This window comes from Rhizobium aouanii (assembly GCF_037002925.1).
GTDB lineage: Bacteria > Pseudomonadota > Alphaproteobacteria > Rhizobiales > Rhizobiaceae > Rhizobium > Rhizobium aouanii.
In genome coordinates, this window is sequence record NZ_JBAMYD010000011.1 from 1 (window position 1) to 57671 (window position 57671).

44 protein-coding genes, 1 tRNA gene and 2 pseudogenes (1 of these 47 running past the window's edge) are annotated in these 57671 nt (G+C 60.6%); 24 read left to right on the forward strand and 23 right to left on the reverse strand.

Annotated features, from left to right (window positions below; all coding sequences use genetic code 11):
- Positions 1-89: 89 nt before the first annotated feature.
- The 7 genes from V8P77_RS19475 to V8P77_RS19505 form a co-directional block, all read right to left on the reverse strand.
- Positions 90-3470: a DEAD/DEAH box helicase gene (locus V8P77_RS19475; RefSeq protein WP_335913852.1), complete on the reverse strand. Its 3381-nt coding sequence runs from the start codon at positions 3468-3470 to the stop codon at positions 90-92.
- 134 nt (positions 3471-3604) lie between these two features.
- Positions 3605-5257 carry a GNAT family N-acetyltransferase gene (locus V8P77_RS19480; RefSeq protein WP_335913853.1) on the reverse strand — a complete coding sequence of 551 codons (1653 nt, stop codon included), beginning with the start codon at positions 5255-5257 and terminating at the stop codon, positions 3605-3607.
- A gap of 270 nt (positions 5258-5527) precedes the next feature.
- Complete coding sequence (locus tag V8P77_RS19485; RefSeq protein WP_012759596.1) at positions 5528-6019, reverse strand: hypothetical protein; 492 nt, start codon at positions 6017-6019, stop codon at positions 5528-5530.
- 120 nt (positions 6020-6139) lie between these two features.
- Positions 6140-7489: an HlyD family type I secretion periplasmic adaptor subunit gene (locus V8P77_RS19490; RefSeq protein WP_335913854.1), complete on the reverse strand. Its 1350-nt coding sequence runs from the start codon at positions 7487-7489 to the stop codon at positions 6140-6142.
- A gap of 5 nt (positions 7490-7494) precedes the next feature.
- On the reverse strand, positions 7495-9792 hold the full coding sequence (locus V8P77_RS19495) for a type I secretion system permease/ATPase (protein ID WP_335913855.1): 2298 nt from the start codon (positions 9790-9792) through the stop codon (positions 7495-7497).
- Between the two features lie 25 nt (positions 9793-9817).
- Positions 9818-11854 (reverse strand): hypothetical protein, encoded by a 2037-nt coding sequence (locus V8P77_RS19500; protein ID WP_335913856.1) that lies wholly within the window; start codon positions 11852-11854, stop codon positions 9818-9820.
- Positions 11855-11995: 141 nt separating this feature from the next.
- Positions 11996-12952, reverse strand: a complete 957-nt coding sequence (locus tag V8P77_RS19505; RefSeq protein WP_335913857.1) for a fibrinogen-binding protein — start codon at positions 12950-12952, stop codon at positions 11996-11998.
- A gap of 841 nt (positions 12953-13793) precedes the next feature.
- Between V8P77_RS19505 and V8P77_RS19510 the strand changes: the two genes are divergently transcribed.
- Complete coding sequence (locus V8P77_RS19510; protein ID WP_335913858.1) at positions 13794-14576, forward strand: helix-turn-helix transcriptional regulator; 783 nt, start codon at positions 13794-13796, stop codon at positions 14574-14576.
- 15 nt (positions 14577-14591) lie between these two features.
- Here V8P77_RS19510 and V8P77_RS19515 read toward each other — a convergent pair whose 3' ends face one another.
- Positions 14592-14912 carry a hypothetical protein gene (locus V8P77_RS19515; protein WP_335913859.1) on the reverse strand — a complete coding sequence of 107 codons (321 nt, stop codon included), beginning with the start codon at positions 14910-14912 and terminating at the stop codon, positions 14592-14594.
- Between the two features lie 383 nt (positions 14913-15295).
- On the opposite strand from V8P77_RS19515, the gene V8P77_RS19520 reads away from it, so the two are divergent.
- From V8P77_RS19520 to V8P77_RS19540, 5 genes are read left to right on the forward strand one after another with little or no spacing between them, the layout of a single operon-like run.
- Entirely contained in the window at positions 15296-16318 is a 1023-nt protein-coding gene (locus V8P77_RS19520; protein ID WP_335913860.1) for a UDP-glucuronic acid decarboxylase family protein, read from the forward strand.
- 1 nt (position 16319) lies between these two features.
- Positions 16320-17303 carry a UDP-glucose 4-epimerase GalE gene (galE, locus tag V8P77_RS19525; RefSeq protein WP_335913861.1) on the forward strand — a complete coding sequence of 328 codons (984 nt, stop codon included), beginning with the start codon at positions 16320-16322 and terminating at the stop codon, positions 17301-17303.
- The gene (locus tag V8P77_RS19530; protein WP_335913862.1) at positions 17300-19168 is read left to right on the forward strand and encodes a glycosyltransferase family 2 protein; all 1869 of its coding nucleotides are present in this window, start codon (positions 17300-17302) and stop codon (positions 19166-19168) included. Before galE ends, V8P77_RS19530 begins: the two co-directional genes overlap by 4 nt.
- A gap of 37 nt (positions 19169-19205) precedes the next feature.
- Positions 19206-19727 carry a DUF995 domain-containing protein gene (locus V8P77_RS19535; RefSeq protein ID WP_335913863.1) on the forward strand — a complete coding sequence of 174 codons (522 nt, stop codon included), beginning with the start codon at positions 19206-19208 and terminating at the stop codon, positions 19725-19727.
- A 3-nt stretch (positions 19728-19730) separates the two neighbouring features.
- Positions 19731-20699 carry a glycoside hydrolase family 26 protein gene (locus V8P77_RS19540; RefSeq protein ID WP_335913864.1) on the forward strand — a complete coding sequence of 323 codons (969 nt, stop codon included), beginning with the start codon at positions 19731-19733 and terminating at the stop codon, positions 20697-20699.
- 65 nt (positions 20700-20764) lie between these two features.
- Here V8P77_RS19540 and V8P77_RS19545 read toward each other — a convergent pair whose 3' ends face one another.
- Positions 20765-22051 carry an ABC transporter substrate-binding protein gene (locus V8P77_RS19545; RefSeq protein ID WP_335913865.1) on the reverse strand — a complete coding sequence of 429 codons (1287 nt, stop codon included), beginning with the start codon at positions 22049-22051 and terminating at the stop codon, positions 20765-20767.
- Between the two features lie 147 nt (positions 22052-22198).
- Here V8P77_RS19545 and V8P77_RS19550 point away from each other — a divergent pair, with 147 nt between their 5' ends.
- From V8P77_RS19550 to V8P77_RS19560, 3 genes are read left to right on the forward strand one after another with little or no spacing between them, the layout of a single operon-like run.
- Positions 22199-23233 carry a LacI family DNA-binding transcriptional regulator gene (locus V8P77_RS19550; protein ID WP_335913866.1) on the forward strand — a complete coding sequence of 345 codons (1035 nt, stop codon included), beginning with the start codon at positions 22199-22201 and terminating at the stop codon, positions 23231-23233.
- Positions 23234-23241: 8 nt separating this feature from the next.
- Positions 23242-25098: a DUF2264 domain-containing protein gene (locus V8P77_RS19555; protein ID WP_335913867.1), complete on the forward strand. Its 1857-nt coding sequence runs from the start codon at positions 23242-23244 to the stop codon at positions 25096-25098.
- The gene (locus V8P77_RS19560; RefSeq protein ID WP_335913868.1) at positions 25095-26105 is read left to right on the forward strand and encodes a hydroxyacid dehydrogenase; all 1011 of its coding nucleotides are present in this window, start codon (positions 25095-25097) and stop codon (positions 26103-26105) included. Before V8P77_RS19555 ends, V8P77_RS19560 begins: the two co-directional genes overlap by 4 nt.
- A 51-nt stretch (positions 26106-26156) precedes the next feature.
- On the opposite strand, the gene V8P77_RS19565 is transcribed toward V8P77_RS19560, so the two are convergent.
- The 5 genes from V8P77_RS19565 to V8P77_RS19585 form a co-directional block, all read right to left on the reverse strand.
- The gene (locus V8P77_RS19565; protein WP_335913870.1) at positions 26157-27434 is read right to left on the reverse strand and encodes a Gfo/Idh/MocA family protein; all 1278 of its coding nucleotides are present in this window, start codon (positions 27432-27434) and stop codon (positions 26157-26159) included.
- A gap of 42 nt (positions 27435-27476) precedes the next feature.
- Entirely contained in the window at positions 27477-28307 is an 831-nt protein-coding gene (locus V8P77_RS19570; protein WP_335913871.1) for a sugar phosphate isomerase/epimerase family protein, read from the reverse strand.
- 25 nt (positions 28308-28332) lie between these two features.
- The gene (locus tag V8P77_RS19575) at positions 28333-29496 is read right to left on the reverse strand and encodes a dihydrodipicolinate synthase family protein (protein WP_335913872.1); all 1164 of its coding nucleotides are present in this window, start codon (positions 29494-29496) and stop codon (positions 28333-28335) included.
- Between the two features lie 3 nt (positions 29497-29499).
- Complete coding sequence (locus V8P77_RS19580; protein ID WP_335913873.1) at positions 29500-30648, reverse strand: Gfo/Idh/MocA family protein; 1149 nt, start codon at positions 30646-30648, stop codon at positions 29500-29502.
- A 132-nt stretch (positions 30649-30780) separates the two neighbouring features.
- Positions 30781-31458 carry a TetR/AcrR family transcriptional regulator gene (locus tag V8P77_RS19585; protein ID WP_335913874.1) on the reverse strand — a complete coding sequence of 226 codons (678 nt, stop codon included), beginning with the start codon at positions 31456-31458 and terminating at the stop codon, positions 30781-30783.
- A 195-nt stretch (positions 31459-31653) separates the two neighbouring features.
- Between V8P77_RS19585 and V8P77_RS19590 the strand changes: the two genes are divergently transcribed.
- The 7 genes from V8P77_RS19590 (at position 31654) to V8P77_RS19620 (ending at position 40605) form a co-directional block, all read left to right on the forward strand.
- Positions 31654-32940, forward strand: coding sequence for an ABC transporter substrate-binding protein (locus V8P77_RS19590; RefSeq protein WP_335913875.1), 1287 nt, complete (start codon positions 31654-31656; stop codon positions 32938-32940).
- Positions 32941-32946: 6 nt separating this feature from the next.
- Entirely contained in the window at positions 32947-33906 is a 960-nt protein-coding gene (locus V8P77_RS19595; protein WP_335913876.1) for a carbohydrate ABC transporter permease, read from the forward strand.
- Positions 33899-34786 (forward strand): carbohydrate ABC transporter permease, encoded by an 888-nt coding sequence (locus tag V8P77_RS19600; protein ID WP_373694602.1) that lies wholly within the window; start codon positions 33899-33901, stop codon positions 34784-34786. The genes V8P77_RS19595 and V8P77_RS19600 overlap by 8 nt, the downstream gene beginning before the upstream one ends.
- Positions 34786-35883 (forward strand): Gfo/Idh/MocA family protein, encoded by a 1098-nt coding sequence (locus V8P77_RS19605; RefSeq protein ID WP_025396574.1) that lies wholly within the window; start codon positions 34786-34788, stop codon positions 35881-35883. The genes V8P77_RS19600 and V8P77_RS19605 overlap by 1 nt, the downstream gene beginning before the upstream one ends.
- Before the next feature lie 32 nt (positions 35884-35915).
- A complete protein-coding gene (locus tag V8P77_RS19610) occupies positions 35916-36992 on the forward strand; it encodes an ABC transporter ATP-binding protein (protein WP_335913878.1) in 1077 nt (358 codons plus the stop codon).
- Positions 36993-37278: 286 nt separating this feature from the next.
- Positions 37279-38154, forward strand: a complete 876-nt coding sequence (locus tag V8P77_RS19615) for a phosphotransferase (RefSeq protein WP_335913879.1) — start codon at positions 37279-37281, stop codon at positions 38152-38154.
- Positions 38155-40605, forward strand: coding sequence for a GcvT family protein (locus V8P77_RS19620; protein WP_335913880.1), 2451 nt, complete (start codon positions 38155-38157; stop codon positions 40603-40605). It begins immediately after the preceding gene.
- 231 nt (positions 40606-40836) lie between these two features.
- Here V8P77_RS19620 and V8P77_RS19625 read toward each other — a convergent pair whose 3' ends face one another.
- Positions 40837-42294, reverse strand: coding sequence for a mannitol dehydrogenase family protein (locus V8P77_RS19625; protein ID WP_335913881.1), 1458 nt, complete (start codon positions 42292-42294; stop codon positions 40837-40839).
- Complete coding sequence (gene uxaC, locus V8P77_RS19630; RefSeq protein ID WP_335913882.1) at positions 42291-43706, reverse strand: glucuronate isomerase; 1416 nt, start codon at positions 43704-43706, stop codon at positions 42291-42293. Before uxaC ends, V8P77_RS19625 begins: the two co-directional genes overlap by 4 nt.
- A 177-nt stretch (positions 43707-43883) precedes the next feature.
- On the opposite strand from uxaC, the gene V8P77_RS19635 reads away from it, so the two are divergent.
- Entirely contained in the window at positions 43884-44093 is a 210-nt protein-coding gene (locus V8P77_RS19635; RefSeq protein ID WP_064250150.1) for a SlyX family protein, read from the forward strand.
- 56 nt (positions 44094-44149) lie between these two features.
- Here V8P77_RS19635 and V8P77_RS19640 read toward each other — a convergent pair whose 3' ends face one another.
- Positions 44150-45631, reverse strand: coding sequence for an NAD-dependent succinate-semialdehyde dehydrogenase (locus V8P77_RS19640; protein WP_335913883.1), 1482 nt, complete (start codon positions 45629-45631; stop codon positions 44150-44152).
- Positions 45632-45797: 166 nt separating this feature from the next.
- A complete protein-coding gene (locus V8P77_RS19645; protein WP_335913884.1) occupies positions 45798-47078 on the reverse strand; it encodes a 4-aminobutyrate--2-oxoglutarate transaminase in 1281 nt (426 codons plus the stop codon).
- 167 nt (positions 47079-47245) lie between these two features.
- Here V8P77_RS19645 and V8P77_RS19650 point away from each other — a divergent pair, with 167 nt between their 5' ends.
- From V8P77_RS19650 to V8P77_RS19660, 3 genes are all read left to right on the forward strand, one after another.
- A complete protein-coding gene (locus V8P77_RS19650) occupies positions 47246-48055 on the forward strand; it encodes a MerR family transcriptional regulator (protein ID WP_335913885.1) in 810 nt (269 codons plus the stop codon).
- 186 nt (positions 48056-48241) lie between these two features.
- The gene (locus tag V8P77_RS19655) at positions 48242-48868 is read left to right on the forward strand and encodes a ribonuclease D (protein WP_025396583.1); all 627 of its coding nucleotides are present in this window, start codon (positions 48242-48244) and stop codon (positions 48866-48868) included.
- 230 nt (positions 48869-49098) lie between these two features.
- A complete protein-coding gene (locus V8P77_RS19660) occupies positions 49099-50664 on the forward strand; it encodes a hypothetical protein (protein ID WP_335913886.1) in 1566 nt (521 codons plus the stop codon).
- Between the two features lie 77 nt (positions 50665-50741).
- Here the strand turns inward: V8P77_RS19660 and rpsA are convergent, their stop codons facing one another.
- The 3 genes from rpsA to aroA all read right to left on the reverse strand — a co-directional run bounded on the left by rpsA (position 50742) and on the right by aroA (position 54700).
- Positions 50742-52445, reverse strand: coding sequence for a 30S ribosomal protein S1 (gene rpsA, locus V8P77_RS19665; protein ID WP_003544285.1), 1704 nt, complete (start codon positions 52443-52445; stop codon positions 50742-50744).
- Between the two features lie 176 nt (positions 52446-52621).
- Complete coding sequence (cmk, locus tag V8P77_RS19670; RefSeq protein WP_335913887.1) at positions 52622-53269, reverse strand: (d)CMP kinase; 648 nt, start codon at positions 53267-53269, stop codon at positions 52622-52624.
- Between the two features lie 72 nt (positions 53270-53341).
- Complete coding sequence (aroA, locus tag V8P77_RS19675) at positions 53342-54700, reverse strand: 3-phosphoshikimate 1-carboxyvinyltransferase (protein WP_335913888.1); 1359 nt, start codon at positions 54698-54700, stop codon at positions 53342-53344.
- A 275-nt stretch (positions 54701-54975) separates the two neighbouring features.
- Between aroA and V8P77_RS19680 the strand changes: the two genes are divergently transcribed.
- The 3 genes and pseudogenes from V8P77_RS19680 (at position 54976) to V8P77_RS19690 (ending at position 55947) form a co-directional block, all read left to right on the forward strand.
- Positions 54976-55359 (forward strand): TIGR02300 family protein, encoded by a 384-nt coding sequence (locus tag V8P77_RS19680; protein ID WP_028757143.1) that lies wholly within the window; start codon positions 54976-54978, stop codon positions 55357-55359.
- Between the two features lie 151 nt (positions 55360-55510).
- A tRNA-Ala gene (locus tag V8P77_RS19685) sits at positions 55511-55586 on the forward strand.
- Positions 55587-55706: 120 nt separating this feature from the next.
- A pseudogene (locus V8P77_RS19690) lies at positions 55707-55947 on the forward strand (GIY-YIG nuclease family protein).
- Between the two features lie 160 nt (positions 55948-56107).
- Here the strand turns inward: V8P77_RS19690 and V8P77_RS19695 are convergent.
- Both V8P77_RS19695 and V8P77_RS19700 read right to left on the reverse strand, forming a co-directional pair.
- The gene (locus V8P77_RS19695) at positions 56108-56491 is read right to left on the reverse strand and encodes a gamma-glutamylcyclotransferase family protein (protein WP_335914047.1); all 384 of its coding nucleotides are present in this window, start codon (positions 56489-56491) and stop codon (positions 56108-56110) included.
- Between the two features lie 94 nt (positions 56492-56585).
- Positions 56586-56825 (reverse strand): annotated as a pseudogene (locus V8P77_RS19700) (sigma factor); the annotation flags it as partial.
- 382 nt (positions 56826-57207) lie between these two features.
- Between V8P77_RS19700 and V8P77_RS19705 the strand changes: the two are divergent.
- Positions 57208-57671: the 5' portion of a YoaK family protein gene (locus V8P77_RS19705; protein ID WP_335913889.1), read on the forward strand. It continues 259 nt past the right edge of the window; the window shows 464 of its 723 coding nt (coding positions 1-464); its start codon is at positions 57208-57210; its stop codon lies beyond the right edge, outside the window.

Below are 57671 nucleotides of genomic sequence, written 5' to 3' on the forward strand. Positions count from 1 at the left end.
TTCCAACATACACATACTCAAAAGCCCGCCTCGTGCGGGCTTTTTGCGTTCCAGAAGTGACGCATCCAGGATGCAGTAATCCGGATCCTTCAGTTGAACTCAATCCGAGTCAGGAATTCGGCTGCCTGTATTGTCTCCAACGCACTCGCTGTCTCCCTGAAGTAAGGCAGGGTTTCCCAGAGGGCGCGATCGCCGACGATATAGAATCGGCATTTTGCGCGCGTCAGGGCAACGTTCAACAGGTTCGGCTTTGACGCGGCCCAGGCTGCCGCCCCGCTGTGAGCGGCGTCGGCGCCGAGCACCATGAAAACGATGTCTTCTTCCTTGCCCTGGAAGGTATGCACCGTGCCTATCCTTTCCTTCAACCACCTCGACAGCTTCGGTGGAGATGCGCGCATATTTCCGTTCGGATCGATCCATGTCGCGTGGGCCAGAGCTTGCTTCAGACTGTTCTTGATCTCTTTGAACGGCGAGATGATATAGAGATTTGGCAACGCGCCGCCCCGGCGATAGGTGGCGGTAAGGACGTCGACGATGAAATCCGTCTGTTCTGGAACGGCCTGTTTACCCGATACCCTGCCCTTGACGTCGATCCAGGCGCTGTCGCCATAAAACGGCGGCACGTCGCCGGCTGGTCGGCGTTCTTCCAGCCCGAATACCATCTTGTTCTGATAGGCGATCTGGTTGGCAAGGCCGAACATCGGATCGATGCAGCGCCGATGTACCCTGAGGGGGCTGCCGATCCAGAGCCCGTCGGCTTCCTCGCCCGAGACCGCCGTCCCATAGCGGTTGGTGGCGTCGGCCAGCATCTGCACCGATGCCCTGTTCGGCGAATATTGTCCTGCCGCCGTGTGGGGCGAAAGAGCCGAGATGGCGGTGATCAGCGCGCTGGGGAGAGTGAAGACCGGTTCGATCTGCTGGGGATCGCCGATCACCATAACGCGGCGCGCCCGCAACAGGGCGCCGACGGCCGCTTGCGGCACCGCCTGACCAGCTTCATCGATGAAGACCCAGCCGATCGAGCCGGTGTCGACACCGCGGAACTGCCGGGCAAAGGAGGCGAAGGTTGTCGAGACGATGGGAACGATCATGAAAAGGCTCCGCCAGATCAACGCAATGTGCTCGCCGTCGGCGGGACCGTTGTTGGAAAGCAGTTTGTTGATGGCGACGATGTTTCCTCCAAAACCTCCGCCTTTCTTCCCCACGTCCGCCAGCCACGCTTCATGCAGCGTCAACGCTGCTTCCAGCAATGCCGAACGCAGACCTGCCAGTTCGTCCTGATGCCACAGACCGCCAATCTGGAACTGATCGGTCTCGAGATCGGTGAGGCGCCCAGGTAGGGTGGGATGATTGAGAATTTCCCCTAGGCGGCCAAACTCCTCCCTTTTCCTGGACCAGATTTCTCGTTGCGACCGCAGTGCCCGTTGGGCACGTTGATGTCTCCGCAAAGACTGTTCCAACGCAGGTCTGAGGGTTTTCGCAAGGTGACGTTCGCAGTCCGCCAGCGCCTTGCGCAGTTCCAGCTGTCTTCGTGCATTGGCGACGACATTGTGCCGATGCTGCCGGGCAGGGTTGGTCGACAGCACTTTCTCCCACCACGCAGGAGCGCCGCGGTCGAGTAGCAGTTCCTCCTCCTTCAGAGGAGACAAGCCTTCCCTGATGCGGAGCATATCGGCGGCAACCATATCGCATCGGTCCTGTGCATGTCGAAGTTCGGCCGCAGCTGCTCTGACCTTTTCAAGCGCCTCGCGGCAGAAACCATCCTGCGAAACCAGGGCGATTTCGTCATGGAGATCGGCATAGCGTGCATATTCGCCGATCTTGTCGCGAACCAGCTTGTCGGCGGCCTGAAATGCCGCCGATGCTTCGGCGAAGTTTGGTCCCTTATAACCCTTTAGCCACTCCCAGATGGTCTGTGGTTTGTCCGCACCGGACCAGCCGGGCTTCGGCCTTTCGGCGATCTCCATGAAGGCGAAACGTTCCTTGAACGCTCGGCGATTCCGGGAATTGCCGAGCGCACAGGCGATCAACCCCCACGGGCGGTCGACGTCCGAGAGCTTGACGACCGCCCCATTGTCCTTCTGACAAGCGATTTTGTGCGCGATGGTCTGCAGATATTGGAATGAAGACGTTCTCGCGACCGAGCTTTTCTTCGGAAGGTCGCGCGAAATATTCTCCACGGCGGCGTTGTTGGAGGAGGCGACGACCATTTCGAATCCTGCGAGCGCCGGGATCAGCGCCGATATCGAGGCCGTGCTCCGGTCCGAGAAAATGACGCGGCGCGGCGCGCCATCGAAGGCATCGCGCGCCGTCTTCAAGGAGGCCAGGATGCGGGCGCGCCGAACGATAATATCCGCGAACATGTCGCGAAGCAGTGTCGTCTTTCCCGTGCCTGGCGGGCCGTTGACTGAGAACAGTCCCGTTTCCGACAGGTCGTCGATTGCCGAATTGATCGCAAACTGTTGCATGAGGCTCATGGCGTGGTGAGGTTCGCTGAGCCAGCGCCCGCGGTTGAGTTTTCCAGGATGCAAGGCCCGAACGATCGCCCGGCGTCCGTCATCCGAATAGAGGTCGATCCGTTTCTCAGGCGCCAGCGGGGTGAGATATTGCCTGAGCGGCGCGGGGATATCGCCATGCGTGACGCGTATCATCGCCCGCTCGATGTCCTCGATGAAGAAGCTGTTCAGGATGCCGATGTCGTCTTCAACGCTTGCACTCTCGTCCTCCTCGTCGTCGGCATCGTGCGCATTACTATCAGGCGGTGGCGGCAAGGAGATGAGCTCGGATTTTTCCACCCGGTCTCGATAGCGTATTTCAACGGCGGCGATGGGCTTTTCCTGCTTCGAGGCAAAGCCGGCCCAATCGCAGAGCAATTCATGCAGCGTCAGGATTTCGTTGGCATCGATCGGTTGATCTGCCGTGTCCTCGGCGGACGAAGATCTCAGATGCCGTTGAGCCCGAAAGTTTTGAAGCAATTCCGAGAGCTGCCGCTTGCTGTCGGCAAATGCCTCGTGGCTGAGCGAGGAGAGGCCGGATTCGCGCACGCGTCCCAAAGCCCATGGCAGCGTGGAAACGGAAAATGTTTCGAAAATCGGCTGTCCCAGGGATGTCAGCTGCAGGCTGGCAAAGCAGGTATCGCCATCGAGATCGCCGCGTTCGGCATCCTCATATTCGGCGATACCGGCCGCAACGCTATCGAAGTGCCTGCGGACAATGGGAATTTCGGATTTGCTGAAAACGCCGAGGAACAGGGTAAAACCCGTGATCTGCTTCTCCTCGGGGATCCCTGGACGGCTGAGCGCGGCACCGTCGTCGTCGAGCGTCCTTGCATGCAACCAGAAAACAGTTCGGCCTTCACCGGAGACGATGCGGCTGGAGAGATCGTAAGGAATGAAGAACTCGATCTTGTGCCAGAAATCGAGAATGGCCAGAAGCCGTTCCCTTTCGGCGCCGTCTGCAATTGTCTGCATGACTTCTCACTGAGGAGTTGCAAAAATAGGCTCGCGCTTTCTTTTAGCAACGATTGCAGCTCAAAATCAAAGACCATGGTGGCTGCGCGTCCCGGAGCCGCCGGACCGCATTTCCGCACCATGGCAAGGCCACATCAATGCAGACGTGGCCGGCGTCGCTCGCTGAGTTGCCGTCCCCGATTCCAGCGGGCGATGGTCTCCGGCACGACGTCCGTCTTGCCAACGGCGGGCTCGGCGATCGAGCGCAGGCGTTCGAGGGCAATCCCCGCCTTGGCGGCATAATCGAGCGAGGTCGGATCGTCCGAATGCACATCCTGGATCGCGGCGAAGACGGCCTCCGCCTCGGCCAGCCGTTTACTGGCGGCAAGGGCGATACCGCGCTTGTAATGTGCCTGGATAAGATGCGGCCCGATCTCGCCGACCCGGCGGAAAGTCTCTGCGGCCTGCTCATATTGATGCAGGGCAAGCTGCGTGTCGCCAAGCCGCATTTGGATCGGTGTCGGATCGGGCGCTTGCTCGACGAGAACCTTGTAGGCAGTCAACGCCTCCTTCAGCTTGCCGCGGTCGAATAGCAGATTGGCGAGCCCGAATTCCGCGCCGGTATGGCCTGGAGCCGATTGCAGGACTTGGTTGAAGGCGATCTCCGCCTTGCTCCGGGCTCCGTTGCGGTACATGTCGAGCGCTTGTTCATAGACGAAACGGATGCTGCGCGGATTGAGTACGCCATGCAAATTCTGGCCGTTACGGGTGCGGAACAAGGTGCAGCTGATCCGCCTTTCCTCCACCCCGAACATATATTTATAGGGTTCGTTTCCGCGAAGGAAATCATAGGTCTTGAAGCCGTGCTCGATCGCTCGCCGGATGCAGTAACCATGCAGGATGAGACCGGGGGACGGCGTCTTCCAGTTTTCGTCGCGGCCGGTGATATAAAAGAGGATCGCCTTCTTCTGCCGGTCGACGATATTCGCCAGCGCGCCGAGCGGCTGGTCGCCATGCCAAAACACCGGCACCTCGAGATTGCCGCAGTTGAAGCTGTCAATCAGCATCTCGCGCGTGGTGATGATCAGCCGCTCGGTCCGCTCCGTGCCTTTGCGGGCACTCCACTTGATCCGCCAGAGATTGAAGAGGATATCCAGGTCCCGATCGATGGTCTCGGGGGTCGCCATCGTGATCCGGTAAATATCGTCTCCTTCGACCTTGCGCAGGAACCGCCGGAGCTTCTGGCGCGTCTGGCTGCTCATGCGCTGTTCGAGATAGTCGTCGAAGCTTGCCGGCAGGGGGACGATCGGGCAGATCGTATTGTCGATATTCTCGCTGTTTTTGGGCGAGCTGTCGCGAAACATCACCTCTGGTCCCTGCAGCGCCTCGATCATTTTCTCGCGCCGGCCGGCTGGGCCGCTGAAATATTCGAGCTTCAGGTCGGTCCAGTTCTGATGTTTGAGAAACGAAGCAAAGCCGGCAATGGCGTGATGCTCGTAATCCGGTCTGACGATGAAGCCGGTGTAATCGGCCGCAAAATTCCCGGCCATGATGATCTCGTCGTAGAAGAGCCCGGTCTTCTCGTTCAGATGCGTGATGAGGCGCAGCGGAAAGAAGGCGACATAGGGTGCTTCGGGATCGCGTTCGCGAAGGGCGAGAATGAACCAGCGGCGTCGGCGGGAGAGATAGTTCTTCAGCCATATCCAGGAGAGGAAATGCTGCGCGTCGGGATCTTCCAGGAAGACCTGATCCCAGTTCTCGCGTACCGCCTCGAACCCCGCAATGGTGTCGATGATATCTATGCGCATGCCCGCCCCCCAATACCCCATACGTCACTCGGGAGGTTTCATTCTAATGGGAAACACCGATCTTCAAATAAACCGTCCGGATGATTTGCGGAGCCTAAATGGGATTAGTCCTGAGCCGGCGCATAACCCAAAATCGCATCCGGTTTCTGGTCGAATTATACACAGATTCAAAACGATAGAGCGCAACGGGTCCGGAAGGATAAAGCGCTTCAACGGACATCGCCCGAAAGTGTGCAGCGGTTTTGAGAACATGGATACATAAGGATTAGATCAGAGCTCGCCGGAGATCCGCGGGCTCGCATGGATGAAGGCCCAGAGCGTCCGGCTGATGGCGACGATCTCGGCGATCGACTTTTCCAGAAGGTCGAGCTCGCGCGCGTCCATCTGTTCGATCTTGCCGTAGCGGATCTGCTTGTCGTCCTCGACGAGCCGCATCAGCTGCGTGCTCGAGATCTCTCCTTTTTCGTCGAAGGAGTAGATGCAGTGATTGTACTTGTTGCGGATCTTGGATTCCTTCTTCAGCCGCGACATGGCCGAAAGAATCGCCTTCCGGTCGGAAGGGGAGGTCGAAGCGAGCTTGGACAGCCGTTCGATGAGATCGATCCGGGCGCGCGTGGTGTTGAGCGTCAGGAACACGACGATTGCCGCATCCTTTTCGACCCGGAGAAGATGGGCGATGATGTAGATCAGCAGGCTTTCGGTGTTCGTCCAGACATAGTTCAGGCGGCCGACCCGCAGCAGGACATCGGACATCGCCGCCATGCTTGAACCTTTCTCCCCGGAGGGGATCCATCCCTCAAGGGATGGACATGTGGACATTACATCAGAACAACGGGCAAGTCCGTCATATCTACCGGACCGCCCGTGCCGGATCGCGAGCGATCAGCGCTCCTTGAAAGCCCGGGACATGCTGTCGGTGATCGGTTTGCTCAGATATTCGAAGAAGGTGCGTTCCGACGTCTGAATCAGCACTTCGGCCGGCATTCCGGGAACGGGATGGAAATTGTGCACCCGCGCAATCTCGGAATCGGGTATTCCGACGCGGACGATATAGACGTCCTTGACCGAAGCTCCCGCATTTTCCTCGATCGAATCGGCTGAGACGTAGAAGACCTTGCCCTGCAGAACAGGGGTCGTGCGCCGGTTGAGCGCCGTTAGGCGGATCGAGGCCATTTCTCCCTCATGCAGCTGGTCGATCGAAGTGCGCAGCACCTTCGCTTCCAGGATCAGCGGCACATGCGACGGCAGGATCTCCATGATCGGCTTTCCTGTCGTGATGACACCGCCGGCTGTGTGAAAATAGGAGCGCACCACCGTACCCGACACCGGCGATCGGATAGTGGTGCGTTCGAGCACGCCGGCGGCCTCCCGCATCTGTTGGCGCACACTGTCCAGATCGGTTTCAGCGGTCTCGAGCGCATCGAGTGCCGCCTGCTTGTTGGAGTTGACGGCGATGACGGCTTCCTGGCGGAATTTGGCGATCTCCGCCTCGCTCTCGTTGAGCTCGCCGTTCAGTCGAGCAATGTCGCCCATCGCATCGGCGATCGCCCGCTCGATTGCCAGCAGATCCGTCTTGCGCATATAGCCGACCTTGACCAGCCGAGCCTTGGAGTCGCGTTCCTCGGTCAGCAGCGACAGTTGCCTTTCGAAGGATTCTCGCTGGCCCCTATAGCCGGCGAAGCGGAATTCGAGCGATGCGATGTTTTTCTCGATCAGATTGAGCTGCTCTTCAAGCTTGATCTGCTTGCTGTGAAAGACGACGTTCTGGCTCTGGATGATCGCGTTGATATCAGGATCGCTGGCCTCCTTCATCACGATATCGGGAAGCTGGAATTCGCGCAGGCCCTGCGCTTCGGCACGGAGCCTGGCGACGACGGCTTCAAGGCGCAGGCGGCGAAGCTGCAGCATCCGCTCGTTTGAGCGGGATGCTGTGGGATCGAGGGTCAGCAGGATGTCGCCTTCCTTGACCGTATCGCCTTCGCTGACGCGCATCTCCTTGATGATGCCGCCTTCCAGATGCTGGACGATCTTGTTGTTGCCGGTCGCGACGAAGCTTCCTTGCGCGATAACGGCGGAGGCGAGCGGCGCCGTCGCCGCCCAGAAGCCGAAGCCGCCGAACGAGGTGAAGAGAACCGTCAGGCCGACGATGCTGTGCACACGGATCGAGCGCGGCACATCGCTATACCATTCGAGCTGCGCCGGACCGGTCGTCTCCCGATTTTTCCGTCCCATGTCGTTCATCCCTCAATGCGCGGTGCTTGTTGACCGTTATTACTGTTGTTCTTGGATAGCGCCTGCAGCACCTCGATCCTTTCCCCGAACATGGCGACAGTGCCGTCCTTGAGCACAAGGATCTTGTCGACGCATTGGAGAAGAGCCGGGCGCTGGGTAATGGTGACGGTGGTAATGCCCTGCTTCTTGGCGTGGATCAGTGCCCTGGCAAGGGCTGCCTCGCCCTGCGTATCGAGGTTCGAATTCGGCTCGTCGAGCACCACGAATTTGGGATTGCCGAAGAAGGCACGGGCGAGCGCAATGCGCTGCTTCTGGCCGCCCGAAAGCGGAGCGCCATCGGCTGCAACGATGGTTTCGTAGCCCTGCGGGAAGCCGGCGATGAGTTCGTGCACGTCGGCGAGCACCGCGGCCTCGTAGATCTGGTGATCGTCGACGTCGTCGCGCATGCGGCAGATATTGGCCTTGATCGTGCCGGGAAAGAGCTGCACGTCCTGCGGCAGATAGCCGATGCTTTCGCCGAACTGGCGCTGGTCCCAGTTGCGCAGATCCATCAGGTCGAGGCGTACATTTCCCGATGTCGGGACGATCGAGCCGACGAGCATCTTGCCGAGCGTCGTCTTGCCGGATCCGGAATTACCGATGATCGCAAGCGATTCCCCCTTCCTGAGCGAGAAGGAGATGCCGTTGAGAATGACCTTCTTTTGCGGTGGCGGCACGAAGAGAATGCGTTCGACATCGAGCCGGCCTTCGGGATTGGGAAGACGCAGGCGCGGGAAGTTCAATGGCGAATTCAAGAGTAGCCCCTTGATCCTGCTATAGGCGGCTGCCGACCGGTTGAACTGGTTCCAGCCTTCTATGGCGCCTTCGATTGGTGCCAGCGCGCGCCCCGAGATGATCGAGGCCGCAATCACCATGCCGCCCGTCAGTTCGCCGGCGAGCGACAGATGTGCGCCCCAGCCGAGCAGGGTGACCTGGGTGATCATGCGGCAGGCCTTCGATATGCCGGAGAAGATGATATTGCGGTCCTGTGCCTCGACTTGCGATTTCAGCGAACCCGCCGTTTCCCGGCCCCACATCTTCACGGCCTCGGGGATCATCGCCATTGCGTTGATGATCTGCGAATTGCGCGACATGGAATCGAGATGGAAATTCGCCCGGCTGAGATAGCCGTTGGATTCGGCGAATTGCCGGGCGGTGAATTTCTGGTTCAGATAGGCGATGACGAAAAGCACCGCGCAGCAGACCATGATGATGATGCCGAGATGCGGATGCACGAAATAGACGACGACCACGAAGAACGGCATCAGCGGCGCATCGAGAAATGCGATCAGCGTGCCTGAGGTCAGGAAGCCGCGCAGCAGCTGCAGATCCTGCAGCGTCTGATAGTCCTTGCCGCTGCCATGCAGCGATGCCCTCGCTGCAGCGCTGAGAATCGGCGCGCCGAGCTGTACTTCGAGCTCCACCGCGGTGCGCATCAGGATGAAGCGCCGCACCGAATCCATGAAGGCCTGCAGCAGCACGGCGCCGATCACGGCGATCGAGAGCATGACGAGCGTGTCGACGGAGCGGCTTGTCAGCACCCGGTCGGATATCTGGAAGAGATAGAGCGGTATCGCCAGCAGAAGGACGTTGATGGCGATCGTGAACATCATGACGACCACCAGGTTGCGCCGTACCGCCGCCATGCCGCGCGAGAGGCTGGCGGCGAAATTCACAGGCTCGCTGCGCTTGTGAAAACCGCCGCCGCTTCCCCCGCCCCCGCCCCCGCCGCCCCCGGGATCGGAATTCTTGCCGTTTCCGCCGCCGCCGGTGCGCAGCCGCCTGTCGTTCTCGCTGATCGGACCGCTTTCTCCTTCGATGGTCTTGCCGAAGGGCATCGTCGGGCTCGATTTAAGCTCGGTCTTCTCTTTCGGCAGTTCGGGCGTCACCCGTGCTTCGATCTGCGGCTGGGCCGGCGCTTCCGCCGGTTCTGCTATTGCCCGGCCATGCGCCACCGCAACAGGAGGTGCTGTTCCCACTTTCGCTTCCGGCACCGCCGTCTTTTCCGGGAGGGGCACCTGCGTAGCGCTTGCGCGTCCGATATCGGCAGCCTCGTTGGCCGCAGCTTCGGACGTCTCCTTGCGCTCATCGGGAGACGAAGCAGCGGCGCCGCTCAGCCTGCGAAGGTTCTCGACCGCCTCGTCGATCGCTGAGATGCACACATCGGTCATTGTCGCTTCCGGGGGGGCAGCGGAGGGAATAGTGCCCGATCTCAGATCGAGGGCGCTGCCTGCCGCAAAGATTTGTTTCGAAATCTGGTTCATCGTGGTTCCTTCGCAATACTCAAGATCAGGCGACCATGGCTTGCATTACGTCGGCGGGGTGCGTCGACGACCATGAAAAATCATTCCCGGCATTGATGACGCCGTCAGCGCAATCGCAGCCCGCCGGATCGTCGTTGTCGAGAAAAGCGATGACTTCGTTAGCGAGCCTGTCGTCGGCCGGCTGCGGCTGTGTCGTGTCATGCTCCACCAGCCCGCCCTGGATAAGGATGGCGTCTGAATAGAGCTGGCCTGCCAGATAGGTCGTCTGGCCGAAACTGTCGTAGTCGACGATCTCGGCGATGTTGACGACGGCATTGCTGCCCGTGTCGATCGTAACAGTTGCGTCGGGATTGTTTTCGAGGATGGTCGACGCCGCCTGGGTCACATCGTCGGAATCGCCGAGAATGCTGACCTGTTTTATGATCGTCATGTCATAGAGATTGCCGGTGATGTAGAGCACGTTGAGGCCGGCATAGCCCTGGAAATTCGCATCGAAGGACAGCCCTTCCGGCATGTTGGGATCGCGATCTTCGATCGCGTTCTGCGTCTCGACCATGTAGTCCGGCATGGCCGCAAACGGGCTGTCCGTCCCGACATTGTGGATCGAGGCGAAATTCCAGAGCAGATTGTTGCCCGTTTGTATGTCGGCGCCGGGATCGAGGTCACCCTCTGCCCGCACCCAGTCATTGTCGTAGAGCAGCGAGACCTGCGTAATGCTGTTGATGTCGAGCACATTGCCGCCGATGATCACCAGATCATATTGCAGGCCCATCTGAAAAAAGGAGGAGAAGTTGATGGAGGTATTGCCGCCCGTCAGAACCGTGGCTTCGGATCCCGAGGTGGTGACCGTCATCGTGTCGTTGTCGGTGACGAATTGATATTGCTCGATCCACTGTACGAAGGAGACGTCGCCGTCGATGACGCTGACGCGCCAGCTGTTGGGGAACGTCGGCTCGGCTGCATCGGTGTCGACATGGCTCGATGCTTCGAAGGTGCTGTGTTCGAAGAGGGCAATATTCTTGGCGATCGTTCCCGCCTCTTCGGCCGAATGGCCGGATGAATGCAGCGTCGAAGCGATCTCGTCATTGTCGCTGTAGACAAAGGCCTGGGAGATCGCGTCGATCTGGTGATAATTGCCCATCACCGCCGAGACCGAGGTGATGACGCCGGTATTGATCACCGAGGCGACGTTGACGACGAGATTTGCACCGGCGGTGACATCGAGGCTGTTGCCGCTCGGGTCGGTCTGCTCGACGGATGTATTGCTGTCGTCGGGTTCTTCCGGAAGCTTGGCGAGACCGCGGTCGGGCAGGAAGTCGTCGAGGACCGGTATATCGGTCTCGGCCTTGCCATTGATGTAAACGGTGTCGTTGACCTCGGGGTCGAGGCGGACGAACTCATGCGTCGCGTCGGTGCCGAGCGAAGTTGTCCCGCTGTCCTCGGTATTTTGGGCATTCTGGATATAGCTTTCGAGATCCTCGGCGATCTTCAGGGCGCCATCATAGGTATCTGTCCGGTGGAGGCTTGCAAACGGCGTGAAGATCTCGGCCTTGGTGCTGAAATCCGCGAGCCGCTCGATGACGAAACTCGTGTCTCGAGGCGCATGGACGCCGTCCGTCATATCGAGATAGTCGTCGTCGTAGAGAGCGTTGATCTGGAGGACATGGCTGATCGCCGAACCAGGCCCGGCAAAGACTGTCAGTTCCGGCTCATCCGTGAGCACGATATCCGTAGGATCGCCGAAATGCGGTAACGGGATGTCCTTTCCGGCAATCGCCGCCAGCTTCTCGAGGCTCTCTTCGAAGACGCGGCCGAAATGGCGCGCCGGGCCAAATTCGATTTCGTAGCTGCCGCTTTTGTAATTGATGCCCGGATCGTAGTCCTTGAGCTGGAGATCGGAAGAGAAGGCGGCGGTAAAGGCATCCTGATCCGGCAGAGCCGGTCCATCCGCGCCCGGTCCTGCGCCTTCGGCATAGTTGGTACGCAACCTCATCTCGTCGGTCGTCATCTCGAAGAGACCGATGAAGTGCGCAATGATTTCCGAAATCTTCTCGATATGCATGGTTCGGCCCTCCCATTCGAGATGACGATCGGCCTTTGTGGCGCCCGCCGGGAGCCGTGGTGTGGTCGTCAAATCGTTTTCAAGCAATCAAACTGCACCGGCTTGAGCCGGTGCAGTTCGTCTTGGTCGCTGGAGGTCGTATCAGGTGCCGGTATCCTCGCCGACGTCGGAGGCATGAGAATTGCCGCCGATGACGCTGGAGTCGACTGTGTTGCTGAGCAGGTTCGCACCCTGAACGAGCTCGAGGTGGAAGCCGGAATTGGCAAGGATCGCCGAAGCATCGGCCGCGCTCGATCCGGTGGCGTCGTCGCCGGCCTTGAGATCCCAGCCTTTGCCGTCCATCTCCATGCCTTCTGCGCTGTCGGCGGTGCCGCCAGTGGCATTCAGGTGGTTCTGAGCTCCTGCGTTGTCCATCTTGGTGTTCCAGGCGCTATCCTGGTCGGCCAGATGGTTCGCCTGGACGGCGCTGAAGCCGCTGTCATTGCCTTCGCCGGTCAGCGAATTGTTCAGGATGCTGTCGACGTCGAGAGTGAAGGAGAAGTCGTCCCCGAGGTTGAAGGTGAGGTCGTGTCCGGCAACGCCGAGGTTGGAGTCCTTGACATCCTCGATGACGGCGAAGTCTGTGTCCGTCTTGTTGAAGCTGTCGGAGGTGTTGAAGCTGTCGGTAACCGTCTTCGTATCCGTCTCCGTCTCGGTAACGGTCTTGATATCGGTGTCGGTAACGGTCTTCGTATCGGTGTCCGTGATCGTCTTGGTGTCGGTGTCGTTGTCGCTGTACGACTTGCTGTCATAGCTCCAGTCGTAGTCGGTCTTGGTGTCGGTATCGGTGATCGTCGTGGTCTTGGTGCTCGTATCGTCGTCGGACTTGTAGCTCCAGTCATATTCGTTGTCGCGGTTGTCGCCATTGTTGGCGGCGACATCGATCTCCGCCTTGACGTCCACGTCGACGCTGTTGTCGGTATTGTCGCGATTGTCGCCATTGGCGACGCCGCCGACATAACCGGTCGAATCGTCGTCGATTTCAGTCGAATTGATCGCGCTGTTGGCAAAGCCGTCGGCAAGCGCCCCGGCCTTCGTGATTTCGGTGTCGTCAGACATTGCATTCTCCAGAAAAAACCGGAGCAGCTTTTCGAAATCCCTCTCATCTCAATGGGATTTTACTCGCGCTCGCTCCGATGCGGTTAACATCGGCAGATGTATTCGATACCAGTCATCTGCAGCTTCATCGCGATTTGTTGATCAAACCGTTGGTATTGGGAACGTACGTACTCAGTACAAGGCCGCACATATCCGGCTCCGAATCCTGAAAGGATAAGGAGTAGTCAGGTTTTCTTTTCGTTGAGTTGCCCTATAATGGAGGCCGTGTATCAAAAACGCATGACAATACCTGGCTTTTCCATGTCGCCACTTGGACGACGATCACAGGATGCTGGAAAAAATGCGGATCCGATAGACATCAATTCGGGCTAACGCCGATCTGCCCTGCCCGATTAGCCCGCGGACAGCTCCTATCGCTGGAGCGCTAAGATCTGTTCGGCAGCGGCGTCGGCGAGCAGCGATAATCCGGGGCTCCCGGCTTTCGCTGCAGGGTTGAAGGACAGCTGTCGACGTTTCCTGTCTCATATCCGGCCCGCCCTTACATAACTAAATATCAAAATTTGTACTGAAATATTACATTCAACTGATCATCTATAGTCGACGCAAATATAGCCTCGAAGTATATATTGCGGTGAAAATACAACCGAAGATTTGTATCGTATCGTTTTTCGCCTACTAAAACTAATCACTTTGGGCCATTTCCTTCCTTCTCAATCCGTATTAACATAATTAAGAAATGTCTAAAAAATAAGGCGATGTCATTCGGGGTCGGCATTTCATACTATCTTATACCCGCCATCGCTCAACGTTTTAGTAAAGTGTAACGCTAGGGGAGGCGTAAATGTTCATGACAGGCTCAGGAATGGAGAATGCGGACCAGGGAAGGAAGTTGGGTCCGTCCGGAGATACTATACTAGTGGTGGCCAAGGCAGATCTATTTTCAGAATGCATGGTAGAAGCACTAGCGAAGAAATTTCCGAACTGTGAAGTGTCAAGCATAACGAGTACAAAGCCGATGCTGGAAAAAGATGCCAGCGATATGAAACTCGTTTTATTTTATCATATACCCGGCCCGGAGCTTCACGAAGCGCTGCAGGCTGCCCGCGAAAACCACCCTGAAACCTCGATCGGACTTGTCGTCGAAGCGATCGACATGCTCGAGCCCTATGTCAGCCGGCTCGTAGAAGCGCGGATCATCGATGGCGTCCTGCCACTCAACCTGCGGCTCGATGTCTTCATGGCTGCAGTGGATCTGCTGATGAAGGGCGGCGAACATTTTCCGTCAGCACTTCTCAATCGCCTCACCAACAAAAACTCTCAGCTGGAGCCTTCGCTCTATCAGACAAAATCGGTCGATGCGGCCCGCAGCAATGCGCTCAAGCTGAGACGCGACAGCATCTCCGCTTTGACGACCCGGGAGGTTCAGATCCTGGATCTCATATGCAAGGGCACGCAGAACAAGATCATCGCCGACAAGCTGCATCTCTCCGAAAATACCGTGAAGGTTCACGTCCGCAACATCTACAAGAAGATGAACGTGCGAAACCGTACGGAAGCTGCGTCCCGTTTCTTCAATGAGCATCCTGCCGGCGAAGACGACATGTCCGGCCGCTGGCGCAATTGATCTAGCGCTTTTGCTTCAGATCGAGGGACGCGCAAAGCAGCGCGACTTCTGTCCGAAGCCGCTTGGAGAGCAGATATAGGGCGCTGAGCCATGATAGGCTGCGGTGCGGACTGTCGGCGCAACCGGACGCTCGGCCCGATTTGCCGGATAGGCATAGGCCTTGGAAACGCGCGGCGCCTCGACCGCGGCGGCATTCTTCTTCGCGACGACCGCGATATCGTCGCCGACGACCGTGCAGGCCGTCGGTCCGATCGCAAGAAGCGCCATTCGCCAGGCGAACATCGCCGAGCGGATACGCCGGCCTTTCAGCTGCGCTGCATCTTGTTTTTTCAACATGCCAAAACCCCTCGCATATGGCGCTTCCGGATGCAAGACCGGCGGTGCCGTTGAACCCGGCCAATCTCCCGCCTTCCCTTTTATATTAGCTGCATTGAGTGAAGCTTGAGCGGCAGGTGAAAGCATTGTGGCGGAGAAGGGTTAAGTGTGATTAATCATTTGTTACCTTGAAGAATACTTGTGTAATTATTTTGGATACTAGAACTTTTTAAAGTTGACCTTCACGCTAATCGTCTTATCATTTGAGTAGTAAGCCAGTTATCCGAAGAATAACTACAAAGTTATTCATGCCTTGATAGGAGGTTTCACGAACATCCAGACGGATGGGAAGACTTGAGGCGCATAAATAAATCAAAAGACTAATACATGGGAAGGAGTTTGTAATGCGTAGTTTCGTTCCCAGCGAAAGCTATTCTGAAGTGTCAGGCATACCGGTAGCGCAAGCATTGCGCACCGTTCTTGTGAATGGCGGGGGAGGTTTCCTCGGTTCACATCTCTGCGAAAGGCTTCTGCGGCGCGGCCACCGTGTCATATGCCTCGATAATTTTTCCACCGGCCGCCGTGCGAATGTCGACCACCTTGCGTCGAACACTCGCTTCCACATCGTCGAGCATGATGTTCGCCAGCCCTTCGACATCGAAGCGTCGCTCATCTTCAATTTCGCCTCTCCGGCCTCTCCGCCCGACTATCAGCGGGATCCTGTGGGAACGCTGCTCACCAACGTGCTCGGCGCCGTCAACACCCTGGATTGCGCGCGAAAGACCGGTGCGATCGTCGTCCAGTCGTCGACGTCGGAGGTTTATGGCGACCCGATCCACAGCCCGCAGCACGAATCCTATTGCGGCAATGTCAACCAGATCGGACCGCGCGGCTGCTACGACGAGGGCAAGCGCAGCGCCGAAACCCTGTTTTTCGACTATCACAGGACTTATGGCGTCGACATCAAGGTCGGCCGCATCTTCAACACCTACGGACCCCGCATGCGCCTGGACGACGGGCGGGTGGTTTCCAATTTCATCGTGCAGGCCCTGCGCAACGCGGATCTGACGATCTATGGCGATGGCCAGCAGACCCGTTCTTTCTGCTATGTCGACGATCTCATCGAGGGTTTCCTGCGTTTTTCGGCCGCCGGCAGCGCCTGCAACGGTCCGATCAACCTCGGCAACCCAGCCGAAATGACCGTTCGGCGTCTGGCGGAAATCATCCGGGACCTGACGAACTCGCGTTCCCGGATCGTCCACCTGCCGGCAGTCACCGACGACCCCCGTCAGCGGCGGCCGGATATTTCCCGGGCCATGGCCGAGCTGGGCTGGCAGCCCCGCATCGGGCTCGAAACCGGCTTGGCTCGCACCGTCGACTATTTCGACGGACTGCTCGCCGGCACAGAGAAGGCGGAGGTCGTATGAGATGCCCCGCTACATTCTCGTCACCGGCGGCGCCGGTTTCATAGGCAGTCATATCTGCAAAGCGCTGTCGCGCGCCGGCATGATCCCGGTCACTTACGACAATCTCTCGACGGGACATGCCGACAGTGTCCGCTGGGGTCCGCTCATTCGGGCGGAGCTTGCCGACGCCGCCACGCTGCGCCGGACTCTTGCAGAGTTTTCGCCCGATTGCGTCATCCATTGTGGTGCCAATGCCTATGTGGGCGAATCCGTCGACATGCCCAGGAAATATTACCGCAACAATGTCGTTGGCAGTCTGATCCTGCTCGAGGCCTGCCTCGATCAGGATATCGACCGGATCGTCTTTTCGAGCAGCTGCGCCACCTATGGCGTTCCCGCCTCGTTGCCGATACGCGAGGAAAGCCCGCAGCATCCGGTCAATCCCTATGGCCGCACCAAGCTGATCTTCGAGATGGCGCTCGAGGATTTTGCCGCTGCCTATGGCATCCGCTATGCCGCGTTGCGTTATTTCAACGCGGCCGGAGCCGATCCCGATGGTGAGCTTGCCGAGCGTCATCAACCCGAGACCCACCTCATTCCGCGCGCCCTTCTCGCCGCCGCCGGCAGGCTGGAGCGGCTCGATATCTTCGGAACGGACTATGCGACCGAGGACGGAACCTGCGTTCGCGACTATATTCATGTCAGCGATCTCGCGCAGGCGCATCTCGCCGCCGTCAACCATCTGATGGCGGACGGCGGCTCGCTCAGCGTCAATCTCGGCTCCGGTCGGGGCACCTCGGTGCGGGAGATTCTCCAGGCGATCCATCGCGCGAGCGGCTGCGAAGTCCCCGTCCGTTATTGCGCGCGCCGCATCGGCGACCCGCCGATCCTCTTTGCCAATACTGCAAGGGCGCAGGCGGAACTCGGCTTTGCCCCCGTCCTCTCGGACATCGATACGATCATTCGGACCGCCGGTCCCACCTTCGGCCTGCAGGTGACGGCATGAGCGACATTTCCCAGATCGGCCATGGCGTCAGGACGGCCAAAGCCGCCGCAACGGACGCGTTCGATCCTGTTTTCACCGGCTGGAACCGCGTCGCCTATAGTTTCGGCATCCTCTGCTGGTTGACGTCACTCGGCTATTTCTGGATCTGGTGGTGCCAGTCCGCCCATATCATTTCCTGGGCCACCTTCGTGCTCGTCACCCTCGTGCTTGCCTGGATCACTTTGGTGCCGGCCTATTTCATCCTGATCTTCCTCGATGCGAGAACGGTCAGCCCTCGCGCAGGGCTGCCGGAAGGGCGGGTGGCTATGGTCGTCACAAAGGCGCCATCCGAGCCCTTTGCCGTCGTCCGCGCCACGCTGCAGGCGATGCTCGACCAGGTCGACGTCGATTTTGATGTTTGGCTGGCCGACGAGGACCCCTCGGAGGAAACCAGCCGCTGGTGTGCCGCGCATGGCGTGCTGATCTCCACCCGAAAGGGCGTGGCGGAGTATCATCGCACCACCTGGCCGCGCCGGACACGTTGCAAGGAAGGCAACCTCGCCCATTTCTACGACCGTTTCGGCTATGCGCGTTACGATTTCGTCGCCCAGTTCGATGCCGACCATGTGCCGACGCCGACCTATCTCCGTGAAATCCTGCGCCCCTTTTCCGATCCCGAGATCGGCTATGTCTCCGCTCCGAGCATCTGCGATGCCAATGCCGGGGCAAGCTGGGCGGCGCGTGGCAGGCTCTATGCGGAGGCAAGCCTGCACGGTTCGCTGCAGACGGGTTACAATAATGGCTGGGCGCCTCTTTGCATCGGTTCCCATTATGCGGTTCGCACCGCCGCCCTTCGTCAGATCGGCGGCCTCGGCCCGGAACTTGCGGAAGACCATTCGACGACGCTGATGATGAATGCCGGCGGCTGGCGTGGCGTGCATGCCGTCGATGCGATCGCCCATGGCGACGGACCGGCGAATTTCACCGACCTCGTCGTCCAGGAATTCCAGTGGTCGCGCAGCCTGGTCACCATTCTGTTGCAACATTCCCGCCGCCACATCATGCACCTGCCCTGGCGGCTGAGGTTCCAGTTCGTGTTTTCGCAGCTCTGGTACCCGCTCTTTTCCGCCTTCATGGCCATGATGTTCCTGCTGCCGGTTGCCGCGCTGCTGACGGGCCGTGTCTTCGTCAATGTCACCTATCCGGATTTCCTGCTGCATTTCGTGCCGATGTCGATCGTGCTGACGCTGTTTGCCTTCTTCTGGCGGGCAACGGCAACCTTCAGGCCGCACGATGCGAAACTGCTCGGTTGGGAAGGGCTTGCCTTCATCTTTCTGCGCTGGCCGTGGTCGCTGGCCGGCAGCCTTGCCGCTGTTCGCGACTATATCTGCGGCTCCTTCGTCGACTTTCGCATTACGCCGAAGGGAAGGCAGCAGCAGCGGTCTTTGCCGCTGCGCGTCGTCGCGCCCTATATCGCGCTCGCCGGGATGTGCGCTGTCGCCATGGCGCTCGCCAGTGAGGCCGCCGCCGCCCAGGGCTTTTATACCTTCGCGGCGATGAACCTCTCGATCTATCTGTCGCTGACGGTGCTGATCGTCGTCCGCCATGCGATCGAGAACGGTCTGCCGCTGTTGCCGCAATCGCGCGGGCTGCAGCTCGCCACGGCCATGGGGCTTGCGATCTGCGTTACCGGCGGCATGCAGGTGGGCAGCCATGGTCTCAGCAGCCTCGAAGCTCTCTCCCATGGCCAGACGCTCGTCAGCTTCACCAAATCACAATTTGCCGTGGCCGGTGCCGGCATCGGCGGCGGCAAGACCAGGATCACGAAATTCCGTCTCAAATGGAATGGGTTCGGCAGCATGGGACGGGACGAACAGGGTGTGTGAGCCGGCGGAACCGGCAAGTGTCGAACAGGAGGATGTAATGCGTATCGGATCGAAACTTTTCGGAGCAGCCCTTGCTCTCAGCCTGTGTCTGCCGGTAGCGGCGCACAGTGCCGAGACCGCCAAACAGAAGGCGCCGACGCCGCTTAGCGCCTATGAGCTCTATCGGATCTACGGCGACAAGACTTGGACCTGGAACACCGGCGGCGGCCGTTTCCTGGATGACGGCCGGCGGTTCGTCGCCTGGGTCAACGACAATGGCAAGCAATCCTTCGCCGAAGGCAAATGGGTGGTCGACGATCTCGGTCAGCTCTGCATGCGCGCCACCTGGACGAATGCCGAGGGCGCGGCCCGCGCCAGCACCTGTTTCGGACATCGCAAGATCGGCAATACGATCTATCAGCGGCGCCAGCCGAACGGCGAATGGTACGTCTTCCGCCACGCATCGGTGCGTCAGGGTGATGAGTTCCAGAAGCTTGTTCCCACCGATACCGTGAGCGCGAAGGCAAGCGAACTGAAGCAGGTCCTGCTGAGCCAGGAAGTAGCCCGAAAAGGAGGGTGAGCCATGAAGAAGCTAATGAAAACCAACCTCTCGACCGCCGCGATCGGGCTGCTTTTGTTATGCGTCGCGGATCTGCCGGGCCGAAGCGAAGTGCAATATGCGGGCATTGCCCCCAACCCGGCGGCGAGCGTGCGGACGATCATCGATAAACGCCCCGTGCTTCATGCCGAAGGCATCAAGTTCGGCGCCTACGATCCGCATGGCGATTTCGGCGCACAGGCGAATGTCGCCACCGAAGCCTTGTTCCTGCCCTGGGAGGACGTCGACCTGGAAACCTTGCGCGTCGCCGATGCCTACGCGCTGGCGAGGGGCCGCAACCTGCTGATAACGGTGGAGCCGTGGTCCTGGGACGTCGATTGGCGGCTGACCTCCGCCGAGCTTCGCGCAAAGGTCCTGCGAGGCGACTACGATGTCAACATGCGCTCGATCGCGCAGATGATATCGGCGCTGAAAAGCCCGGTGATCGTCCGCTGGGGGCAGGAGATGGAGGACAAGTCAGGGCGGTTTTCATGGTCCGGCTGGAACCCGCAGGACTATATCACCGCCTATAAGCGGATGATGGACATCGTCCGCGAGGAGGCGCCCGGCACCGAACTCATGTGGTCGCCGAAAGGAGAGCCTGGTCTTCAGGCCTATTATCCCGGCGACGATTATGTCGATCTCGTCGGCCTCTCGGTCTTCGGTCTTCAGCGCTACGACGAGCTTGCCTACAATGAGCACCGGACGTTCTCGGAAGCACTGAAGCAGGGATATGATCTCGTCGCCGGCTACGGAAAACCCATCTGGGTGGCGGAGCTCGGCTATGAAGGCGGCGACGCCTATATGAAGCCGTGGATCGAAACGGTTACGTTGAAGCAGAGCGCCTTCCCGAATCTGCAGGAAGTGGTCTATTTCAACGATCGGGATGCGCACGCCTGGCCCTTCGATCTCGGCCGGCCGGACTGGCGCGTGGTCGAAAGTCTGGCCAACTGATAGCCCGAAAACAGAAAGGCCCGCCGGGGTGTTGCGGGCCTCTCCCTCTCACGTCCGGCGACCGATCATCCCTTGATCGTTGCCTTACCCTCTTCGACAAGCCGGGTTGCCGCATCGGCGGGCGAGACCCGTTCGAAGGCGAGTTCGTCACAGATCGGGCGCAGTACGCGCTGGTCGAATTGGGTTGCGCCCATCGGCACCGGCGGCGGATATTCGCCGACCTGATCCTTGAGCAGGTTCACGTACTTGATCGTTTCCTGCTCCGTTGGGTTGAGCTGCGGCAGGATGGCTTCGCGCACTGTCGGCGACATAGGTACACCGCGTTCCACGCCGAGAATCTTGCCGGCTTCGGGATCGTTGACGAAGAAGCTGATGAATTTCGCGGCGGCTTCGCCCTGTTTGGTCGTGGCGCCCACACTCCAGATCAGTGCCGGACGGTAATAATGGCCGGATGGACCGCCCTTCTTTTCGCGCGGCAGCATGGTGATGCCGAGCTTGTTCTTGATGATCAGCTGATAACCGATCATCTGGTTTGAATAGGCCATGCCGATCACCGATTTGCCGAGACCAAGCGCGTTGGTGTCGATGGTGTTCTGATCGATCGTCTGCACGTCCGCAGCAACAGTGCCACCCGCTTTGCGCAGCTTCTCCCAGTAGTCGAACCATTCCCTGGCATCGTCGGCCGTGAAGCCGAGCCCAACGCTTTCCTTGGCAAAAAGACTCTTGCCACGCTGGCGCAGCCAGGCATCGAACACATAGGCGTAGCGTGCCGCATAGGGCCCGCCGCTCTTGCCGGAGGACTTTGAGAGTTCTACGGCGAGCTTGGCATACTCATCCCAGGTGAGATCGGGGGTCGGCAGAGGGATGCCCGCCTTTTCGAATTCGACTGTGTCGAAGAACATCGAGAAGGAGTTGAGCCCGAGGCCGACACCATAGAGCTTGCCGTCGATGGTGGTCAGTTTCAGCATGTCGGCGCCGAAGGACTGGACGTCCAGCGCGGAGGGGACGAATTCATCGAGTGGCAGGCAGGCGCCGCGCTTCGAATAGTCCGAGATTGTTCCCGGCTCGAGCTGGAAGATGTCGGCGATCGAGCGGCCGGCCATCTGCGTTGCGAGCTTTGTCCAGTAGCCGTCGCCCGAAAGCGATTCACCGACGACGGTGACGCCAGGCGATTTCGACTGATAGAGCTTGGCAACCTCGAGCGTGCGCTTGGCGCGGTCGTTGGACCCCCACCACATAGCCCTGAGTTGCGCGTCTTCGGCAAAGGCCGGAATGGCGCTTCCAGCGCCGAAGGCGAGGCCGGCGGCCGCACCGGCTGAACCCATCAGGAATGAACGGCGATTGACCTGCATGATAATCCTCCTTGTCCCAATATGCCCGCTGCCATCCTCCAATGGCGTTGTCAGGGCATTTCAGCAAATAGAGTACGCAAAAAAAATTTATTTGCAAGAACCAACCATTTCCTTGCAAATTTGCATTATTTGCATAATGTTTGCCCCATGAACGACCAAAAAATCAGACGGCCGCGTCAGGCCGATATAGCCATGTTGGCCGGCGTCTCGGTCTCCACGGTGTCACGCGTGCTCGCCAACGAACCTGGTATCAGCGAAAGCGTGCGCCGCCAGATATTGAAAGTGGCAGCCGAGAACGGCTATCCCGTCAAGCCTGCTTCCGAAGCCGTTGCAGGCGGACTGGCGCTGATTGCCAGCGACGGCGTCACCGGCACTCTCAGCGTCTTTTATGAAGCGATCGTCGAGGGTCTGCGCGCCGGCGCTGCCGAAGCGGGCATGCCCTTCGAAGTCCGGCTGGTCCGCGAGGATCGAACCACGCCGGATGCCGTGCGCGACTATATGCAGACCGCGGGCGCTGAAGGTCTCTTTCTCGTCGGCATCGATCCGAACGCGACGCTGCGTGACTGGCTGCAAGCCAGCACGACGCCAACCGTTCTCGTCAACGGCACCGACCCACGCATGCAGTTCGATGGCGTTTCGCCGGCTAATTTCTTCGGCGCCTATCAGGCCACCAGCCGGCTGATAAAGGCCGGCCATCGCCGCATCCTGCACCTGAGCGGCTCCCACCGCCATACGATCCGGGAGCGCGTGCGCGGTTTTGAGGCAGCGATCGCCGCCGTCCCCGGGGCCGAGGGCCGTTTCGTGTCGCTGATGCTCCAGGGCAGCGCCATCCGTGAGGCGCATGAACGCACCGCCGCAGCACTTGCCGAGAATGCCGGTTTTACCGCCGCCTTCTGCATGAATGATTTCATCGCCGTCGGCGTGCTCGAGGCCGTCACCGAGGCCGGCCTGCGCGTGCCGGAGGATTTCGCGATCGTCGGCTTCGACGATCTGCCCTGCGCGCTGATGACCAATCCACGGCTGTCCACCATGCGCGTCGATCGCGCCGCTCTCGGGCGTGAGGCCGTGTCGCTGATGCTCGCCCGTTTCCGCAACAGGACGGCACCGGCCCGCCACATTTGCCAGGCGGTCGTTCCCGTTCCGGGTGGAACTGTTCCGAATCCGAATGCCGAAAACCCGTGAGAGATGCGATGACCTATGATCCCGCCAGCGCCAACCCGCTTGCAGGCAATCCGCTGGAAACCCGCGCCGATATGAGCCGTGCCCTGCTCGCGCTCTTCGATCCGCTGCTTGCCTGTTTTTCGAAGGGCAATGCCCGCGTCAGGCTCAATGGCGCCGCCGCCCATTTCGACCGGGCGGCCGCCGATCTCGAAGGTTTCGCCCGCCCACTCTGGGGGCTGGCGCCGCTCGGCGCCGGCGGTGGAGACTTTGCCCATTGGCATCGTTTTGCCGAGGGTCTCGCAAACGGTACCGATCCCGCCCATACCGAATATTGGGGAACGGTCAATAGCCGCGATCAGCGGATGGTCGAGCTTGCCGCTCTCGGTTTTGCCCTGGCGCTGGTGCCGGAAAAGATCTGGGAGCCGCTCGATCCGCGGGCCCGCGGCAATGTCGTCGCCTACCTCAAGCATGTCAGGCAGTTCGACTATGCCGACAACAACTGGAAATTCTTCCGGATCTTCGTCGATATCGCGCTCGATCGTCTCGGCGCCGATTTCGACCGCAGTCTGACGCTGCAATATCTCGAGGAGCTCGAAGGTTTCTATATCGGCGACGGCTGGTATCGCGACGGAAACGTGCGCCGCATCGACCACTACATTCCCTTCGCCATGCATTTCTATGGCCTGATCTATTCGAAGCTCGTCGATGACGATTATGCGAAACGCTACCGCGAGCGCGCGGTCCTCTTCGCCCGGGATTTCCGGCATTGGTTTGCCGCCGACGGGGCGACGATCCCCTTCGGCCGCAGCCTGACCTATCGCTTTGCCTGCGCCGGTTTCTGGTCGGCGCTCGCCTTTGCCGATGTCGAGGCTCTGCCCTGGGGCGAAGTCAAACATCTCTGCCTGCAGCATCTGCGCTGGTGGAAGGACAAGCCGATTGCCGATCGCGACGGCGTGCTGTCGATCGGTTTCGGCTATCCGAACCTGCTGATGTCGGAGAGTTACAATTCCGCCGGCTCACCCTACTGGGCCTTCAAGGCCTTCCTGCCGCTGGCGATCGCTGAGGATCACCCATTCTGGACGGCGAAGGAGAAAGTGCCGCAGCAAGCACCTGACATCGTCTCCCAGCGTCATCCCGGCATGGTGATCATGCGGGCGGGCGGCGATGTCGTTGCGCTGTCTTCCGGCCAGGAAAACCTGCAGATGCGGTGCGGCACGGAAAAATATGCGAAGTTCGCTTATTCGGCCCGCTACGGCTTCAGCGTCGAGGCCGATGAGCGCGCCTTTGCGCTTGCCGCCTTCGATTCAGCGCTTGCCTTCAGCGATGACGGCCTGCACTACCGCGTGCGCGAAACGAACGAGGCAGCCAAGATCGCAGGCGAGGTGCTGTTTGCAAAATGGTCGTCTTTTGCCGATGTCGACGTCGAAACCTGGCTTGTGCCCGCCGCACCCTGGCATATTCGCCTCCATAGGATCAGGACAAGCCGGCCGCTGTGGATTGCCGAAGGCGGATTTGCCATCGGCCGCCGGGACTTCGAGTTGGATGCGCTGTCCGCTTCGGGTGGGATTGCCTATGCGGTCGGCGAAGCCGATTTCACCGGTATTCTCGATCTCGGCTCTTCGGTCAAACGTTCGGGTATTGTCCAGAAGGCAATGCCCAACACAAATGTGATCGTCGCGAAAACCCTGGTGCCGCAGCTGCGCGGGCAGATTCCGGCCGGTGAAACCATCCTGGTGACGGCGGTGCTGGCGCTTGACGATCCCGCCGCGCTCTCGTGTGCATGGACGACACCGCCGAAAGCGCCTCAGATTGCAGCGCTGGAGGCCCTAGTGAGGGAAAAGGGCGTGACAGTCAGCGCCATCGAAGCGCCCGGACAAATGCCATGAGCCAGCCGGCCATTATCCTTGCCATGCAACCGTCGCGCACGCAGCATGTCCTGTCGGATGAGGTCCTGCGGCGGCTGGGTGGCATCGGTCGCCTGCTGGATTCCAAGCCGTTGCAGCGCTTCGACGACGAGCGTGCGAGACGTCTGCTGGCCGAGGCGGAAATCCTGATCACCGGCTGGGGCGGGCCTTATGTCGGGCCCGAAATTCCCGCCGCGGCGCCGCATCTGAAATTCATCGTCCATGCGGCGGGCACGGTAAAGGGCGTCATCGACGACGCCATCTTCGAAGCCGGTATCCCGGTCAGCCATGCGGCCGAGGCCAACGCCGTGCCGGTGGCCGAATTCACGTTGGCGGCGATCATCTTCGCCGGCAAGCGTGTTTTCCGTTTCCGCGACCTCTATGTTGCCGACCGAAACCGCAACCGGACACATTTGATGCAGCGTGAAGCGATCGGAAACTACCGCCGCACCGTCGGCATCGTCGGCGCTTCGCGCATCGGCCGGCGCGTGATCGAGCTCTTGAGACCCTTCGACTACAGACTGCTGCTCTCCGATCCGACCCTTGATGCCGCCGAGGCAGCCGGCCTGGGAACAGAAAAGGTCGATCTCGACGAATTGATGCGGCAATCGGATATCGTTTCCCTGCATGCGCCGTCGCTGCCGTCGACACAGCATATGATCGATGCGCGTAGGCTGTCGCTGATGAAGGACGGCGCGACGCTCATCAATACGGCGCGCGGCATTCTCATCGATGAGGCCGCCCTGCTTTCAGCGCTCAAGACCGGCCGCATCGACGCGGTCCTCGATGTCACCGATCCGGAAATCCCGGAGGCAGGTTCCGCTTTCTACGATCTGCCGAACGTCTTTCTGACACCGCATATTGCCGGCGCCATCGGGCTGGAACGGGCGCGCCTCGGCGAGATGGCCGTGGACGAGATAGAGCGCTTCGTGACCGGCAGGCCGCTGCTCTACCAGATCCACCAGGAAAATCTTGAAAACATCGCCTGAGGCGCGTCGAGCGGCTTAGAGAATTCAAGCAAAGCCCGCAGGGGCCAGGCATCAGCGCGACGTCCTCAGCGAATTTGGTGAACCGTCATTGGCAAGTTCCGGCATGAGATCGGCAATGTTGACGACCTTGCCGCTGCGCGAGCTCTCCAGCGCCGCAATACCGCAGAGCACCGACATGGCGCCCGCCCGCGTGCCGGCGCGTTGCGCAAGCTTGTCTTCCATTTCGGGTTTGAAGATCATGTTGCGCATCCGGTCGTCTCCGCCGTAATGGCCGCCGGTGAAATGCGGAACGACGATGCGCTCCACTGCCTCCTTACCATCAGGGAAACTGCGGATGAGCAGGATCGTGTCCTGCTTCGGCTCTTCCCAGGGCTGGGCTTCATACTGGCGAAGCTCGAACCGCCCTTTGGTGCCGTTGAAGGCAAGGTGATGGCCTTCGATCGGCTGGAAGGTGTTCAGCGAATAGGAGACGTGGACATTGTTGCGGTAACGGAGGGACACCACCATCGTATCGGGAATGTCGATGTCCTCGCGGAAGACGCAGCCGTCTCGGAAGTAGCCGTCGATCTTCGAGGGATCCTCGTAGAGGGAATCGAGGAATGGATCGGCCTCGAGATCGAGATAGTAGTCGCATTCATGCGCGTGCGGACAGAGCTTGCAGCGAGGCCCGCGGAACGGGCCTTTGCGGCCGTAATTCTGCAGGTCGGCGAAGGAGGTGACGGCATCGGGATCGCTGTCGAGATACCAGTTCAGCAGATCGAAATGATGCGTCGCCTTGTGGACGAACAGGCTGCCGGAATTTTCCGTATAGGCATGCCAGCGGCGGAAGTAGTCGGCGCCGTGCTTGGTGTTCAGATACCAATGAAAATCGACTGAGGTGACCCGGCCGATTTCGCCGGCATTCAGCAATTCCTTGATCTTTGCGGCGGTCGGCGCATAGCGATAGTTGAAGGACACGTCGACCCGGCGGCCGGTGCGTTTTTCAGCATCCAGAATCCGGCGAATCTTTTCGACCGAGGTCGTCATTGGCTTTTCGGTGATGACGTCGATGCCGGACTCCAGCGCCCGCACGACGATGTCGTCATGCGTATGGTCAGGCGTGCAGACGATGACCAGGTCCGGCTTCTGCTCAGCAAGCATTGAATCGATGTTTTCGTAGAGCGGCGCATTGCTGCCGATCATGTTGCGGGCGCGCTCGCCGCGCAGCGAATTCTTCTCGACGATCGCGGTCAGGTCGACATGTTCGCGCCAGCCGGCAAGCAGATCCTTGCCCCACATGGTGGTGCCGCGGTTTCCCGTGCCGATCAGGGCAAAACGACGTTTCTCCATCGGATGATCCTCCTGCATGCGTTATGAAACTTATAATGAAAATCAGGCCTGGCAGCAGCTCCTGAAGCGCTCGACGCAGGTGGCGATCATTTCGTCGGCCGGGCGTTTCCACCAGTTTTCGGCTGAAAAGATCTCCACCTCCTGAGCGCCGAAGAAACCGGCGGCCTCCACCATCCGTCTTATGCCTTTGAGGTCGATCACACCATCGCCCATCATGCCGCGGTCGAGCAGCATGTCCTTTGTCGGCACCAGCCAGTCGCAGATGTGATGGGCAAAGATGCGTTTCATGCGCCCGGCGCGGGCGATCTGGTTGGCAAGATCGGGATCCCACCAGACATGGTAGACATCGACCGCAACGCCGACATCCTCGCCAAGCTGCTCGCACATATCGAGCGCCTGACCGAGCGTGTTCACGCAGGCACGGTCGGCGGCATACATTGGATGCAGCGGTTCAATGGCGAGCTTCACGCCGGCAGCCTGCGCATGCGGCAAAACGGCGGCAATGCCGTCGAACACCATTCGGCGGGCTGCGACGATGTCCTTCGAACTATCAGGCAGGCCGCCGACGACGAGCACGAGGCAATCGGCGGAAAATGCTGCCGCCTCATCGATGGCCCGCCTGTTGTCGTCGAGGTTTTTCTGCCAGTCGGCATCGTTCGCCGCCGGGAAGAAGCCGCCGCGGCAAAGACCGGTCAACTTGATGCCGTTCGATTTGACGATATGCACCGCCTCGTCGAGACCGACCTTGGCGACCTGGTCGCGCCAGGGGGCGATCGCGGTGATGCCGTGTTTCAGGCAGATATCGACGGCCTCGGCAAAGCCGCATTGCTCGCGAATCGTCGCCAGATTAATCGAAAGTCCTTCGACCTGCATGTATTCCCCTCCCGTTCCGCGCGCTTCAGTTGACGCCGTGGACGGCAAGCACTTGGCGCATGCGGCTTGCGGCTAGATCGGGATCTGCCAGAACCCGGGCCTTGTCGGCAAGGCGGAAGAGTTCGGCCAGATGCGTCAGCGAGCGGGTGCTCTGCTGGCCGCCGACCATGACGAAATGATCCTGCAGGCCGTTGAGATAGGCGAGGAAGACGACGCCGGTCTTGTAGAAGCGGGTTGGCGCCTTGAAGATGTGGCGCGACAGCGGCACGGTCGGCTCCAGCAGATCGAAGAATTCATGATTGCTCTTGCGGCCGAGCGCTTCGAGGGCTGCCGAGGCAGCCGGAGCGATCGCATCGAAAATGCCGAGCAGTGCGTCGGAATGGCCCTCTTCATCGCCGGCGATCAGTTCGGCATAGTTGAAATCGTCGCCGGTATACATGCGCACGCCTTTCGGCAGCCGGCGGCGCATCGCCACTTCCTTCTCCTTGGAGAGCAGCGAGATCTTGATGCCGTCGACCTTGTCGGCATAGGCCTCAATCACCTCGAGGCAGGTGGACATGGCTTGAATATGATCACTGTTGCCCCAGTAACCTTCGAGCGCCGGATCGAACATTTCGCCGAGCCAATGGATGATGACGGGTTCCTTGACCTGGCGAAGGATCCGGTCATAGACGCGGATATAGTCTTCCGGCCCTTTGGCGGCAGCGGCAAGCGCCCGGCTGGCCATCAGGATGATGCGGCCGCCGGCCGCCTCCACCGTTTCGATCTGCTCCTCATAGGCCCTGAGGATCGTGTCGATAGTGACGTCGGGTCCCGGCGTCAAATGATCGGTGCCGGCGCCGCAGGCGATCAGCGCATCCTTGCGGCCGGCCGCCTCACTGAGCGCCCGGCGAATGAGGTCGCGCGCTTCCGGCCAGCCGAGCCCCATGCCGCGTTGCGCCGTATCCATCGCTTCGGCAACGCCGAGGCCGAGATCCCAGAGCCGGTGGCGGAAGGCGAGCGTGCGCTCCCAATCGATCGCCGGCGTCAACCACGGATCGTTGTCGGCGAGCGGATCGGCGACGACATGGGTGGCGGCAAAGGCGATGCGCGGAAAGGCCTTGGCGTCGCGCTTGGCGAGCGCGATCGGCGTGCCGGTCAGCGTGTAGGGAACGATCTTGCCGTCGAGGGGGAGATTGATCGTCGTCACGGCTCAGAACTCCAGTGCGGGAACGTCGAGCCAGCGACGCTCGGCCCAGGATTTCAGGCCGAGTTCGGCAAGCTGCACACCCTTGGCGCCGGCTTCCAGGCCATAGGGCCACGGCGCATCTTCGACCACGTGGCGGATGAACATTTCCCACTGCGCCTTGAAACCGTTGTCGAAGGCCTGCGTGTCCGGAACCTCGTCCCAGGTCTTGTAGAAGTCGATCGTCTGCGGCTGGTCCGGGTTCCAGACCGGCTTCGGCGTGTTGACGCGGTGCTGGCTCCAGCATCTAGTCAGACCGGCGACGGCCGAACCATGCGTGCCGTCGACCTGGAAGGTGACGAGGTCGTCGCGGCGGACGCGGACGGCCCAGGAGGAATTGACCTGCGCGATCGCGCCGCCTTCGAGCTCGAAGGTCGCATAGGCCGCATCGTCGGTGTCGCAGTCATAGGGCTTGCCCTGCTCGTCGATGCGGCGCGGAATATGCGTAGCACCGAGGCAGGATACGGCTTTGACTTCGCCGAACAGATTGTCGAGCACGTAGCGCCAGTGGCAGAGCATGTCGAGGATGATGCCGCCGCCGTCGCCCTTGCGGTAGTTCCAGGAGGGGCGCTGGGCCGGCACGCCCCAATCGCCTTCGAAAACCCAGTAGCCGAATTCGCCGCGCACCGAGAGGATCTTGCCGAAGAAGCCGGAATCCCTGAGCAGCGCCAGCTTGCGCAGGCCGGGCAGGAAGAGCTTGTCCTGCACGACGCCATGTTTGAGGCCGGAGCGGCGCGCCTTGCGGGCAAGGTCGAGTGCCACCTGCAGATCGTCGGAGATCGGCTTTTCGCAATAGACATGCTTGCCGGCATCGAGCGCCTTGGACAGAAGTTCGGCGCGCATCAGCGTCGTGCCGGCGTCGAAGAAGATCGTGTCGTCGGGATTGGCGAGCGCGGCATCGAGATCGGTCGACCAGCGCTTGATGTTATGCTTCTTCGCCAGCTCTTCCATCTTGGCGCCGTTGCGGCCGACGATGATCGGGTCGATCTCAAGTTTCTCGCCCGATTTCAGCGTGATGCCGCCCTGGTCACGGAAGGCGAGGATAGAACGCACCAAGTGCTGATTGTAACCCATGCGGCCGGTGACGCCGTGCAAGATGATCCCCAAGCGTGCCATGTTTTCCTCCCAGCAGATTTTTGCGGCGGGAGCGGGCATCCTGGCCCGGCCCTCCCAAGCCGGTAACTAAACAGTTACTTTGATGGCAGAAGAGCAACGCGGCTGTCAATAGTCAAATCCGATTTTCGAGATTCAGCGCTTGATCGAGGTCAGCGTCACATGGACGATATGCTTTTCCCAGGCATTGAGATGGGTCGGCTCGATCAGGTCGCGGCCGAAGATCGTCGAAAGCGTGTACTGGTTGGACAGGTAGAAATAACAGAGCGAGGCGATCGTCAGGTAGACATGCAGGGGATCGGCGGTCTCGATGAAGACCCCCTGCTTCTTTCCCCGTTCGAGCACGTCCGAAAGCTCGCCGATCAGATGCGAATGCAGTTCCTTGAGCCGGACGGACTGGCGCAGCCAGCGGGCCCGATGCATATTTTCCGTGCCGAGCAGGCTGAGGAATTCCGGGTGCTGGAGGAAATAACGCCAGGTGAAGAGCGCCAGTTCGCCGATGCCTTCCTCGGGGCTGCGGTCGCCGATATGCAGCGCGCGTTCGGCGGTGCGGATGCCGACATAGGCCTCTTCGAGCACTCTGAGGTATAGCTGCTCCTTGTCGCCGAAATAATGATAGAGCATGCGCTTGTTGGTGCCGGCGCGCTCGGCGATGGCGTCGACACGAGCTCCGCCCATGCCGTTTTCGGCAAATTCCCGGGTTGCCGCGTCAAGGATAGCAGCGCGTGTCCGCTCCGGATCGCGTTGGGCCGTGCGTTCGGCAGATAGGCGCCGAGACCTTTTCTTTTCCCCATTCCCCCCGCTGTCGTTCATCTCCACCTCCGTCTCACATGTTGCGCTCATAAGCCTTCGGTGCGAAATTGTAAAAACCGAATTTGAAAGCCCCGCGAGCGACACCGCTTGACACGCTCGCCGCTTTGCCCGTAGCTTGTAACCAATTAGTTATTTATGCAAGGGTAACTAGGTTCGGAAGCGTGTGGAGGCGCTTCCCTTTGGAGGAGGAAAGAAATGACATTCCGTGTAAGCAGACGCAATTTCGTCGCGGGAGGCGCCACGCTTCTCTCGCTCTCGGCGCTGGGAACCAGCGCTTTGGCACAGGAAACGCGCCTGCGTCTCCTGTGGTGGGGCTCGCAGCCGCGCGCCGACCGCACCAATAAGGTCTCTGAACTTTACAAGGCGAAAAATGCTGGCACCACCATCAACGGTGAGTTTCTTGGATGGGCCGATTATTGGCCGCGACTTGCGACCCAGGTCGCCGGCCGCAACGCCCCCGACATCATCCAGATGGACTACCGCTATATTGTTGAATATGCCCGGCGCGGCGCCCTTGCCCCTCTGGAATCCTACATGCCGTCGAAGCTGCAGCTCGAGGATTTCGATCCTGCGCAGATCGAAGGCGGCAAGGTCGATGGCCATTTGTATGGTATCAGTCTCGGCGCCAACTCGGCCGCAACCGTGGTGAACGCCGCGGCCTTCAAGGAAGCCGGCATCGATATGCCGACGCAGAAGACGACCTGGGAAGAATTCGGCAAGATCGGTGCCGAGATGACCAAGGCCGGTAAACGCAAGGGTTACTTCGGTTTTGCCGACGGCAGCGGTGTCGAACCGGCCCTTGAAAACTACCTCCGCCAACGCGGCAAGGCGCTCTATACGGCGGACTCGAAGATCGCTTTCGGTCCTGAGGAAGCTTCTGAATGGTTCGATATGTGGGCTAAGTTCCGCGAAGCCGGAGCTTGCGTCACCCCTGATGTCCAGGCCCTATACAAGGATACGATCGATACCAGCCCCCTCACCGTAGGCAAGGCTGCTTGCGACTACGCACACAGCAACCAGTTCGTCGGCTATCAAGCCATGGTCAAGGATAAGTTGGCCCTGACCAACTACATGCGCATCACGCCGGACTCAAAGGGCGGTCATTACCGGAAGCCATCGATGTTCTTCTCCGTCTCGGCGCAGTCGAAGGTGATGGATCAGGCGGTCGACTACATCAACTTCTTCGTCAAGAATCCGGATGCCGCGGTGATCCTCGACGTCGAGCGCGGCATTCCGGAATCGAAGGCAATGCGCGATGTCGTCGCCACCAAGCTCGACGAAACCGGCAAAGTTCCGCTCGACTATGTCGCCGGCCTCGGTGATCTTGCCGGCCCACTGCCGCCCCCGCCGCCAACCGGCGCAGGCGAAGGCCAGCTCATTCTGCGCAACATCGCCGAACAGGTAGCCTTCGGACAGCTGACTCCTTCGGATGGCGGTAAGCAGCTTGTCACCGAAATTACGCAGATTCTCGCTCGAGGCTGATCCCGTATGAGCAATGCGATGCGCACGCCCGCAGGGGCCATCAATGTGGAAAGATATCAGGGAGCCGTGGTCGAAGGACGCTTCCGGCGCCTTTGGAATGCCAATGCTCCCGGTTATCTCTTCCTTCTGCCATGGCTCGTCGGCTTTTTCGGGTTGACGCTCGGGCCGGCCCTGATGTCGCTTTACCTCTCCTTCACCGACTTCGACATGCTCCAGTCGCCGCGGTGGGTGGGAATGGCGAATTACGTGCGCATCGCCACGGCGGATCCGAAATTTTCGGCCGCCATGCACGTCACCTTGACCTACGTCGTCTTCTCTGTGCCGTTCAAGCTGACCTTCGCATTGCTTGTCGCCATGGCGCTGAATCGCGGCCTGCGCGGGTTGCCGATCTACCGCGCCATCTTCTATCTCCCGTCATTGCTGGGCGGCAGCGTGGCGATTGCCGTGCTCTGGCGTCAGCTTTTCGCCAGCGATGGCCTCGTCAACGCCGCGCTCTCGCATTTCGGCATCGAAGGTCCGAGCTGGATCTCGCATCCGAGCTATTCGATCTACACGCTAGTGGCGCTGTCCGTCTGGCAGTTCGGCTCGCCGATGATTATTTTCCTCGCCGGCCTGCGCCAGATCCCGCAGGATATGTATGAGGCGGCGAGCCTCGACGGCGCCTCGAAGTTCCGGCAATTCTACAAGATCACGCTGCCACTTCTAACGCCGGTGATTTTCTTCAACGCCGTCGTCCAGACGATTGAAGCCTTCAAGGCCTTCACGCCGGCCTTCATCATCTCCGGCGGCACCGGCGGTCCGATCAATTCGACGCTGTTCTACACGCTCTACCTCTATCAGGAAGCCTTCGGCAATTTCCGCATGGGCTACGCCTCGGCGCTCGCCTGGATCCTGGTGGTGATCATCGCGATCTTCACCGCCTTCTCCTTCCTGACCTCGCGTTATTGGGTGCACTACGATGACTGAGATGACCGCTTCCGTCACTGCGGCCAGGCCGCCATCCGACATCACCAAACGCAGCCTGCCGGCGTCGCTGATCATTCACGCCCTGCTGATCGCCGGTTCGCTTCTCATGCTCTATCCGCTATTGTGGATGGTTTCGGCATCGGTCAGGCCGGAAAACGAGATCTTCTCGTCGACCTCGCTTATCCCGTCGTCGATCGATCTCTCCTCCTATGTGCGCGGTTGGAATGGCCTGGATATCAGCTTCGGCCGGTTCTTCTGGAATTCGCTGGTCATCTCGCTGCTGGTGGTGACGGGCAATGTCATTGCCTGTTCGTTGACGGCTTTCGCCTTTGCGCGGCTGCGTTTTGCCGGCCGGAATTTCTGGTTCGCGATCATGCTCGGCACGTTGATGATCCCCTATCACGTGACGCTGATCCCGCAATATGTGCTTTTCCTGGATCTCGGCTGGGTCAACACCATCCTGCCGCTCGTCGTTCCGAAGTTTCTGGCAAGCGATGCCTTCTTCATCTTCCTGATGGTGCAGTTTTTCCGCGGTATCCCGCGCGAACTCGATGAGGCGGCGATGATGGATGGCTGCAGCGCTTGGCGCATCTACTGGAAGATCATGCTGCCGCTGTCGCTGCCGGTGCTGGCAACGGCCGCCATCTTCTCCTTCATCTGGACCTGGGACGATTTCTTCGGCCCGCTGATCTACCTGAACGACATGAACACCTATACGATCCAGCTCGGCCTGCGCACCTTCGTGGATTCCACCAGCGCATCGGATTGGGGCGGTTTGTTCGCCATGTCGACCCTGACGCTCGTGCCGGTGTTCTTCTTCTTCCTGTTCTTCCAGCGCCTGCTGATCGAGGGCATCGCCACGACGGGCATGAAGCGTTGATGGCGATGACGGGAAAGAGCGACATGAGCATCAGGACGGTCGCGATCATTGGCTGCGGTATCGGCCGCTCCCACATCGTCGAGGGTTACCTGCCGCATTCCGACAAGTTCAAGGTCGTGGCGATCTGCGACCTGAACGAGCAGCGCATGGCAGCGGTCGGCGACGAGTTCGGCATCGAACGGCGCACCACCTCCTTCGCGGAATTGCTGGCCGACGACACGATCGACATCATCGATATCTGCACCCCTCCCGGCATCCATCTGGAACAGGTGGTCGCAGCGCTTGCCGCCGGTAAACATGTCGTCTGCGAAAAGCCGCTGACGGGCTCGCTTGCCGCTGTCGATACCATCATGGAAGCGGAAAAGACCACCAAAGGCGTGCTGATGCCGATCTTCCAGTACCGTTACGGCGACGGCATCCAGAAGGCCAAGCGGATCATCGACGCCGGTATTGCCGGTAAGCCCTATACCGCTTCGGTCGAAACCTTCTGGCTGCGCAAGCCCGAATATTACGCCGTGCCTTGGCGCGGCAAATGGGCGACCGAGCTTGGCGGCGTGCTCGTCACCCATGCGCTGCACCTGCATGACATGCTGATGCATCTGATGGGTCCGGCGGCCAGGGTCTTCGGCCGCGTCGCCACTCGCGTCAACGATATCGAGGTCGAGGATTGTGCCTCCGCCAGCCTGCTGATGGAAAGCGGCGCCTTTGTCTCGCTGTCCTGCACGCTTGGTTCGCAGGAACAGATTAGCCGGCTCAGGCTGCACTTCGAGAACGTCACGTTCGAGAGCAGCCACGAGCCCTATACGCCCGGCAAGGACCCCTGGAAGATCATCGCCGCAAATGACGACGTGCAGGAGCAGATCGACAGGGTGGTTGGCGATTGGCAGCCGGTTGCGCCGCGTTTCACCACGCAGATGGGCCAGTTCCACGCTTTCCTCAGCGGCCATGCGCCGCTGCCGGTGACGACAAAGGACGCCCGCCGTGCGCTGGAACTCGTCACCGCCATCTACCAGTCTTCCGATAGCGGCGCTGACGTGCCGCTGCCGGTCGGCCCCGACAGTCCGAAATACGCCGATTGGCGCGCAAGAACGAAGTAACCGACAAAATAAAAAGAGAGGGTTTTGAGAAGATGGCAACCAGTGTCGTTCTTCAGAAGGTCGAGAAGCGCTACGGCGCGATGGATGTGATCCATGGCATCGACCTGACGATCGATCCCGGCGAATTCGTCGTTTTCGTCGGCCCCTCGGGCTGTGGAAAATCCACCCTTCTGCGCATGATCGCCGGTCTCGAGGAGATCTCAGGCGGCGCGCTTTTGCTCGACAGCGAGCGCATGAATGAAGTCGCGCCGGCCAAGCGCGGCATCGCCATGGTTTTCCAGTCCTATGCGCTCTATCCCCATATGTCGGTCTACAAGAACCTCGCCTTCGGCCTGGAGACGGCCGGTTACAAGAAGGCCGAGATCCAGCCGAAGGTGAAGCGCGCTGCCGAGATCCTGCAGATAGAGAAGCTCTTGGAGCGCAAGCCGAAGGCGCTCTCCGGCGGCCAGCGTCAGCGTGTCGCCATCGGCCGCGCCATCGTGCGCGAGCCGCGGATCTTCCTGTTCGACGAGCCGCTGTCGAACCTCGATGCCGAACTGCGCGTGCAGATGCGCGTCGAGATCTCCCGCCTGCACCGCAGCCTCGGCAATACGATGATCTATGTCACCCATGACCAGGTCGAAGCCATGACGATGGCGGACAAGATCGTGGTGTTGAATTCCGGTCGTATCGAGCAGGTCGGCGCGCCGCTCGATCTCTACAACAACCCTGCCAACCGTTTCGTCGCCGGTTTCATCGGCAGCCCGAAGATGAATTTTTTGAAGGCCCGCATCGAGCAGGTCGGCGAGACCGAAACCAGCATCCATGTCTGCGGCAATTCCGTCCGCCTGCCGCGCCGCCTGAAAGGCGGGGCGGGGGAGGAGGTCACTTTCGGCATTCGCCCCGAGCATCTTTCGCTGGCCGAAGGCGCAATCACGCTCTCGACCGTCAACGTCGATCTCGTTGAAAACCTCGGCGGCGCTACCATGCTCTATACCACGACGCCGGATAACCAGCTCCTGACCGTCGCACTCGACGGCCAGCAGAAGGTGGAGCGCGGCGCCAATGTGAAGGCTTCCTTCGACCCGGCCCGCTGTCACGTCTTCGACGCGGCCGGCAAGACGATCTAGCCCACTGCATAATTCCTTAAATCGGAATCGATTTAAGGATAAATTATGCAGTAATTCAAAAGTGTTACAGCGTCCTTTGCGCGTCTGAAAAGATGCGCGGCGCTGTAGTGGCTGCTTGACAGCCGATCCTCCTCTGGCCCATCATTTTCACGAGGGGCCGCTAGAACAGGATGATTTTAAGCCGGGTCGGCCTAAAATCTGAATTCTGTTCTGCATTATATAGTTAGAGCATGATGTCGTCCGAAAACCGCTTACACTTTTCGGCATCATGCTCGGGGGGTTGAGCATGACGCCTGAAGATAGGATTCATGCGCTTGGCATCTGGCAGGGGCCGATCGCAATCTCGCCGATAGCAGGCGGCATCACCAACAGGAACTATCTGGTCAGCGATGCTGTCGCGCGTTGCGTGGTCAGGCTCGGTACCGATATTCCGATCCATCACATCAACAGGCAGAACGAGCTTGCCGCAAGCCGCGCGGCGCATGCCGCCGGCATATCGCCTGCTATCATCCATCATTCGCCGGGCGTGCTGGTGCTCGAATATATCGAGGCGCGGGCGCTTTCGCCGGAGGATATCAGGACGCCGCAAATGCTCGCCCGGGTCTTGCCGCTGGTGCGCGCCTGCCATCGCGACATCGCCCGGCATTACCGCGGCCAGGCGATGATCTTCTGGGTCTTCCACGTCATCCGCGATTACGCCGCCAATCTGAAGGCGTCGGCGAGCAGCTATCTTCCTCTGCTGCCGGGGCTCGTCGGCAGGGCTGAGACGCTGGAAGAAGCGGCAGGGCCTTTCGAGATCGCCTTCGGCCACAACGACCTGCTGGCCGCCAACTTTCTCGATGACGGCAAGCGGCTCTGGCTGATCGACTGGGACTATGCCGGTTTCAACACGCCGCTTTTCGATCTTGGCGGATTGGCCTCCAACAACGAGTTCTCGCAAGCGGCCGAGCACACGATGCTGGAGACCTATTTCGACCGGCCGCTGACCGATGATCTCAGCAGGCGCTATGCCGCGATGAAATGTGCCTCGCTGCTGCGCGAGACGCTCTGGAGCATGATTTCGGAAATCCATTCCACCATCGATTTCGATTACGCTGGCTATACGGCCGAAAATCTCGCGCGCTTCGAGCGCGCCTATCAAGCCTTTGAACAGGACCGATAAATGACGAAGGAATTACCGAAGACGGCGAAAGCCGTGGTCATCGGCGGCGGTATCATCGGCTGCTCGACAGCCTATCATCTCGGCAAGCTCGGCTGGACCGATACCGTGTTGCTGGAGCGCAAGAAGCTTACCTCGGGCACCACCTTCCACGCCGCCGGCCTCGTCGGCCAGCTGCGCACCAGCGCCAACATCACCCAGCTTCTTGGCTATTCCGTCGATCTCTACAAGCGGCTGGAAGAGGAAACGGGCCTCGGCACCGGCTGGAAGATGAATGGCGGCCTGCGCCTTGCCTGCAATGAGGAACGCTGGACCGAGGTCAGGCGCCAGGCGACCACCGCCCAGTCCTTCGGCCTCGAAATGCAATTGCTGACACCGCAGGAAGCCTTCGATCTCTGGCCGCTGATGACTGTGGACGATCTCGTTGGCGCTGCCTTCCTCCCGACCGACGGCCAGGCCAATCCCTCCGACATCACCCAGGCGCTGGCAAAGGGCGCCCGCATGTCGGGCGTTTCAATCTTCGAGGATACCGAAGTCCTCGACCTTGAAATCGACAAGGGGAGGATTCGTGCCGTTGTCACAGCGCAAGGGCGCATCGAATGCGAGCGCGTCGTCGTCTGCGCCGGCCAATGGACGCGCGCCTTCGCCGCCCGCTTCGGCGTCAACGTGCCGCTGGTCTCCGTCGAGCATCAATACATCATTACCGAATCCTTCGGCGTGCCCTCCAACCTGCCGACGCTGCGCGATCCCGATCGCCTGACCTACTACAAGGAAGAGGTCGGCGGCATCGTCATGGGCGGCTACGAGCCGACCCCCATTCCCTGGGCGAAGGACGGTATCCCCGAAGGGTTCCATTACACGCTGCTGGACAGTAATTACGACCATTTCGAGCAGATCATGGAACAGGCGCTCGGCCGCGTTCCGGCGCTGGAAAATGTCGGCGTCAAGCAGCTGCTGAACGGCCCGGAAAGCTTCACGCCGGATGGCAACTTCATTCTCGGCGAGGCGCCGGAGCTGAAGAATTTCTTCGTTGGCGCCGGTTTCAACGCCTTCGGCATCGCCTCTGCCGGTGGCGCCGGCATGGCGCTTGCCGAATGGGTGACGAAGGGCGAACCGCCCTATGATCTCTGGCCAGTCGATATCCGCCGTTTCGGCCGGCCGCATTTCGATACCGACTGGGTGCGGACACGCACGCTCGAAGCCTATGGCAAACATTACACCATGGCCTGGCCGTTCGAGGAACATTCAAGCGGCCGCCCCTGCCGCAAGTCGCCGCTCTACGACCGGCTGAAGGCGCAGGGCGCCTGTTTCGGCGAAAAGCTCGGCTGGGAACGGCCGAACTGGTTTGCCGATCTCTTCGCCAACGAGGAGCCGAAGGATATCTACAGCTACACCAGGCAGAACTGGTTCGACGCCGTCGGCCGCGAGCACAAGGCGGTGCGCGAGGCGGCCGTCATCTTCGACCAGACCTCCTTTGCCAAATTCGTGCTGAAGGGCAGGGATGCCGAGGCAGCCTTGTCCTGGATCGCCTCCAACGATGTCGCAAGGCCGGTCGGCTCGCTCATCTACACGCAGATGCTGAACGACAAGGGCGGCATCGAATGCGACGTGACGGTCGCCCGCATCGCCGAGAACGAATATTACATCGTCACCGGTACCGGCTTTGCCACCCATGACTTCGACTGGATCGCACGCAATATCCCGGCGGCGATGCAGGCCGAGCTGGTCGACGTCACATCCGCCTATTCCGTGCTGTCGCTGATGGGACCGAATTCCCGCGCCGTGCTGGAAAAGGTGACGGGTAGCGACGTCTCGCATGCGGCCTTCCCCTTCGGCAAGGTCAGGACCATCGGCATTGCAGGCTGCCCGGTGCGGGCGCTGCGCATCACCTATGTCGGTGAGCTCGGCTACGAACTGCATATTCCCGTTGAATATGCGACCACGGTCTACGACGTGCTGATGGCATCAGGCGGCGAACTCGGCCTCGTCAATGCCGGCTATCGCGCGATCGAGAGCTGCCGCCTGGAAAAGGGTTATCGCGCCTGGGGGTCGGATATCGGTCCCGACCATACGCCTATTGAAGCCGGTCTCGGCTGGGCGGTGAAGATGCGGAAGAATATTCCCTTCCGCGGCCGTGAGGCGATCGAGCAGCAGCTTTCGGGAGGCGTCAAGAAGCGCCTCGCCTGCTTCATTCCGGAGGATGCCGATGCCGTGCTGCTCGGCCGCGAAACAATCTATCGCGACGGCAAGCGCGTCGGCTGGCTGTCGAGCGGCGGCTTCGGTTATACGCTGGGCAAGCCGATCGGCTACGGCTACGTCCGCAGCCCCGACGGCGTGACTGAGGATTTCGTGCTCTCCGGCACCTATGAGCTTGACGTCGCGCGGGAACGCATCCCCTGCAAAGTATCGCTGTCGCCGCTCTATGATCCCGATATGGCGCGGGTGAAGGCTTGACCATCCGATGTGGTTGAGAAGAGCCGGTAACCCCGAACTCCCTCATTCCTGTGCCCGTCACAGGAATCCAGCCACCGCGCGTCGGCGCGGTGAAAGACTCTTTACGACCTGGATAGAGTTTCTCGCGCCCAAGGACTTAGGCGCACTGGATCCCTGTGACGAGCACAGGGATGACGGAGGGAGAGGGCCATGCCGTGCGCCGCCCCCTCTTCACCAGAGAAGTCCCCAACCTCAGAACAGCGGCAACCGGTCGTCCTGGATCAGGATCTCCAGCTTGTCAGCCACATCCTGCGTCCATGCCCGGTGGCCTGTCAAAGCCGCCGGGAAAAGTCCCGGAAGGGTGAAGAGAGCCGCCGAGATCGCCAGGCCGGTGCGCGGGATATCGGCAATGAGAGCGGCAATTTCGCGAGCACGGGGATCGCGCAATTCGTAGCGCTCACCATTGCCGTGCTCGCCGATCGCATAGCGCATCCACGCTGCAACGGCGATCGCATAGGTCTCCGCCCTGTCGCCATGCGCCAGCGCCTCGCTTGCCGGCTCCAGCAGCCGCTGCGGCAGTTTCTGCGTGCCGTCCATGGCGATCTGATAGGTGCGATGTGCGATCGCCTTGTTTGCAAAGCGCGCTATCAATTCGCTGGCATAGGCATCGAGATCGATGCCCGGAACCGCATCGAGCGTACGCGCGGCCGCATGCATGTGGCGGTAGGCAAGTGCTGCCAGGGCTGCATCGTCCATCACGTCGCGGATGAATTCATAGCCGCCGATGTAACCGAGATAGGCGAGCAGCGAATGGGCGCCGTTCAGCATCCGCAGCTTCATTTTTTCGTAGGCCGAGACGTCCTCGACCATCAGCGCGCCGCGGACCTTTTCCCAGGCCGGCCGGCCATTGGCGAAATGATCTTCTATGACCCATTGCGTAAAAGGCTCTGTCTCGACCGCCGCCATGTCGGTGCGGCCGGTGAGCCGCTCGGCATCGGCATAGGTCGCTTCGGTGCTTGCCGGCGTGATGCGGTCGACCATCGTCGAAGGGAAGGGCACATTCGCTTCGATCCAGCGATGCAGGCCGGGATCAATGCGGGAGGTGAATTCGAGCACGAGGCGTTTCAGAACCGCGCCGTTGCTCGGCAGGTTATCGCAGCTGAGCGGCGTAAAGGGCACGATCCCCTTCTGCCGGCGGCGCGCAAGGCCTTCGACGAGGTAACCGATGACGCCGCGCGGCGCATGCCGGCTGGCGAGATCGGCGACGATATCGGGGTGCTTCAGGTCGAGGCCGCCGGTTGCCGGATCGAAACCATAGGCCTTTTCCGTCACCGTCATGCTGACGATGCGGATAGCGGGATCTTCGAGCCGCGCCAGCAGGCCAGCCGGATCCCGCGGCGCCACATGCGCCTTCAGGATCGAACCGATCACCTCAGCCGTCGTGCCCGAGCTGTCGCGGATCAGCGTCGTATAAAGCCCGTTCTGAGCGCTCAGATTGTCAGCGACATCGGGCGTGCGCAGGCTTGCTATCTCGATGCCCCAGTCGCCGCCTGCGGCTGCGAGCGCAGCATCCGTAAACGGCGCGAAATGCGCGCGGAAAAAGGCGCCCGGCCCAAGATGCAGGATGCCGCTTTTCAGCTGGTTGCGGTCATAGGCGGGAAGCTTCGCTGCCGGAGCGAGGCCTGAAAGGGTCTGCAGTCGTTCGGTCACAGCTTGTAAGCCTTCTTTGCATTGCCATAAGAGAGCTCGCCTGCGACGATCTCGGCTTCCCGCTTGGAAAGCCGGTGCTCGGCGGCGAGCTGGGCAAGGAAGCGGCAGACTTCGCGGCGCCAGACGTCATGCCGGGCCGGGATCGAAAGCAGCGCGCGCGTATCGTCGTTGAAACCCGCCATATTGGCAAAACCCGCCGTCTCGACGACTTGGTCGAGGTAACGGCGGATGCCGAGCGGGCTGTCGTGAAACCACCACGGCGGGCCGATCATCAGGCAGGGCCAATGGCCAGCCATCGGCGCCAGCTCGCGTGCATAGGTCGTCTCGTCGAGCGTGAAGAGCAGCACGCGCAAACCCGGTTCGTGGCCATATTTTGATAGCAGCGCATTCAAGCCGCCGACCCAGTCCGTGCGTGTCGGAATATCGGCGCCCATATTCGCGCCTCGGGTCGAGAAAAGGCCGCGGTCGGTATTGCGTCTCGAGCCGGCATGGATCTGCATCACCATGCCGTCCTCGGCCGAAAGTCCGGCCATCTCGGTCATCATCTGGCCGCGGAAGAGCTCGGCATCCTCGGCCGAAAGCGGACCCTTCAGCGCCTTGTCGAGCAGCGCCTGTTTTTCCGCCAGCGGCAGATCGGCGGTGAAGGCCGTGGGCACGCCGTGATCGGTCGCGGTGGCGCCGAACTGGCGGAAATAGGCGCGCCGGCGCCGATGCGCCTCGATCAGGCCGTCCCAACGCGTGACCTCAGTGCCGGTGATCTCTCCGAACTTGATGAGATTGTCGCGGAAGCCGACGGCATCGGGATCGGTAACGCTGTCCGGCCTGTAGGTCGTGCGCACCTTGCCGATCCAGCCGTCGGCCGCCATCTTCTGGTGATGCGCCAGCGGATCGAGCGCTCCATCCGTCGTCGCGATCGTTTCGATGCCGAATCGCTGATGCAGCGCCCGCGGGCGGAATTCGGGAAGGGCAAGCTGGGCATTGATATGGTCGTAGAGCGCATCGGCATTATCAGCCGTCAGCGGCTCGGTGCAACCGAGCACGGCCGACATGGCGTGGTCGACCCAGAGGCTCGACGGCGTCCCGCGGAAAAGGTGGTAGTGCGCGGCAAAAGTCCGCCAGATCGCCCGTCCCGTTGCCACCGGTTTGCCGTCGAGCCGCGGCACGCCGAGCTCGTCCAAGGTGACGCCGACGCTGTGCAGCATGCGGAAGAGATAGTGATCGGGAATGACCAGCAGCGAGGCCGCATCTTCGAAGGGCTTGTCGTCGGCGAACCAGGAGGGTTCGGTATGCCCGTGCGGGCTGACGATCGGAAGATTGCGCACCGTCTCGTAGAGGTCTCGCGCGATGGTCCGTGTTGCCGGATCAGCCGGAAAAAGCCGGTCCGGATGAAGAAAGCCGTTTCCTGCATCCATCAGTATTCCTCCCTGATGGATAACGGCCTACCCCACAACATCAGGCGCGGCAAGGTCTTTTAGTAACCAAACGGTACAGTTTTGCGCGTGGCCGCGCCGGGCATGGAAAGCATTGACGCGGCGACCTATTTCCGCTTTGGGAGAACCATCTGTGCCGGTTTCGGCAAAGGAGCATCGATGTCCGACGAGACGAACCACATCACCCGGCTGGAAGAAATGCTGGCCCACCAGGCAAAGACGATCGAAGAGCTTTCCGATCAGCTCGCCGAGCAATGGAAAACGGTCGAGCAGATGCGCACCAAGCTCGACCGGCTGACCGAACGCTTCCTGTCGCTGGAGGAGCAGTCGCTGGAGGCACCTGGCATCACCCGCCCGCCGCATTATTGACGACACGCGGCGCAATGCCGCGTGTCGTTGGGTGTCTTGCGCCATGAGGCGGCGGATCAAACGCCGCCGATGCAGAGATATTTCATTTCCAGATAGTCGTCGGCGCCGTGCCGCGAGCCTTCGCGGCCAAGGCCGGATTGCTTGATGCCGCCGAAGGGCGCCGTCTCGGATGACATCAGGCCGGTATTGATGCCGATCATGCCGTATTCCAGCGCTTCCGCCACCCGCCAGACCTTCTTCAGGTCGCCAGCAAAGAAATAGGCGGCAAGACCGAATTCCGTATCATTGGCTTGGGCAATGACATCTTCGACCGTCTCGAAGCGAAAGAGCGGCGCCACCGGCCCGAAGGTCTCCTCGCGCGCCACCTTCATGCCGCGCGCAACGCCGGTCAGCACCGTCGGTGTGAAGAAGGTGCCGGCGCCGTCGATGCGCTTGCCGCCGGTCAGCACCTTGGCGCCCTTGGCAAGCGCGTCGCTGACATGGTCTTCCACCTTGGCAAGGCCCTGTTCATCGATCAGCGGCCCGATCACGACACCCGGCTCGAAGCCGTCACCGACCGACATCTCGGCGACCTTGGCGGCGAGCTTGGCGGCAAAGGCGTCATAGACGTTCGACTGGATGTAGAGGCGGTTGGCGCAGACGCAGGTCTGGCCGGCATTGCGGTATTTCGAGGCGATCGCGCCTTCGACGGCAGCGTCCAGATCGGCATCGTCGAAGACGATGAAGGGCGCGTTGCCGCCGAGCTCCAGGCTCACCTTCTTGATCTGGTCGGCGCATTGCCGCATCAGGATACGGCCGACCTCGGTCGAGCCGGTGAAGCTGATCTTGCGCACCTTTTCATTGCCGCAGAGCTCGCGGCCGATTGCCGGACCGTCGACCCCGACGATGACGTTGAAGACGCCGGACGGAATGCCTGCCTGCTCGGCGAGCACGGCAAGCGCGATCGCCGTCAGCGGCGTCTGTTCGGCGGGCTTCGAGACCACGGTGCAGCCGACGGCAAGCGCCGGGGCGATCTTGCGGGTGATCATCGCTGCCGGGAAATTCCACGGCGTGATCGTTCCGACGACGCCGACCGGCTGCCGAATGACGATCATCCGTTTATCGTCGGAAGGCGCGGGGATCGTCTCGCCATAGATGCGTTTGGCCTCTTCCGCATACCATTCGATATAGGCCGCGGCATAAAGGATCTCGCCGCGTGCTTCCGGGAACGGCTTGCCCATTTCGGCGGTCAGGATCGCGGCGAGTTCATCGGCATTGGCGACCATCAGGTCGAACCATTTGCGCAGGATCGCGCTTCGCTCCTTGGCCGGACGGGCCGCCCAACCCGGCTGGGCGGCATGGGCCGCATCGATCGCCGCCCGCGTCTCGGCCGCACCCATATCGGGCAGCGAGGCGAGCAGCTCGCCGGTTGCCGGGTTGAGCACGTCGAAAGTCTTTGTGGCATCGCCTGATGTCCAGACGCCGTCGATATAGCCGGCATCGCGCAGCAAGGGCGAGGAGAAGGGAACGTGTCTGGTCAGTGCGCTGGTGAAAGCCATGTCATATCCTCCTTGGGAGTGCGGCTGCCGTTGCCGGCAGCCATTGAAATCCGGCTAGAGCAATTCCAGGAAAAGTGCGCAGCGGTTTTCCGTCCGGAATTGCGTAAAACAAAAAGTTAGAGCGGTTCTGCGCTTCCTTGAAAAGCTGAACCGCTCTAGGGTGCGCTTAACGGCCCGCGCTTGCTTCGAGCATCGAGGCCTCGAGGATATCGAGGGCTTCGCCGAAGATCTCGTCCTGGATGGTGATCGGCGCGAGGAAGCGGATGACGTTTCCATGGACGCCGCAGGTGAGCAGGATCAGGCCCTTGTCGAGCGCGATCAGCCGCACCTGGTTGGCGAATTCCGCGCTCGGCAGTCCCGTCGTCCGGTCGTTGAATTCGACGGCGTTCATGAAGCCCGGCCCGCGGATATCGACGATCTCCGGCACCGTCTCGCGCAACGATTCCAGCCGCTGCTTCAGCCGTCCGCCGAGCAGGTTGGCGCGGTTGCAGAGATCCTCGTCGACAATGACGTCGAGCACGGCATGGGCAGCGGCGATCCCAAGCGGATTGCCGCCATAGGTGCCGCCGAGCCCGCCCGGTCCCGGCGCATCCATGATCGCGGCGCGGCCGGTGACGGCGGCGAGCGGAAAGCCGCCGGCCAGGCTCTTTGCCATCGTCGTCAGGTCGGGCGCCACCTCGTGATGATCCATCGCGAACATCCTGCCGGTGCGTGCAAAACCGGTCTGCACCTCGTCGGCGATCAGCAGGATGCCGTGCTGGTCGCAGAGCTCGCGCAGCGCCTTCATGAAGGCGGCGGGTGCGGAATAGAAGCCGCCTTCGCCTTGTACCGGCTCGATAATGATGGCCGCGACGCGCTGCGGATCGACATCGGCGGCAAAAAGCTTCTTCAGCGCCGCCAGCGACTGATCGGCGGTGACGCCGTGCAGCTCGACCGGGAAGGGAATATGAAAGACGTCGCCCGGCATCGCGCCAAAGCCGACCTTGTAGGGCACGACCTTGCCGGTCAGCGCCATGCCCATGAAAGTGCGGCCATGGAAGCCGCCGCCAAAGGCGATGACGGCCGAGCGGCCGGTTGCGGCACGCGCGATCTTGACGGCGTTCTCGACCGCTTCGGCGCCCGTCGTGACGAAGATCGTCTTCTTCTCGAAATCGCCCGGCAGCAGCGCGTTCAACCGTTCGGCAAGATGCACGTAGCTTTCATAGGGCACCACCTGATGACAGGTATGGGTGAAGCGTTCGAGCTGATCCTTGACCGCTGCGATGACCCGGGGATGGCGGTGGCCGGTATTGAGAACGGCGATGCCGGCGGCGAAATCGATGTAACGGCGGCCCTCCTTGTCCCAGATCTCGGCATTCTCGGCGCGATCGGCATAGATCTGGGTCGTCATGCCGACGCCGCGTGAAATGGCTGCATTCTTCCGGTCGGTAAGGCTTGTCGCGGTCATCGGTGGCTCCTGCACTGAAAGGGTTTGAAAGTTATCTTGTATAATTTCTGCAAGATGCATATAAAACTCCTACATTTTTCCTGCAAGAAAGCAAGCGGCATTTTTTGCTTCAAACATCACGTTTTTTATGAAAGCTCTGGGGCGATTGGAATCAGGGATATTGGCGGATGAACGATAACGGGCCTGTGCGCTACAAGGTGGCGGAAGCCGCGCGGCTGGCGGGTGTTTCGGCCTCGACGCTGCGTCTCTGGGAAAGCCAGGGTCTGGTGGTTCCCGGTCGTTCCGAAACCGGCCATCGGCAATACAGCGCCGACGATGTGGCGCGGCTGAAGCGCATCTCCTGGTATCGTGTCGAGCGCGGGCTCAATCCCGCGGCAATCCGCGAGGCGTTGGAGAGCGAGGAACCTTCCGCCGATAGCGCCGAGGCAAGCCAGGATACCGGCCTCGGCCGCAAGCTCCGCAGCCTGCGCCATGCGAGCGGCAAGACACTCGATCAGGTGGCCGGCGACATCGGCGTCACCTCGTCGACGCTCTCGACGCTGGAGCGCACCTCGCAGGGCATCAGCTTCAAGACGCTGCACGATCTGGCAGAGTATTACGGCACCACCGTCTCCCGCCTCTCAGGTGAAGAAAGCGGGGAGGTACCGGCGCTGGTGCGCGCCGGCGAATGGCGCAAGTGGCCGGAAACAACGCCGGGTGTCACGGTGCAGCTTCTCGCCGAAGGCCGCCGGATGATGGACTGCCATCGTTTCGTGCTGGCGCCGGGTGCTGCCAGCGAGGGCGCCTATCGCCACGAGGGCGAGGAATTCATCCATGTTCTGTCCGGCCGGCTCGAACTGGTGCTCGACGGCGATCAGTTCTTCGATCTCGGCCCCGGCGATTCACTCTATTTCGAAAGCCGCCGCGACCATTCCTGGCGTAACCGTCACGATGGCGAAACCGTGCTTCTCTGGATCAATACGCCGCCGACATTCTGAACCGCAGCGCCTCGGCCCGAAAAAATCGAAATCGATTTCCGGAAAGCGCGATGCGAAGATTAAAAAAGGTAGAGCGTCCTTTGTGCGTCCAGAGGACACATGGCGCTCTACCGCAGCAAAGCGGTTTCGCACTCTGCGCCTTTGCGCTATAGCCCAAAGAGATGCATTCGTACGAAAGACAGTCTCATGGCGGCCACCATACGTTACCACGAAGGCGATATTTCCGCGGCCGATGCCGCCCGCTACACCGGCGCGATTGCGATCGACACCGAAACGCTTGGCCTGGTGCCGCGCCGTGACCGGCTCTGCGTCGTCCAGCTTTCGCCGGGTGACGGCACCGCCGATATCATCCGCATCGCCGCCGGTCAGAAAGAGGCGCCCAATCTCGTCGCCCTGCTCGAAGACCCGACCCATCAGAAGATCTTTCATTACGGCCGCTTCGATATTGCCGTGCTCTTCCATACCTTCGGCGTCACGACGACCCCGGTTTTCTGCACCAAGATCGCTTCGCGCCTGATCCGGACCTATACGGATCGCCACGGCCTCAAGGACAATCTCAAGGAGATGCTCGACGTCGACGTCTCCAAGGCGCAGCAATCCTCCGATTGGGCGGCCGAGAGGCTGTCTCCGGCCCAGCTCGAATATGCCGCCTCCGACGTGCTTTATCTGCATGCGTTGCGCGACAAGCTGACGGAGCGCCTGATCCGCGACGGCCGCTATGATCATGCGACGGCCTGCTTCGAATTCCTTCCGACCCGCGCCAAGCTCGACCTGCTCGGCTGGGAAGAGGCCGATATCTTCGCCCACAGCTGAGCGAATTGCTTTCATTCTGCGTTTGCTAATAACCGGGCGGCAGACTTGTCCGCGGCCGTTAGCGATTCATTAACGCCTGTTTATTAACATTCCTGTTAATTTTTATGCATTCGATGACGCCGGAACTGCGTCATGCGGACAGGAGGATCTGCTGGGATGCAAGGGGACCGGATGAGCGCGGTCCTTTTCTAGAGCCTGCTTTCATCGTCACTTTACGAAAGGAGCATGCCATGTTGACTCCCGTTCGTGCAGCGTCCAATGCAAGCTTTTCGTCCCAGGGTCAGACAGCGGCGATCGTCGCCAGTGGTCTCGGCCACTCGGTGATTGCCCCTGCGCCTGTCAACGCCGTCGAAGCCGCAGACCTCAATTCCGCCATTGCCGGCAAGCTCAATATTCTGCTCCTTGCGGCGCGCGAGCGCATGGTCGAAGCCCTTTTCGATGTCATCGATGCAGCAGGCCGCTCGATCTCGCTGGATCGTGGCGAGGACGAGAGCAATCTTGCCTTCGCCTCCCGGCTTGCCGATGCGATCCGGCGGCTGCCGGCCGCGAGAATCGACGAGGTCGAGCGCCAGCTGACCGCGCAAGGCCACGGTCTGCCGCTGCGGACCATTGCCGAAGCTCTGAAAAACCCGACAGGCCCGGAAGCCGCCCGCATCGTCGCCTATCTGGAAATCGTTCGCTACAAGGATCGCGATCTCGCCGCCCGCGCCGTCGTGCGCTCCTATCGCCAGAACGACGCCTCGCCGATGCGCGCCGAAGCCCGCCCCGAAATCCAGCTGCATGAGGACAACAGGCCGGCTGCCGCCACGCGCCAGCTGGCGGAAAAGGTGCCGGTATTGGTCGCTCCGCTGACCGAGGCTGCAGCGCTCGTGACTGCCGAAGAGCCGCTGATCGCCGAAACTGTCGAGGCCGCCGATCCGGAAACGCCACAGCCTGAAGAAGCCCCGGCCCAGCCTGCCCCGGTGGCGGCAGCGGAAGTCGCCGCGGAAGAATCCCTGCCGCAGGAGATCGAAGCCCAGCAATTATTGTCAACGGATCTGGACAAAATCGAGGATACGCAGGAAGCGGTGGAGCAATCGGCCGTTCAGCCCCGCATAGTGTCCGACAAGGCCGATCCCCTCATTCCCAGGAACTGGGCAGGGATCGTCGCTTCCATGACCGAAGAAGCCTCGGAGATGATCGCCACCCTCATCCGCGAGCAGGAAATCGAAACCGTGCTGGAGGATGTTCCCGTCGAGGCGGCGGTGGAAATCGATACGATCCTCGATGACGCCGTCATCAGCGAGGCAACCGGGAGCTTGACTAAGCAGCCGGTGGAACTTGCCGCGCCGGACGTCCGCCAGACCACAGCGCTTCGCCCGTCGCAGCCGGATATCCCGCCCTTGGTTGTCGAGACCCGCCAGCCGAGGGAAGTCTCCGCCCGAGCGGAAATGATGCCGCTCCCGGAGACGATCGAATCCCCCTATGTGCCGCTGGCGGCAAGAATGCCGGAGGGACTTGCCTACACCCAGCTGCCCTATCAGTTCGCCAAGGATATCCTGTCGAACGAAAAGGCAGGCGAAACCCACCACCAGCACCAGCACCATCGCGACGGCGCCCCACAGGATCAGAATCAGGACGAGCAGCAGGCGCAGTCCGGCGGCGAGGATGCCGAGCCCGACGGCGAAGAGACCGACGCCGCACCCGCGCGGAGGACCCCGAGAATGATCGATGCCGAACCGGTGGCTCATCAGCCGGCAGGCGCGGCCGCCGATCCGGTCTATGCCCTCTATCAGCGCATGGTCGGCTGGGAATAGCTTTTTCTAAAGCCTGAAAATGAAGAACCCGCCGGATCGCTCCGGCGGGTTCTTCAATTCAAAGGCGGATGCGAGGCTTATTCGCCGCCGCGATTCTTCAGAGCTGCGCCGAGAATGTCGCCGAGCGAAGCGCCGCTGTCGGACGAACCGAACTGGGCAACGGCTTCCTTCTCTTCCGCAATCTCCAGAGCCTTGATGGACAGCATGATCTTGCGGTCCTTCTTGGAGAAGTTGGTCACGCGGGCGTCGAACACCTGGCCGACCGAGAAGCGCTCGGGGCGCTGCTCGTCGCGGTCGCGGGCGAGGTCGGCGCGACGGATGAAGGAAGTGATGTCCTCGTGGTTGACGAGCTTCACTTCGACGCCGCCGTCGTTGACCGCGATCACTTCGCAGGAAACGACTGCATTCTTGCGCAGGTCGCCAGAAGCAGCGGCGTCGCCGACTGCATCCTTGCCGAGCTGCTTGATGCCGAGCGAGATGCGTTCCTTCTCGACATCGACGTCGAGAACGACGGCCTTGACGACGTCACCCTTGTTGAACTCCTCGATGACCTGTTCGCCCGGACGGTTCCAGTCGAGGTCGGAGAGGTGCACCATGCCGTCGACATCGCCGTCGAGGCCGATGAACAGGCCGAATTCGGTCTTGTTCTTGACTTCGCCTTCGACTTCAGTGCCGGCCGGATGGCTGCGGGCGAATGCTGCCCACGGATTTTCCAGCGTCTGCTTGAGGCCGAGCGAGATACGGCGCTTGGACGGATCGACTTCGAGAACGACGACTTCGACTTCCTGGCTCGTGGACAGGATCTTGCCGGGGTGAACGTTCTTCTTGGTCCAGGACATTTCCGAGATGTGGATCAGGCCTTCGATGCCCGGCTCCAGCTCGACGAATGCACCGTAGTCGGTGATATTCGTGACGGTACCGGAAATCTTCTTGCCTTCCGGATACTTGGCCTGGATGCCATCCCACGGATCGCTCTCGAGCTGCTTCATGCCGAGCGAGATACGGTGGGTTTCCTGGTTGATGCGGATGATCTGAACCTTGACCTGCTGGCCGATGTTCAGGATTTCCGACGGATGGTTCACACGGCGCCATGCCATGTCGGTGACGTGCAGCAGGCCGTCGATGCCGCCGAGGTCGACGAACGCACCGTAATCGGTGATGTTCTTGACGACGCCGTCGACAACCTGGCCTTCTTCGAGGTTCTGAACGATTTCAGAACGCTGCTCGGCACGGGATTCTTCCAGAACCGTACGGCGCGAAACCACGATGTTGCCGCGGCGCTTGTCCATCTTGAGGATTTCGAAGGGCTGCGGGTTGTGCATCAGCGGGGTCACGTCGCGGATCGGACGAATATCGACCTGAGAACGCGGCAGGAAGGCGATCGCACCGTCGAGGTCGACCGTGAAGCCGCCCTTGACCTGGTTGAAGATCACGCCTTCGACGCGCTCGCCAGCTTCGAACTTGGCTTCGAGCTTGACCCAGCTTTCTTCGCGGCGAGCCTTCTCGCGCGACAGAACGGCTTCGCCAAGCGCGTTTTCGATGCGCTCCACGTAAACTTCGACTTCGTCGCCGACCTTCAACAGGCCGTCCTTGGCGCGCGCGCCGAATTCCTTGAGCGCGATGCGGCCTTCAACCTTCAGGCCGACGTCGACAACGGCGACGTCCTTCTCGATGCCCGTGACGATGCCCTTGGTGACATAGCCTTCGGCCAGGTCGTTCTTGGCAAAGGACTCTTCGAGAAGAGCCGCGAAATCCTCGCGGGAGGGGGTAGCTACTGACATAAAATCTCCTGCGTGTCCTGAAACGGAAGCGGACACGTATGCGCCGGTTGGTTTGCGTTGAACGGGCCTGAACCCAGTCCGCCCTCTCTTACGAAGGCAATCCGGCGCTTGGACGGAATTTCAGGCTTGCTGTATTAGAAGCGATCCATGCTCAGAGCACGCAAAATCGCTTGAATTTAGGCATTTCGGCTCAAGACCGCATCGATGATCGATTGAGCAGCTTGAAACGCGGCCTCTATACTCATTTCCGACGTATCAAGCAAGTGCGCATCATCAGCTGGTTTCAAAGGGCTGTCGGCCCGTCCCATGTCGCGTTCGTCGCGCCGCTTGACGTCCTCGAAGATCGCATCGAAATCCGCCGTCAGGCCTTTGCCGAGGATCTCGTCATAACGGCGTCTTGCGCGGACTTCCGGCGACGCCGTCACATAGAGCTTCACCGGTGCATCCGGGCAGACGACCGTGCCGATATCACGCCCGTCGAGCACGGTTCCCGGCGCTTTTGCCGAAAACCGCCGCTGCGCCTCGACCAGCGCCCGGCGCACCGCCGGCATGACGGCTATCCTCGATGCGGCTTCACCGATCTCATGTTTGGAAAGTATATCGCGATCCAATCCAGCGAGTTCAACCTCTCGCGCGATCTTTTCCGCTACCGCCTCGTCGTCGAGCGGCAGGCCGGCATCGAGCAGCGCCTTGGCCGTGGCGCGATAGGTCAGGCCGGTATCAAGATGGTGATATCCGTAGCGCTCTGCGATGAGGCGCGAGAGTGTGCCCTTGCCCGCTGCCGCCGGGCCATCGATGGCGATGGTGAAGGTCTCGTTCGTCATACGATCAATCCTGCGGCAGCGCGCCGAAACGGCGAATGAGTTCGTCTTCGCGGAATTGCCGCGGCCGGTAGATCATTCCGGCACCTCCTCGATCTTCGCTCCAAGGCCGGTCATCAGCTGCATGAATTCCGGAAAACTGGTCGCGATCATCGCCGCGTCGTCGATCGTGACAGGATGCTCCGAGGCAAGCCCCATGACAAGGAAGCTCATGGCGATGCGATGGTCGAGATGTGTGCTGACCCTGCCGTCGGCAGCGTTACCGAGGCCCTTGCCGTCAGGCCGGCCGCGCACGACGAGAAAACCCTCGCCTTCGTCGCAGTCGACGCCATTGAGTTTCAGGCCATCGGCAACGGCGGAAAGGCGGTCGGATTCCTTGACGCGCAGTTCCTCCAGCCCCTTCATGACCGTCGCGCCCTCGGCGAAACAGGCAGCGATGGCCAGAATAGGATATTCGTCGATCATCGACGGCGCCCGATCTTCGGGAACGGTCACGCCCTTGAGCTCGGAATGGCGCACGCGCAGATCCGCCACGTCCTCGCCGCCGGCAAGACGCGCATTCACCACCTCGATATCGGCCCCCATCTCCTGCAGCGTCAGGATCAGCCCGGTGCGGGTCGCGTTCATCAGCACGTTGACGATGGTGATGTCGGAGCCGGGGACAAGCAGCGCCGCAACCAGCGGGAAGGCGGTGGAGGAGGGATCGCCCGGAATGTCGATCACCTGGCCCGCCAGCTTGCCGCGGCCTTCGAGCCGGATTGTGCGCACACCCTCGCTATCGGTCTCGACGGAAAGGGCGGCGCCAAAACCCTGCAGCATCTTTTCGGTATGGTCGCGCGTCATCACCGGCTCGATGACCGTGGTGATGCCAGGCGTATTGAGGCCGGCAAGCAGCACGGCCGATTTCACTTGGGCGGATGCCATCGGCACGCGATAGCGGATCGGGCTCGGCGTTCCCGGCCCTTTGAGCGTCACCGGCAGCCTGTCGCCTTCGAAGGCGCTGACCTGCACGCCCATTTCGCGCAACGGATCGAGCACGCGGCCCATCGGCCGTTTCGAAAGCGAGGCGTCGCCTGTGAAGGTGGAGTGAAAGTCGTAGGTGCCGACGAGGCCCATGGTCAGCCGTACGCCGGTGCCGGCATTGCCGAAGTCGAGCGGCGCGTCAGGCGCAAGCAGCGCGCCGTTGCCGGTGCCGTCGATCACCCACTGCGCTCCCTCTTTGCGAATTCTGGCGCCCATCGCCTGCATTGCCCGGCCGGTATTGATCACGTCCTCGCCCTCGAGCAGGCCGGTGATCCGGGTTTGCCCGGAAGCAAGCCCGCCGAACATGAAGGAACGATGCGAGATCGACTTGTCGCCCGGAATACGGACGCTGCCCGTAAGGCCGGCGGATTTGCGGGCGGTGGCGGGCCTGGGCGCAGAGCCGTGCAGCATGCGTAATCCTTTGCAAACGCAGTCTATTTTTGCTGCAAGATAGGCTTGGTCGGTCGCAATTCCCGTCCGCTTTTGCAGCTGTTGCGGCTCGTTAACATAAACGTGCCGGGCGGTCATCCGTCAGCTTGCCAAAAACCCGGCGCCCGGATCGCAAAGTTTGGCTTTGACATGGGAAGCCACAGCGATTAAGGGGACCGGCTTATAAATTCCGATGGAACGCCGGCTTGATCGGCATTTGCCGAATCCTGCATTCGGTCATTCACACGAGGCTTATAGTGGCGAAAGCGGAACTTGGAACCAAGCGTACCGATCCGGAAACCGGCAAGAAGTTTTATGATCTGAACCGGGATCCGATCGTCTCTCCTTATACCGGCAAATCCTATCCCCTCTCTTTCTTCGAAGAAACCTCGGCGATCGCCGAAGTTGCCGAGGAAGACGAGGTCGCGGAAGTCGATACTGAAAACACCGAAGTCGAACTGGTTTCGCTGGAAGATGCCGATGACGCCGCCAGCGGTGACGACATCCCCGATATCGGCGATGACGATGTCGAAATCGAAGGCGACGACGACGACGATACCTTCCTCACACCCGACGAAGATGACGATGATGACGACATGAGCGACATCATCGGCGTGACCGGCGACGACGACGAAGTCTGAGACCGCATTTCGGCCCGGCGAGGAAAAAATTCTCCGGGCCAGATTTTTTAGGCTTGCTATCTCCGGAATCCGGAAGTAATAAGCCGCCACTCCGCAGGGCACGCGCCTTGAGGAGCATCCCAGGACCGGCCCCGAGCCGGACCACCCTGATGGGGCTATAGCTCAGCTGGGAGAGCGCTTGCATGGCATGCAAGAGGTCAGCGGTTCGATCCCGCTTAGCTCCACCAGCCTACGCTCTTCGAGCTTCGGCTCGGCAAGCCGGAAGGCTTGACGGGACGAGAGCGAGAAGGAAGCGGAGGCTGCCGCGCCGAAGTTGCGAAGCAACGTAGGCGGGCTATGATCCTTCCATGAAGTACGTCTACATTCTCCATAGCACTGAATTTCCGGATCGCTATTATGTTGGCGTGACGAGTGACCTGAAGTCGCGCTTGGCAAAACACAACGCCGGCGAGGTTTCTCACACCTCGAAATATCTTCCTTGGGTCTCTCAAGACCTATCTCGCTTTCTCCGATGAAGCGCAGGCCTTCGCTTTCGAGAAATATCTGAAGTCGGCTTCAGGCAGAGCGTTCGCAAAGAAAAGACTCTAGCCATCTCGCGTCAAATCCGGAAGGTCGCATGCACGCCTCGCATTGCGACGATGGCCGTCGCTCAATCCGCTTCATATCGACGGTGGCGTCGCCAGGGTTTTGTCGCGTCCGTTTCGGGCAACCCTTCCAGCCTTTCATTGTTAGGCCGGCCACAAGCGCCTCAACCCCTCCGGTCAAACGGAATAAACCGTCTGTCTTCGTAGACTCGCAGATAATTCGAGTGAACGGGCTCGGCGAGGTGCCGTGATTTCATGTATGCCAGGGCTCTGCATATTGGCCCGCCGGCGACCGGCTCCACGTCTATCGCCACGCACAGGTTGCCAGCCCTGCCGAAGGATTCGAGCCGATCCAGCCTTGCTATCGTATCGTCGCCAGACTCATAAAGTTCACCGACGACGCGATAGCCGATGCCCGGTTCGTCGAACATCATCGGGGCGAACCAAGGACCGGCGATAAGCATCGGATAACATTCTCGAGTCCTGAAAATTCCCAGAAACCTTGCACGGGAAAGTCCCTGCTCATGGAGGGGAAAGCCTCTCTTCAGAGTTCCAAAAACGGAATACGTCCTGTGTCATCCCGGCCAGCCTGTGCGCTATCGGCTAATCCATCACAAGATGGGAGCGATCGTGATCGCAGTGTCGGCGACGGCAATTGGTGCAGAACGTATTTCGAAGGATGGTAAAGAGCCAGGATTTGAGAGGTGCCGGGATGGTAGAGCCGAATCGAATTGAACGCCTTCAGCAGCGTTTCCTGCACGAGATGTCGTCCTCACTGCGCAAGAATCTTCGGGCAAATGCGCACAACGCCGGAGTCAGCTCGACAATTTCCGACTCGATCGGGGATGTTTTCTTTGCTGCAAAGCGCCGGAGGTAGTGCAGATAGGGGCACCATTTTTTCTCTCCTGGGATGAGAAGGAAAGTCCCGACCCTGCGAATCGTTGCTGTGCGATATCGGACAAACACGTCGTTTCGGCTGATCGGCAGACCTCTCCCAAAGCGACGGAAAGCACGAAGATGCCGGGGAGGCAGTGGTGGAATGCGTTCGGCAAAGGGCATTGTTGGGAAGGAGCCTTCGATATTTTGATCTCCGTAAGGTACCGGACAGAACAGTTCCGCAACGCCGACCGGCCACCGGCGACCGAAAAATATCCTGCCGTTCAAGTGCCGCCCACCCCTTCCAATCGCCTTTGCCAATTCCTCAATAGGACGATGTATATTTGTTGCCGCAATCTCAGCGATTCGGCTCCAGGACCCTCAGCCAATGACCAGAGCAAGACGCCGCCGCATCATCCGGACACGACGAACCCTGACCGGGCTCGCCCTTGTCGGCTCGATCTCGTTTCTGGCCGGCATGACCGATGCCACCGGTCTTCTGCTGACCGGCGATTTCGTCTCCTTCATGACGGGCAACACGACGCGGGCAGCACTCGCCTTGAGCGAGGGCAATCTTTATCACGCCGCGATCCTGATCTCCGCCATTGTCATTTTCGTGCTCGGCAATGCGGCTGGCGTCGTCATCTCCCATGTCTCCGAGCGCCGCATCTTTGTGGTGCTCGGCTGCGTCAGCCTGGTTCTGGCGCTCGCCTCGATGATGACAGTGCAGAACATGCTGTTTGTGCGGTTCTACATGATCGTTTTTTCCATGGGCATGGTGAACGCTGCCGTCGAGCACATTGAAGGCCTGCCGATCGGGCTGACCTATGTGACCGGCGCCCTGTCGCGTTT

Bases quoted from the DNA above. Each gene is read 5' to 3' on its own strand.
- V8P77_RS19475 (WP_335913852.1), bottom strand. From the start codon at position 3,470: ATGCAGACAATTGCAGACGGCGCCGAAAGGGAACGGCTTCTGGCCATT.
- V8P77_RS19480 (WP_335913853.1), bottom strand. From the start codon at position 5,257: ATGCGCATAGATATCATCGACACCATTGCGGGGTTCGAGGCGGTACGC.
- V8P77_RS19485 (WP_012759596.1), bottom strand. From the start codon at position 6,019: ATGGCGGCGATGTCCGATGTCCTGCTGCGGGTCGGCCGCCTGAACTAT.
- V8P77_RS19490 (WP_335913854.1), bottom strand. From the start codon at position 7,489: ATGGGACGGAAAAATCGGGAGACGACCGGTCCGGCGCAGCTCGAATGG.
- V8P77_RS19495 (WP_335913855.1), bottom strand. From the start codon at position 9,792: ATGAACCAGATTTCGAAACAAATCTTTGCGGCAGGCAGCGCCCTCGAT.
- V8P77_RS19500 (WP_335913856.1), bottom strand. From the start codon at position 11,854: ATGCATATCGAGAAGATTTCGGAAATCATTGCGCACTTCATCGGTCTC.
- V8P77_RS19505 (WP_335913857.1), bottom strand. From the start codon at position 12,952: ATGTCTGACGACACCGAAATCACGAAGGCCGGGGCGCTTGCCGACGGC.
- V8P77_RS19510 (WP_335913858.1), top strand. From the start codon at position 13,794: ATGTTCATGACAGGCTCAGGAATGGAGAATGCGGACCAGGGAAGGAAG.
- V8P77_RS19515 (WP_335913859.1), bottom strand. From the start codon at position 14,912: ATGTTGAAAAAACAAGATGCAGCGCAGCTGAAAGGCCGGCGTATCCGC.
- V8P77_RS19520 (WP_335913860.1), top strand. From the start codon at position 15,296: ATGCGTAGTTTCGTTCCCAGCGAAAGCTATTCTGAAGTGTCAGGCATA.
- galE (WP_335913861.1), top strand. From the start codon at position 16,320: ATGCCCCGCTACATTCTCGTCACCGGCGGCGCCGGTTTCATAGGCAGT.
- V8P77_RS19530 (WP_335913862.1), top strand. From the start codon at position 17,300: ATGAGCGACATTTCCCAGATCGGCCATGGCGTCAGGACGGCCAAAGCC.
- V8P77_RS19535 (WP_335913863.1), top strand. From the start codon at position 19,206: ATGCGTATCGGATCGAAACTTTTCGGAGCAGCCCTTGCTCTCAGCCTG.
- V8P77_RS19540 (WP_335913864.1), top strand. From the start codon at position 19,731: ATGAAGAAGCTAATGAAAACCAACCTCTCGACCGCCGCGATCGGGCTG.
- V8P77_RS19545 (WP_335913865.1), bottom strand. From the start codon at position 22,051: ATGCAGGTCAATCGCCGTTCATTCCTGATGGGTTCAGCCGGTGCGGCC.
- V8P77_RS19550 (WP_335913866.1), top strand. From the start codon at position 22,199: ATGAACGACCAAAAAATCAGACGGCCGCGTCAGGCCGATATAGCCATG.
- V8P77_RS19555 (WP_335913867.1), top strand. From the start codon at position 23,242: ATGACCTATGATCCCGCCAGCGCCAACCCGCTTGCAGGCAATCCGCTG.
- V8P77_RS19560 (WP_335913868.1), top strand. From the start codon at position 25,095: ATGAGCCAGCCGGCCATTATCCTTGCCATGCAACCGTCGCGCACGCAG.
- V8P77_RS19565 (WP_335913870.1), bottom strand. From the start codon at position 27,434: ATGGAGAAACGTCGTTTTGCCCTGATCGGCACGGGAAACCGCGGCACC.
- V8P77_RS19570 (WP_335913871.1), bottom strand. From the start codon at position 28,307: ATGCAGGTCGAAGGACTTTCGATTAATCTGGCGACGATTCGCGAGCAA.
- V8P77_RS19580 (WP_335913873.1), bottom strand. From the start codon at position 30,648: ATGGCACGCTTGGGGATCATCTTGCACGGCGTCACCGGCCGCATGGGT.
- V8P77_RS19585 (WP_335913874.1), bottom strand. From the start codon at position 31,458: ATGAACGACAGCGGGGGGAATGGGGAAAAGAAAAGGTCTCGGCGCCTA.
- V8P77_RS19590 (WP_335913875.1), top strand. From the start codon at position 31,654: ATGACATTCCGTGTAAGCAGACGCAATTTCGTCGCGGGAGGCGCCACG.
- V8P77_RS19595 (WP_335913876.1), top strand. From the start codon at position 32,947: ATGAGCAATGCGATGCGCACGCCCGCAGGGGCCATCAATGTGGAAAGA.
- V8P77_RS19600 (WP_373694602.1), top strand. From the start codon at position 33,899: ATGACTGAGATGACCGCTTCCGTCACTGCGGCCAGGCCGCCATCCGAC.
- V8P77_RS19605 (WP_025396574.1), top strand. From the start codon at position 34,786: ATGGCGATGACGGGAAAGAGCGACATGAGCATCAGGACGGTCGCGATC.
- V8P77_RS19610 (WP_335913878.1), top strand. From the start codon at position 35,916: ATGGCAACCAGTGTCGTTCTTCAGAAGGTCGAGAAGCGCTACGGCGCG.
- V8P77_RS19615 (WP_335913879.1), top strand. From the start codon at position 37,279: ATGACGCCTGAAGATAGGATTCATGCGCTTGGCATCTGGCAGGGGCCG.
- V8P77_RS19620 (WP_335913880.1), top strand. From the start codon at position 38,155: ATGACGAAGGAATTACCGAAGACGGCGAAAGCCGTGGTCATCGGCGGC.
- uxaC (WP_335913882.1), bottom strand. From the start codon at position 43,706: ATGGATGCAGGAAACGGCTTTCTTCATCCGGACCGGCTTTTTCCGGCT.
- V8P77_RS19635 (WP_064250150.1), top strand. From the start codon at position 43,884: ATGTCCGACGAGACGAACCACATCACCCGGCTGGAAGAAATGCTGGCC.
- V8P77_RS19640 (WP_335913883.1), bottom strand. From the start codon at position 45,631: ATGGCTTTCACCAGCGCACTGACCAGACACGTTCCCTTCTCCTCGCCC.
- V8P77_RS19645 (WP_335913884.1), bottom strand. From the start codon at position 47,078: ATGACCGCGACAAGCCTTACCGACCGGAAGAATGCAGCCATTTCACGC.
- V8P77_RS19650 (WP_335913885.1), top strand. From the start codon at position 47,246: ATGAACGATAACGGGCCTGTGCGCTACAAGGTGGCGGAAGCCGCGCGG.
- V8P77_RS19655 (WP_025396583.1), top strand. From the start codon at position 48,242: ATGGCGGCCACCATACGTTACCACGAAGGCGATATTTCCGCGGCCGAT.
- V8P77_RS19660 (WP_335913886.1), top strand. From the start codon at position 49,099: ATGTTGACTCCCGTTCGTGCAGCGTCCAATGCAAGCTTTTCGTCCCAG.
- rpsA (WP_003544285.1), bottom strand. From the start codon at position 52,445: ATGTCAGTAGCTACCCCCTCCCGCGAGGATTTCGCGGCTCTTCTCGAA.
- cmk (WP_335913887.1), bottom strand. From the start codon at position 53,269: ATGACGAACGAGACCTTCACCATCGCCATCGATGGCCCGGCGGCAGCG.
- aroA (WP_335913888.1), bottom strand. From the start codon at position 54,700: ATGCTGCACGGCTCTGCGCCCAGGCCCGCCACCGCCCGCAAATCCGCC.